The sequence below is a fragment of the Ruegeria sp. CDSC052 genome, assembly GCF_059610685.1.
In genome coordinates, this window is the sequence record NZ_JBXWOB010000008.1 from 114191 (window position 1) to 170157 (window position 55967).

General features: G+C 56.0%; 56 protein-coding genes, 1 tRNA gene and 1 pseudogene (1 of these 58 cut by a window edge). 37 read left to right on the plus strand and 21 right to left on the minus strand.

Annotated features, from left to right (window positions below; all coding sequences use genetic code 11):
* From AC2FIM_RS14055 to AC2FIM_RS14065, 3 genes are all read right to left on the minus strand, one after another.
* Positions 1-778, minus strand: partial view of an ABC transporter substrate-binding protein gene (locus AC2FIM_RS14055; protein ID WP_271950020.1) — the 5' end (the start) only. 806 nt of this gene lie to the left of the window's left edge; the window shows 778 of its 1584 coding nt (coding positions 1-778); its start codon is at positions 776-778; the stop codon falls past the left edge of the window.
* 133 nt (positions 779-911) lie between these two features.
* Positions 912-1517 carry a helix-turn-helix domain-containing protein gene (locus AC2FIM_RS14060; protein WP_271950023.1) on the minus strand — a complete coding sequence of 202 codons (606 nt, stop codon included), beginning with the start codon at positions 1515-1517 and terminating at the stop codon, positions 912-914.
* Between the two features lie 158 nt (positions 1518-1675).
* A complete protein-coding gene (locus tag AC2FIM_RS14065; protein ID WP_271950025.1) occupies positions 1676-2377 on the minus strand; it encodes a GntR family transcriptional regulator in 702 nt (233 codons plus the stop codon).
* Positions 2378-2633: 256 nt separating this feature from the next.
* On the opposite strand from AC2FIM_RS14065, the gene AC2FIM_RS14070 reads away from it, so the two are divergent.
* From AC2FIM_RS14070 to AC2FIM_RS14090, 5 genes are all read left to right on the plus strand, one after another.
* The gene (locus tag AC2FIM_RS14070) at positions 2634-3599 is read left to right on the plus strand and encodes a dihydrodipicolinate synthase family protein (RefSeq protein WP_416383930.1); all 966 of its coding nucleotides are present in this window, start codon (positions 2634-2636) and stop codon (positions 3597-3599) included.
* A 9-nt stretch (positions 3600-3608) separates the two neighbouring features.
* Entirely contained in the window at positions 3609-5147 is a 1539-nt protein-coding gene (locus AC2FIM_RS14075; protein ID WP_271950028.1) for an aldehyde dehydrogenase (NADP(+)), read from the plus strand.
* Between the two features lie 198 nt (positions 5148-5345).
* Positions 5346-6410: a TRAP transporter substrate-binding protein DctP gene (gene dctP, locus AC2FIM_RS14080; RefSeq protein ID WP_496678000.1), complete on the plus strand. Its 1065-nt coding sequence runs from the start codon at positions 5346-5348 to the stop codon at positions 6408-6410.
* A gap of 65 nt (positions 6411-6475) precedes the next feature.
* Positions 6476-7015, plus strand: a complete 540-nt coding sequence (locus AC2FIM_RS14085; protein WP_282022044.1) for a TRAP transporter small permease subunit — start codon at positions 6476-6478, stop codon at positions 7013-7015.
* Positions 7012-8322 (plus strand): TRAP transporter large permease, encoded by a 1311-nt coding sequence (locus AC2FIM_RS14090; RefSeq protein WP_271950034.1) that lies wholly within the window; start codon positions 7012-7014, stop codon positions 8320-8322. Before AC2FIM_RS14085 ends, AC2FIM_RS14090 begins: the two co-directional genes overlap by 4 nt.
* A gap of 54 nt (positions 8323-8376) precedes the next feature.
* Here the strand turns inward: AC2FIM_RS14090 and AC2FIM_RS14095 are convergent, their stop codons facing one another.
* Positions 8377-8736, minus strand: coding sequence for a winged helix-turn-helix transcriptional regulator (locus AC2FIM_RS14095; RefSeq protein WP_142637835.1), 360 nt, complete (start codon positions 8734-8736; stop codon positions 8377-8379).
* 87 nt (positions 8737-8823) lie between these two features.
* Here AC2FIM_RS14095 and AC2FIM_RS14100 point away from each other — a divergent pair, with 87 nt between their 5' ends.
* The gene (locus tag AC2FIM_RS14100; protein WP_142637838.1) at positions 8824-9915 is read left to right on the plus strand and encodes an NAD(P)/FAD-dependent oxidoreductase; all 1092 of its coding nucleotides are present in this window, start codon (positions 8824-8826) and stop codon (positions 9913-9915) included.
* A gap of 79 nt (positions 9916-9994) precedes the next feature.
* Here AC2FIM_RS14100 and AC2FIM_RS14105 read toward each other — a convergent pair whose 3' ends face one another.
* From AC2FIM_RS14105 to AC2FIM_RS14120, 4 genes are all read right to left on the minus strand, one after another.
* A complete protein-coding gene (locus AC2FIM_RS14105) occupies positions 9995-10348 on the minus strand; it encodes a c-type cytochrome (protein WP_425472001.1) in 354 nt (117 codons plus the stop codon).
* 92 nt (positions 10349-10440) lie between these two features.
* Positions 10441-11313 (minus strand): CopD family protein, encoded by an 873-nt coding sequence (locus tag AC2FIM_RS14110; protein ID WP_246097244.1) that lies wholly within the window; start codon positions 11311-11313, stop codon positions 10441-10443.
* Complete coding sequence (locus AC2FIM_RS14115; protein WP_142637842.1) at positions 11310-11651, minus strand: copper resistance CopC family protein; 342 nt, start codon at positions 11649-11651, stop codon at positions 11310-11312. Before AC2FIM_RS14115 ends, AC2FIM_RS14110 begins: the two co-directional genes overlap by 4 nt.
* 10 nt (positions 11652-11661) lie before the next feature.
* Entirely contained in the window at positions 11662-12093 is a 432-nt protein-coding gene (locus AC2FIM_RS14120; RefSeq protein ID WP_142637844.1) for a c-type cytochrome, read from the minus strand.
* Between the two features lie 862 nt (positions 12094-12955).
* Here AC2FIM_RS14120 and AC2FIM_RS14125 point away from each other — a divergent pair.
* Complete coding sequence (locus AC2FIM_RS14125) at positions 12956-13351, plus strand: hypothetical protein (RefSeq protein ID WP_142637846.1); 396 nt, start codon at positions 12956-12958, stop codon at positions 13349-13351.
* A 102-nt stretch (positions 13352-13453) separates the two neighbouring features.
* Here the strand turns inward: AC2FIM_RS14125 and AC2FIM_RS14130 are convergent, their stop codons facing one another.
* Positions 13454-14401, minus strand: coding sequence for a DMT family transporter (locus AC2FIM_RS14130; RefSeq protein WP_496677993.1), 948 nt, complete (start codon positions 14399-14401; stop codon positions 13454-13456).
* 160 nt (positions 14402-14561) lie between these two features.
* A pseudogene (locus AC2FIM_RS14135) lies at positions 14562-14818 on the minus strand (site-specific integrase); the annotation flags it as partial.
* Between the two features lie 143 nt (positions 14819-14961).
* Here AC2FIM_RS14135 and ehuR point away from each other — a divergent pair.
* The 13 genes from ehuR to AC2FIM_RS14200 all read left to right on the plus strand — a co-directional run bounded on the left by ehuR (position 14962) and on the right by AC2FIM_RS14200 (position 28376).
* Positions 14962-16356, plus strand: coding sequence for a MocR-like ectoine utilization transcription factor EhuR (gene ehuR, locus AC2FIM_RS14140; RefSeq protein WP_496677991.1), 1395 nt, complete (start codon positions 14962-14964; stop codon positions 16354-16356).
* 95 nt (positions 16357-16451) lie between these two features.
* A complete protein-coding gene (gene dctP / locus AC2FIM_RS14145; protein ID WP_271950046.1) occupies positions 16452-17471 on the plus strand; it encodes a TRAP transporter substrate-binding protein DctP in 1020 nt (339 codons plus the stop codon).
* A 138-nt stretch (positions 17472-17609) separates the two neighbouring features.
* Positions 17610-18182: a TRAP transporter small permease gene (locus tag AC2FIM_RS14150; protein WP_496689997.1), complete on the plus strand. Its 573-nt coding sequence runs from the start codon at positions 17610-17612 to the stop codon at positions 18180-18182.
* Between the two features lie 2 nt (positions 18183-18184).
* Complete coding sequence (locus tag AC2FIM_RS14155; RefSeq protein WP_271950050.1) at positions 18185-19471, plus strand: TRAP transporter large permease; 1287 nt, start codon at positions 18185-18187, stop codon at positions 19469-19471.
* Between the two features lie 12 nt (positions 19472-19483).
* The gene (locus AC2FIM_RS14160) at positions 19484-19921 is read left to right on the plus strand and encodes a universal stress protein (RefSeq protein WP_142637858.1); all 438 of its coding nucleotides are present in this window, start codon (positions 19484-19486) and stop codon (positions 19919-19921) included.
* 2 nt (positions 19922-19923) lie between these two features.
* Positions 19924-20694, plus strand: a complete 771-nt coding sequence (gene eutA / locus AC2FIM_RS14165; RefSeq protein WP_496732076.1) for an ectoine utilization protein EutA — start codon at positions 19924-19926, stop codon at positions 20692-20694.
* A 20-nt stretch (positions 20695-20714) separates the two neighbouring features.
* Positions 20715-21704 (plus strand): hydroxyectoine utilization dehydratase EutB, encoded by a 990-nt coding sequence (eutB, locus tag AC2FIM_RS14170; RefSeq protein WP_496708168.1) that lies wholly within the window; start codon positions 20715-20717, stop codon positions 21702-21704.
* Between the two features lies 1 nt (position 21705).
* A complete protein-coding gene (eutC, locus tag AC2FIM_RS14175; protein ID WP_281973142.1) occupies positions 21706-22698 on the plus strand; it encodes an ectoine utilization protein EutC in 993 nt (330 codons plus the stop codon).
* A gap of 15 nt (positions 22699-22713) precedes the next feature.
* The gene (gene doeA, locus AC2FIM_RS14180) at positions 22714-23901 is read left to right on the plus strand and encodes an ectoine hydrolase DoeA (protein ID WP_142637866.1); all 1188 of its coding nucleotides are present in this window, start codon (positions 22714-22716) and stop codon (positions 23899-23901) included.
* 3 nt (positions 23902-23904) lie between these two features.
* Positions 23905-24897: a N(2)-acetyl-L-2,4-diaminobutanoate deacetylase DoeB gene (gene doeB, locus AC2FIM_RS14185; protein ID WP_496689992.1), complete on the plus strand. Its 993-nt coding sequence runs from the start codon at positions 23905-23907 to the stop codon at positions 24895-24897.
* A gap of 23 nt (positions 24898-24920) precedes the next feature.
* Positions 24921-25403, plus strand: coding sequence for an Lrp/AsnC family transcriptional regulator (locus AC2FIM_RS14190; protein ID WP_271950061.1), 483 nt, complete (start codon positions 24921-24923; stop codon positions 25401-25403).
* 112 nt (positions 25404-25515) lie between these two features.
* A complete protein-coding gene (locus AC2FIM_RS14195; RefSeq protein WP_496677982.1) occupies positions 25516-26991 on the plus strand; it encodes an NAD-dependent succinate-semialdehyde dehydrogenase in 1476 nt (491 codons plus the stop codon).
* A gap of 11 nt (positions 26992-27002) precedes the next feature.
* Positions 27003-28376, plus strand: a complete 1374-nt coding sequence (locus AC2FIM_RS14200) for an aspartate aminotransferase family protein (protein WP_496677981.1) — start codon at positions 27003-27005, stop codon at positions 28374-28376.
* Between the two features lie 566 nt (positions 28377-28942).
* On the opposite strand, the gene AC2FIM_RS14205 is transcribed toward AC2FIM_RS14200, so the two are convergent.
* Together AC2FIM_RS14205 and AC2FIM_RS14210 are read right to left on the minus strand one after the other, a co-directional pair.
* Positions 28943-29018 (minus strand) — tRNA-Ala (locus AC2FIM_RS14205).
* Between the two features lie 141 nt (positions 29019-29159).
* A complete protein-coding gene (locus AC2FIM_RS14210) occupies positions 29160-29486 on the minus strand; it encodes a TIGR02300 family protein (protein ID WP_271950067.1) in 327 nt (108 codons plus the stop codon).
* Positions 29487-29586: 100 nt separating this feature from the next.
* On the opposite strand from AC2FIM_RS14210, the gene AC2FIM_RS14215 reads away from it, so the two are divergent.
* The 3 genes from AC2FIM_RS14215 to AC2FIM_RS14225 all read left to right on the plus strand — a co-directional run bounded on the left by AC2FIM_RS14215 (position 29587) and on the right by AC2FIM_RS14225 (position 32202).
* Positions 29587-30282: a M48 family metallopeptidase gene (locus tag AC2FIM_RS14215; protein ID WP_142637879.1), complete on the plus strand. Its 696-nt coding sequence runs from the start codon at positions 29587-29589 to the stop codon at positions 30280-30282.
* A gap of 30 nt (positions 30283-30312) precedes the next feature.
* Positions 30313-30960 (plus strand): GntR family transcriptional regulator, encoded by a 648-nt coding sequence (locus AC2FIM_RS14220; protein WP_271950069.1) that lies wholly within the window; start codon positions 30313-30315, stop codon positions 30958-30960.
* A gap of 111 nt (positions 30961-31071) precedes the next feature.
* The gene (locus AC2FIM_RS14225) at positions 31072-32202 is read left to right on the plus strand and encodes a lytic murein transglycosylase (RefSeq protein ID WP_281973131.1); all 1131 of its coding nucleotides are present in this window, start codon (positions 31072-31074) and stop codon (positions 32200-32202) included.
* 3 nt (positions 32203-32205) lie between these two features.
* Here the strand turns inward: AC2FIM_RS14225 and AC2FIM_RS14230 are convergent, their stop codons facing one another.
* Together AC2FIM_RS14230 and AC2FIM_RS14235 are read right to left on the minus strand one after the other, a co-directional pair.
* Positions 32206-33168, minus strand: a complete 963-nt coding sequence (locus AC2FIM_RS14230; protein ID WP_142637885.1) for an acetyl-CoA carboxylase carboxyltransferase subunit alpha — start codon at positions 33166-33168, stop codon at positions 32206-32208.
* 146 nt (positions 33169-33314) lie between these two features.
* Positions 33315-33911, minus strand: a complete 597-nt coding sequence (locus AC2FIM_RS14235; protein ID WP_142637887.1) for a LysE family translocator — start codon at positions 33909-33911, stop codon at positions 33315-33317.
* A 73-nt stretch (positions 33912-33984) separates the two neighbouring features.
* Here AC2FIM_RS14235 and AC2FIM_RS14240 point away from each other — a divergent pair, with 73 nt between their 5' ends.
* On the plus strand, positions 33985-34437 hold the full coding sequence (locus AC2FIM_RS14240; RefSeq protein ID WP_271950075.1) for an Lrp/AsnC family transcriptional regulator: 453 nt from the start codon (positions 33985-33987) through the stop codon (positions 34435-34437).
* Positions 34438-34554: 117 nt separating this feature from the next.
* Positions 34555-35133: a PA14 domain-containing protein gene (locus AC2FIM_RS14245; protein ID WP_271950077.1), complete on the plus strand. Its 579-nt coding sequence runs from the start codon at positions 34555-34557 to the stop codon at positions 35131-35133.
* A gap of 33 nt (positions 35134-35166) precedes the next feature.
* Here AC2FIM_RS14245 and AC2FIM_RS14250 read toward each other — a convergent pair whose 3' ends face one another.
* Positions 35167-36129, minus strand: coding sequence for an L-malyl-CoA/beta-methylmalyl-CoA lyase (locus AC2FIM_RS14250; protein WP_271950079.1), 963 nt, complete (start codon positions 36127-36129; stop codon positions 35167-35169).
* Between the two features lie 295 nt (positions 36130-36424).
* On the opposite strand from AC2FIM_RS14250, the gene dgcN reads away from it, so the two are divergent.
* From dgcN to AC2FIM_RS14270, 4 genes are all read left to right on the plus strand, one after another.
* Positions 36425-37426: an N-acetyltransferase DgcN gene (gene dgcN / locus AC2FIM_RS14255; protein WP_271950080.1), complete on the plus strand. Its 1002-nt coding sequence runs from the start codon at positions 36425-36427 to the stop codon at positions 37424-37426.
* 70 nt (positions 37427-37496) lie between these two features.
* On the plus strand, positions 37497-38462 hold the full coding sequence (gene dgcA / locus AC2FIM_RS14260; RefSeq protein ID WP_496708167.1) for an N-acetyl-D-Glu racemase DgcA: 966 nt from the start codon (positions 37497-37499) through the stop codon (positions 38460-38462).
* Between the two features lie 10 nt (positions 38463-38472).
* The gene (locus tag AC2FIM_RS14265; protein ID WP_142637899.1) at positions 38473-39333 is read left to right on the plus strand and encodes a D-amino-acid transaminase; all 861 of its coding nucleotides are present in this window, start codon (positions 38473-38475) and stop codon (positions 39331-39333) included.
* A gap of 503 nt (positions 39334-39836) precedes the next feature.
* Positions 39837-40583, plus strand: a complete 747-nt coding sequence (locus AC2FIM_RS14270; protein WP_496732079.1) for a methyltransferase domain-containing protein — start codon at positions 39837-39839, stop codon at positions 40581-40583.
* 138 nt (positions 40584-40721) lie between these two features.
* Here AC2FIM_RS14270 and rplT read toward each other — a convergent pair whose 3' ends face one another.
* From rplT to AC2FIM_RS14290, 4 genes are all read right to left on the minus strand, one after another.
* Positions 40722-41087, minus strand: a complete 366-nt coding sequence (rplT, locus tag AC2FIM_RS14275; protein ID WP_142637903.1) for a 50S ribosomal protein L20 — start codon at positions 41085-41087, stop codon at positions 40722-40724.
* 14 nt (positions 41088-41101) lie between these two features.
* The gene (gene rpmI / locus AC2FIM_RS14280) at positions 41102-41302 is read right to left on the minus strand and encodes a 50S ribosomal protein L35 (RefSeq protein ID WP_010443552.1); all 201 of its coding nucleotides are present in this window, start codon (positions 41300-41302) and stop codon (positions 41102-41104) included.
* Between the two features lie 180 nt (positions 41303-41482).
* Positions 41483-43030 (minus strand): alanine/glycine:cation symporter family protein, encoded by a 1548-nt coding sequence (locus tag AC2FIM_RS14285; protein WP_271950089.1) that lies wholly within the window; start codon positions 43028-43030, stop codon positions 41483-41485.
* A 13-nt stretch (positions 43031-43043) separates the two neighbouring features.
* Positions 43044-43481 (minus strand): universal stress protein, encoded by a 438-nt coding sequence (locus AC2FIM_RS14290; RefSeq protein ID WP_142637907.1) that lies wholly within the window; start codon positions 43479-43481, stop codon positions 43044-43046.
* 188 nt (positions 43482-43669) lie between these two features.
* Here AC2FIM_RS14290 and AC2FIM_RS14295 point away from each other — a divergent pair, with 188 nt between their 5' ends.
* Complete coding sequence (locus AC2FIM_RS14295) at positions 43670-44143, plus strand: Lrp/AsnC family transcriptional regulator (protein WP_271950091.1); 474 nt, start codon at positions 43670-43672, stop codon at positions 44141-44143.
* Here AC2FIM_RS14295 and pyk read toward each other — a convergent pair whose 3' ends face one another.
* Complete coding sequence (gene pyk, locus AC2FIM_RS14300) at positions 44144-45589, minus strand: pyruvate kinase (RefSeq protein ID WP_142637911.1); 1446 nt, start codon at positions 45587-45589, stop codon at positions 44144-44146.
* Positions 45590-45722: 133 nt separating this feature from the next.
* On the opposite strand from pyk, the gene AC2FIM_RS14305 reads away from it, so the two are divergent.
* From AC2FIM_RS14305 to AC2FIM_RS14335, 7 genes are all read left to right on the plus strand, one after another.
* Complete coding sequence (locus tag AC2FIM_RS14305; RefSeq protein WP_142637913.1) at positions 45723-46460, plus strand: N-formylglutamate amidohydrolase; 738 nt, start codon at positions 45723-45725, stop codon at positions 46458-46460.
* 77 nt (positions 46461-46537) lie between these two features.
* Positions 46538-46777 carry a DUF6868 family protein gene (locus AC2FIM_RS14310; protein WP_142637915.1) on the plus strand — a complete coding sequence of 80 codons (240 nt, stop codon included), beginning with the start codon at positions 46538-46540 and terminating at the stop codon, positions 46775-46777.
* Positions 46778-46865: 88 nt separating this feature from the next.
* A complete protein-coding gene (locus AC2FIM_RS14315; protein ID WP_142637917.1) occupies positions 46866-47180 on the plus strand; it encodes a DUF1244 domain-containing protein in 315 nt (104 codons plus the stop codon).
* A 286-nt stretch (positions 47181-47466) separates the two neighbouring features.
* On the plus strand, positions 47467-48633 hold the full coding sequence (iadA, locus tag AC2FIM_RS14320; protein WP_496708164.1) for a beta-aspartyl-peptidase: 1167 nt from the start codon (positions 47467-47469) through the stop codon (positions 48631-48633).
* A 55-nt stretch (positions 48634-48688) separates the two neighbouring features.
* Positions 48689-49576, plus strand: coding sequence for a cyanophycinase (locus AC2FIM_RS14325; RefSeq protein ID WP_142637921.1), 888 nt, complete (start codon positions 48689-48691; stop codon positions 49574-49576).
* Between the two features lie 22 nt (positions 49577-49598).
* The gene (gene cphA, locus AC2FIM_RS14330) at positions 49599-52394 is read left to right on the plus strand and encodes a cyanophycin synthetase (RefSeq protein ID WP_271950097.1); all 2796 of its coding nucleotides are present in this window, start codon (positions 49599-49601) and stop codon (positions 52392-52394) included.
* Between the two features lie 14 nt (positions 52395-52408).
* Positions 52409-54145 carry a Mur ligase family protein gene (locus AC2FIM_RS14335; protein WP_271950099.1) on the plus strand — a complete coding sequence of 579 codons (1737 nt, stop codon included), beginning with the start codon at positions 52409-52411 and terminating at the stop codon, positions 54143-54145.
* A gap of 310 nt (positions 54146-54455) precedes the next feature.
* Here the strand turns inward: AC2FIM_RS14335 and AC2FIM_RS14340 are convergent, their stop codons facing one another.
* A complete protein-coding gene (locus tag AC2FIM_RS14340; RefSeq protein WP_271950101.1) occupies positions 54456-55424 on the minus strand; it encodes an NAD(P)-dependent oxidoreductase in 969 nt (322 codons plus the stop codon).
* Between the last annotated feature and the right edge of the window lie 543 nt (positions 55425-55967).

A 55967-nucleotide genomic window follows, 5' to 3' on the forward strand; every position in this document is an offset into this window, starting at 1 on the left:
TGAACGGGATGAATTCTGCGGCATCAACTTCTCCGGCCTGCAAACTCAGAATGCGGGTAGCGTCATCCGGGATGATCTCAAAATGTACGGCATCCAGATACGGCAGAGCTTTGCCGTCTGCGCCCATGCGCCAATAGTTTTCATTGGCGCAGAAATCCATCGATGCACCTTGTTCAAAGCCACACAGATAGAAGGGGCCAGAGCCTACTCCGGCGGCTGTGGCGGCAAATATCGCAGCGGATTTTTCCTGATCTGTTGCACCTTCTGCGGCCTCAAAGGCCGCTTTGGACACGATTGCCGTGTTGAATGTGGCCAGCATGGACAGGATGGTTGGATCCGGGCTGCCAAGGGCAACCGTGATCGCGTTTCCATCTGCGGTAACCGCGTCGATCGAACCCAGCAAGCCAGCCCAGGGGCTCAGGTCGGGATTGCGCGCTCGGTCGAGGGAAAAGACTACGTCGTCACCTGACATGGGCGTACCGTTTGCGAATTTGATCCCCTCGCGCAGGGTCAGCGAAACCGTTTTACCATCGTCAGAGACTGTATAGGTCTCAGCAAGGCCGGGTTCGACGGAATTGCCGTCGGCACTGCTCCGCAGCAGGGTGTCGAACAGGCTGCCGACCATCCAGATATCAGGGTTGCGATCCGCATAGATCGGATCAATCAGGCGCGACCCGTCATAGCGTGCAAAGTTGAGTGTGCCGCCTCTTTCCTGTGCCAAAGCAGGCATGGCCAGGGTAGCGGCAACGGTTAGTCCCAAAACCGTCTTCAATTTCATAATCAGTCCTCCCGCAGAATGAATTCATGCTCGGGGCGACCATATCCGATTCTTAACAATACTAAAGCTTTTTTTAGTGGTGGGTGAAAAATGGCCAAATGTATTTAGGCTGACCTCTGTTCGGTTGGTCAATTTAACTTGCCACAAAGCCGGAATCATTGATCGGAGAGGTTGTTACCCAAAGCTCTACGGCTTCTACGTCCCCCAATACGACTGAGAAATGGCGGGTAGATGTGTCGTGGTGAACGACGTCACCTGGCGACATAATGAAAACCTTGTCACCAAGGTGATATTCAAGCCGTCCCGAGATCAGATAGCAAAACGCCTCGCCCTCATGCCGCATCTTTTCGGAAACGTGCCCCGGGGGGCGATGAACGATCTGTGGGTTGAACAATGCACCGGTAAAACCAGGGCCCAGCTTCTCATAAAACCTGCCCCGCATACCCAGGGAGTATGTCTGGCGGTTGTCCTTTGCCACATATTCGCTGAACACCTCGGGTACGCTGAGCAGCTTTTCGATGCTGGTTTGAAGTGCCGCGGCAATCGCCATCAGCGAGGTCAGCGAGGGTGAGCTCAGGCCGCGCTCGACCTGAGACAGAAAGCCCGTTGTCAGATCAGAGGTCTGTGCGACCTTGTCCAAAGTCAGGCCCATCGCCTTGCGCCGCCTGCGAATTGCCTGCCCCAACTCGGTCGGCGTGCCCTTCGGCTTTGATTTGTCGCGCGCGTTTGCTGCGGTCATTCCCTGTCTCCCGGAATCGTGGGTTGCCGCGCATTCAACCGGATCGCAGAGGAAATATCAAAATTTTTTTAGCAGAGGTAAATTTATTTGGGAAGATCCGGGTGTAAACCTTCAAACCCCTCAATTTTTCCAACGGCTTAGTATCTAGCGAAACAGAATCAGAGTTTGATTGAGTGACGCCGATCCGCCGAGATCATGTCGCGGATGTTCTGGACGATTTGTTCCGCATGGGCGCTCGCCAATCGGTCGGCCTCGGTGATGTCCTGGGCCGCTATAGCTGCGATTATGTCGTCATGTTCCAGGGAATACCGATCCGGTAACCGATCCCCAAAAGACGAATAATAGGGCCGCATGATCCGTTGCCCTTCGTTCAGCAATCTGCGCGTCAGGCTTTCGTAATATGGGTTGCGCCCTGCTTTGGCGATTGTATTATGAAGCTCTGCATTTTTTGCGATCATGGTCAGAACGTCATTTTTGGCAGCTGCATCCGAAAATTCCTGCTGCCGCATGCGAATGTCGCACAGATCCTGGTCCGTTCGGTATTCGGCGGCCAGCCGGGTTGTAACGCGATACATCAGGGTCATCGCATCAAAGAATGTGTGAAGATTCAAAAAGTCTATGGGCGCCACGATGCTCGCGCGGTTCGGCAGTGTCGCCACCAACCCTTCCGACGTCAGCCTGACAAGGGCTTCACGGATCGGGGTGCGCGACATCGAGAACCGCTCGCTCAGCTTGGCCTCGTCTATGGCGCTGCCGGGCGCAAGGGCGAGGTCGATGATTTCGTCCCGCAGGGTTTCATAGACGAACTGAACGCCTGATCCACGTTTGCGGCCGGCTTCGACCGGCTTTCGTTTTTCCATGTCAGAGCATTCCCTAGCCGCTGGATCGCGGTCCATCTGCGTTCGCACATCAATTTTGCCACACGTACCGGTGCTAAGTCGAGTGTTAATCCCAGCCAAAAACCAGTTGTTTTTCACGTATTTTAGGGCCTTATTCCTTCTTGTCGAAAATTTGTCGACAAATAAAATATTTAAAGTAGACTGACGGCAAGATTACACGAATCCCTAACCCGGTGGGGCATTCCACCGGCCCGGCAAAAAAAATACGGAGACCCAAATCGTGAACCCGAATGTCTTTTCCGGATGCATCCCGGCCCTGATGACGCCCTGTCGCGCGGATCGCAGTCCTGACTTTGAGGCGCTTGTGCGTAAAGGTCTTGAGCTGATCGAGACGGGCATGTCCGCGGTTGTCTATTGTGGCTCGATGGGTGATTGGCCCCTTTTGACCGATGCGCAACGTATGCAGGGCGTCGAGGCGTTGGTCGGGGCTGGTATCCCGGTGATCGTGGGAACAGGCGCGATCAATTCGGCCTTGGCAATCCAGCATGCCGCACACGCGCAGAAAGTGGGCGCCAGCGGCTTGATGGTCATTCCACGTGTACTGTCACGCGGCGCGTCCATGACTGCGCAGCGGCACCACTTCAAAGGCATTCTGGCCGCGGCACCGGATCTTCCCGCAGTGATCTACAACAGCCCTTATTACGGATTTACCACCCGTGCGGACCTGTTCTTTGATCTGCGCAAGGACCACCCGAACCTGATCGGTTACAAGGAATTCGGCGGCGCCGAAGATCTGCGCTATGCGTCCGAAAACATCACCAGCGGTGATGACAATGTTTCCCTGATGGTCGGCGTGGATACCGCAGTGTTCCACGGAATCGTGAATTGTGGCGCAACCGGCGCCATCACTGGGATCGGGAATGTGCTGCCCGATGAGATTCTGCATCTGGTGGATTTGTGTCAGGCGGCGGCCAAGGGCGATGCCAACGCGCGTGCCCGGGCGTTGGAGCTTGAGGCGGCTTTGGGCGTTTTGTCGTCCTTCGACGAAGGCACCGATCTTGTGCTCTACTACAAACACTTGATGGTTATGACGGGTCATCCCGAATACACGCATCATTTCAACGAAACAGATGCCCTTACTGACAGCCAGCGCGGCTATGTTGAACAACAGTTCAGACTGTTCCGCACCTGGTACGAGAACTGGACTAGTCAGGCCGATTCTTCGGCGCAAAATGCAGCGTGAGGATTGGGTATGTCGTTGAATAATGGATATGTTTTTCGCGGTCAGCACTTGATTGGCGGTCAGTGGGTTGGAGCTGATGAAAGCATTGCCTCCAGCCCCGTCTCGGGTGAGGGGAGCAACTTTGCTGCGGGAACGCCTGAGTTGGTTGATCAGGCCTGTACCCTAGCCGAGGCCGCCTTTGGAGATTACGCCAATCGCAGCCGAGCGGATCGGGCCAAGTTCCTGAATGCTATCGCGGATGAGATCGAGGCCCGTGCCGAGGCCATCACCAGCATTGGCAGTGCAGAAACCGGTCTGCCTGAGATGCGTCTTCAGGGCGAGCGGGGACGCACGGTTGGTCAGTTGCGCATGTTTGCCGAATTCGTCCAGGATGGTGCGTATCTAGAGCGCCGCCATGATCTGGCGATGCCGGATCGCCAACCCGCCCCACGTCCTGACATCAAGATGATGCAGCGCCCGGTTGGCCCGGTGGCTGTTTTTGGCGCCTCGAACTTCCCCTTGGCATTTTCGGTTGCCGGAGGTGACACCGCATCGGCACTGGCCGCAGGTTGCCCGGTCGTGGTCAAAGGCCACCCCGCCCATCCGGGCACCGGCGAAATCGTCGCTGATGCCATCCACGCGGCGGCCAGGGCGACCGGTATGCCCGACGGCGTATTCTCATTGGTGCAAGGTGGGGACCGCAGCATCGGAGAAGCATTGGTAAAGCATCCGGCAATCCGTGCCGTGGGCTTTACCGGTGGGCTGGCCGGAGGCAGGGCGCTGTTTGACCTCTGCTCAACCCGCCCAGACCCGATCCCGTTCTTTGGTGAATTGGGCTCGGTCAATCCGATGTTTGTTCTTCCAAACGCTATGGCCGCCAGAGGTGAAGAGATCGGCAAAGCCTGGGCGGGGTCGATGACCATGGGGGCAGGGCAGTTTTGCACCAATCCGGGCGTTGCCGTGATGATCACAGGCGATGATGCTGACCAATTTATCGATGCTGCTGCGAGTGCTCTGAGTACAGTGCCATCACAGACCATGCTGACCGATGGGATTGCCGAGGCATTTCGATCCGGCCAATCGCATTTGGCCGAACATCCCGCCGTGCGCACGATCCATCAAGGTTCCACTGCAGGCCGTTCAGCTGAACCGGCGCTATTCGAAACCGATGCCGAAGCGTTTCTGGCTGATCCCAGCCTCAGCGAAGAAGTGTTTGGGCCCGCATCGCTGATTGTGCGCGTCGGCTCGGAAAAAGAGATGGTTACCTTGTCAGCCCAGCTGGACGGGCAACTTACGGCCACGATCCAGATGGATGACAGCGACACTGCGCTGGCGCAGCAACTCTTCCCGATTCTGGAGCGCAAGGCCGGGCGGTTGCTGTTCAACGGCTTCCCAACCGGGGTCGAGGTGGTGGGGTCCATGGTCCACGGGGGGCCTTATCCTGCCAGCACGAATTTCGGCGCGACAAGCGTCGGCACAATGGCCATCCGCCGTTGGCTGCGACCCGTAGCATATCAGAACATGCCCGCCGCACTCAGCCCCGAAGATCTGGAAGGCTCGACGCAATAAGCGGTGAACCACAGGGCTGAGGCAAGAAATTCCTTCGGCCATATCAAAGGCTTTGGCCCCGGTGAACGGGGCCGGGCAGGGACACCCAGATCGGCTGTTCCGTATCATCCGCAACACTCTGCCATAGAAGCAGATCACCGGAAATTCCGCGTCATTCGACGTGCAAAATCGGGCTTTGGCCCATAACAGGAGGACAAGATGAAACTCTTCTCGAACTTTGCCGCCCTGGCGGTAACAGCCACGCTTGCAATGCCCGCAAGCGCCGCAGAAATTGAATGGAAGATGACCGCAGCGATTGGTGAAGGTTCATTCTTTTACCAGAACTTCATGGAACGCTTTGCGGCTAATGTGGACACACTGACCGCGGGGCGCATGCATGTCCAACCTTTTGGCGCGGGCGTTCTGGCCCCGGCCTTCAAGGCGTATGAAGTAGTTCAGGACGGCATCGTCGAAGCCGGACATTCCACGCCGTCTTATCTGGTAAACCAGGACCCGACCAATGCCGTTTTCGCCAGCTTCCCCGGTGGAATGTCCGGCGAGGCGACCCTGCACTGGATCTATGAAGGCGGCGGTGAGCAGATGCTGCAGGATTTCCGCCGCGAAGAAATGGGTCTGCACACGCTGGTCGTTGGGGTCGGTACGTCCGAAGTGATGGCGCATTCGAACGTCAAGATCGAAACAACCAGCGATCTGAAGGGCGTCAAATACCGGACCTCGGGCGCATGGGCCGCTGTTCTACAGGAAAGCTTTGGCGGCGTTCCGACGGTTGTCCCGGGAAATGAAATCTACACTTTGCTGCAGCGTAAGGGTGTGGACGCGGTCGAATGGTCGACACCAGGAGGCAATATCTCTGAAGGTTTCCACGAGGTTGCGCCCTATATGATCATGCCCGGCGTGCATCAGCCGTCCTTTCTGTGGGAAGTCTTCGTCAAACAGGAAACCTGGGATGCTCTGCCCGAGGATATCAAGCTTCAGGTTACCGCAGCGGCCAAGCTGACAACATACGAAAGCTTCACACATTTCGGTCACGCGGACATTCAAGCCATGGCTGCCTTCCGCGATACCAAAGTTGAAATCATCAACATGGTACCAGCGGAATCCGAAAAGATCCGCGCCGCCGGGCGCGATTGGGCCCGTAGCCAGGCTGCCAAAAAAGCCGAAGACGGAAGCGCCCGGATGCAAGAGGTTCTGGACAGCTACCTCACCTATCAAGCGAACTGGGCCGAGAATTCGGGTTATTTGGTTCGCGACAGCGCCGAATAGGCTCTGCCCTGACATTGGTTGGATGACCGGATACTCGTGCCGGTCATCCGTTTCCGGGGACATACATGACCACTATTCTCAGAGTCATCGACGCGATTGCTGGGGCGCTGGCCCTGCTGGGTCGATGCGTAATTTTTGCCCTGATTGTGGCAATGCTGTACGAGGTTGTTGCTCGCTATGCGTTTGGTGCGCCGACGCTTTGGGCGTTTGATATCTCGTACATGCTGAACGGTTCGGTTTTTCTGCTTGGGGCGGCTTATGCCCTGCGCTGTGACGTGCATGTCAGGATCGACTTTCTGTCGCAGCGTATGCCGATGCGGGCGCAGCAGCTGTTGAACGGTGCTGTCTTTCTGTTGGTCATGACACCGATCACGACCATCTTTGCCTGCGTTGCAAGCAAAAAAGCCTGGAAAGCACTGATCACCGGAGAGGTCGAAAGCGTCAGCCCCTGGGCGCCGGTTGTCTGGCCGTTTTACACGGTCATCGCCGTTGGTCTGGCGGCCTTGGCGCTGCAATTCCTGGCTGAGGCGATCAAGTTGCTTTCGGGGCGCAAGAACCCTGGTGAGGCACCGGGCGAACTGGACGGCATGGAAGAAAACCAATGACACCATTACTGATGTTTGCAGCCCTTTTTGTGCTGGTCTTTGCCGGAGTGCCGGTGGCCTTTTCGCTCATCATCATCTCCGTCGCCTTTGGCTACATGGTGTTCGGCGAGCTGATCTTTTTGCAGCTTTATGGTCCGCTGCTTCATACGGCTTCGAATTTCGTACTGGCAGCAATCCCTCTGTTCATTTTCATGGGGGCGATACTTGAGCGTTCGGGGATCGCGAAACGTCTGTTCTTTGCACTGCAGTTGTGGCTGGGCGGCTTGCCCGGTGGATTGGCGCTGTCGACGATTGCAATGTGCGCAGTTTTCGCCGCCGCATCCGGCGTTGTAGGTGCGGTCGAGATAGTTGTGGGGTTGATGGCCATCCCAGCCATGACCAAAGCGGGTTATCGTAATGACCTCATCGCGGGAACAATCTGTGCAGGGGGCTCACTGGGGACAATAATTCCACCCTCGGTCATTGTGGTCGTCTATGCGTCGATTGCGCAGCTGTCGATTGGCAAGCTGTTTGCCGCATCTATCCTGCCCGGCTTGCTGATGGTGGTATTCTTCGTGCTTTATATTTTGGTGCGCAGCATGGTCCGACCTGCTGACGCTCCTCCGTTGCCACAGGCAGAGCGCGCGATGTCAACCGGCCGTAAGATGAAGGTGACGTTGACGGCATTGTTGCCCCCGCTGGCATTGATTGTCCTGGTGCTGGGCTCGCTTCTGGCCGGTGTTGCCTCGGCCACCGAAGCTGCCGCAGTCGGGGCCGCCGGTACGATCCTGCTGGCTTTGATGTTTCGGGAACTAAACCTGAAACTGATGTCCGAGGCACTGAATGTGACCCTGCGCATCACCGCTATGATCATGTTGATCGTGGCCGGAGGAACGATGTTCACCAGCATCTTTGCGGTCACCGGAGGCGGACAGCTGGTGCGCGATACCGTTGCCGGGATCGGGTATGGCAATGCCGGTATCATCGCATTCTTTTTGTTGGTGGTCTTTTTCGCGGGCTTTGTACTGGACTGGGTGTCGATCGTTCTGATTTTCATTCCGATCTTTGCCCCGATCGTGAAATCCGCCGGAATTGATCCGATCTGGTTTGCCATGATGGTTCTAGTGGTGATTCAGACTTCGTATCTGACACCGCCAATGGCACCGTCGATTTTCTATCTTCGATCAATCGCTCCGCGTGACATGAGCTATGGGCAGATGTATCGCGGCGTGTTGCCCTTTGTAGGGGCGCAAATGCTGGTTCTTGTGGTCATCATCCTGATCCCCGAAGTGGCGACATGGTTGCCAGAGATATTGGTCGGTCTTTGACATAGATCTTGGTCTTACCCCTTCAGATGCCTGGCCCCGGTTCAAGGGGCTGGGTCATCGCCCTAGTTGTTTCGAAAGATCTTTCGGTTCCGGTAACTTGTCCGCATTCTGCGCCGCCCATTGATGCATCTCATACAGCAGTGGAAGCAGGCTTTGACCCAGAGGTGTGAGGCTGTATTCGACATGCGGCGGTATGGTCTTGAAGTCTTTGCGAGAGACAAAGCCCGTCGTCTGCAACTCGGTCAGCTGGCGCGTTAACGTTCGATGTGTGATGCGCCCGAGGTTTCGCTGAAGCTGGTTGAACCGGCAGTCCCCCTGCGAAAGCCAGTAGATGATCAACAGCTTCCATCGACCTGAGATCGCTGAGATCAATGCTTCGATCTGACAATGATCCTCTAACTCATCATGTTTCAAGGCAGTATCCTATATGACCGTACTTGTTCGTGTGAACGTGCAATTTTAGATAGTGGTCAGAACGTTATGCCGCAACGGGGGGACCCTATGGCGAAGAAGAAAATTGTGATCATTGGCGGGGGATATGTCGGGTTTGAAGTTGCCCGGGAACTGGACGCTTGCGCGGACGTCACCCTAATTGAGCAACGCGAAGCGTTCGTGCATCCGCCTGCAGCGATCCGCGCGCTGGTTGAACCCGCCTTGCTGGACCAGATCATCCTGCCATACGACAATCTGCTGCAATCGGGTAAGGTCGTGCGTGGGCGCGCCGTTTCGGTCTCTGAAACCGAGGTCACTTTGGAATCTGGAGCTGTCTTTCCGGCGGACTATATCCTGATCGCCACCGGATCATCCTATGCAGCGCCGTTCAAGCCGTCGGGTGACAGCATTGCGGATTTTCAGCAAGCGAGCAAAGACGTCAGCGCGCAACTGGCCAAGGCGAATTCAGTTGTGATCGTAGGGGCAGGCGCTGTCGGTACAGAGCTTGCGGGCGAAACAGCCTCGGCACATCCGGGTAAATCCATCACCTTGGTTTCGTCGGATGATACCTTGTTTCCCAAGTACCCGGCCAAGCTAGGCGCGCAACTCAAAGGTAAATTGGAACGGCTGGGCGTCACTGTCATTCTCGGCCAGAGGGCGCAGGATTTACGCCATTTGGATCGGCCCTACGAAGGATCCGTGAGTTTGACCGACGGTAGAGTGATTGCGGCCGATCTGGTATTTCCGGTGGTTGGATCGAAACCTCAATCGTCTTTGGTTCAAAGCCTTCCGGGCGTGTCGGCTGATGCATTGGGTAGGGTCAAAACCGACAAATGGTTGCGACCGTCAAGCTATCCGAATGTCTTCGTCGGCGGTGACATTGCCGACATTGGCGACGGAATGACAATCGTAGCAACGGCACGGCAGAATCCGTGGCTGATCAAAACGCTTAAGAAAGTAATCGAGGGCGCACCCGTCGAAAGTCAGAAACCCTACGCGCCCTGGAAAAAAGCACCCATTCTGGTGCCCCTTGGGCCGGTCATCGGCAGCAGCTGGCTTTTTGTGACAGTGGGTGACTGGATCACACGCAAGATAAAGGGGAAAGATATTTTCATTCCCAAATATCGAAAGGCTTTTGGGATTTCGAGCTCCGGAAAATAGTTCCTCCTGAACATTGCGATTTGCCAACGTTCAGGCATCCCACACAGATGATGTCTCTGACATTCGTGTTGGCCTGCCTCTAGTCGTGTGCGAGGTTGCGACTGGCTTGTGCCTGCTGAATATCTTTCGGCCATGTGGAACGGATATAAGCCAGAACATCCCATATGCCGTCATCAGTCAAAGTGCCTTCGAAACCCGGCATGCCACTGTTGAAATTCTTGACGCCGCGTGCGGCCAGTGTCTTTGCACCGCCGAATTTGGTGTAGTCAAACAAAAGCAGGCTATCATGGTGCCATGTGTGCCCGGTCACGTCATGTGGTGGCGCAGGCATCACACCGTCTTCACCCGGTGTTTGCCAGTTGGGTTGGCCTTCCAGGTTAACGCCGTGGCACGCGGCGCATTGATCTACGTAGAGCCTCTGTCCATTCGCCACGTCTCTGTCTGTAAACGTATGATCCGCGGCAACGCTGGAATAAACGCTGCATAGGACCAATATAAATAAGTGCCTGGTCATCTCCACCCACCTCAATTCGGAAGCGTCAGAACGGTTGTTAGTGTCGCCGTAGTTGTCAGCACCGCCAGAACGATCAGCGCCTCAACTTCGATGGAACGGGCGAGGTGCTGCGCCGCCTTGGTATCTCCGTCTAGCATTGCCGGAACAAATCGAAGCTTGTTCGCGGCGGCTAGGATCAATAGCAGCCCTACAAATAGTACTTTGAGCAACAGGGCCTGCCCATAACCAGTGGAGATGAGCGCTCGGAGATCACCAACAAGCAACCAAGCCATCCAGAAACCTGCGACGATCAATGCGGGTACCATCAGTGCCGCAGCTTGGCCAAACCTATGCCCAAGTGCAGCAGCGTCTGCAATTTGCTCAGGTTGAAGAGCCATACTCCGCAGCGGGCTGAAGATGCCTACCCAGAAAGCTACACAGATCAGGTGTGCTAGTAACAAGAGTTGGGTACCAAAATTCTCTAGATCCGATAGGTGCCCGATCTGTGCAAAGGACCACAGAGCCATCGTGCCACCCACAAGTGCGATCCCTAAACCAAAGCGCGGAACAGACAATCCGACAAGGATCATTGCTGCGCCTATCACTCGAAGAACAAATACATCGCCTACGGAAGTCTGCCAGAGTAATCCAAGCATTTCGGGGTCGACCAGCCCATCCGCTCCGCCTGTCAGGAGGGCACCACTAAGCATGAATCCCAGTGCCGTCGCGATGAGGGCAAGCCACGCCAAGGCCATGGATTGGCGTTTCATCGCCAGGCTTATCGGTGTGACCAAGCTGGAATAGAGACACTTAACGATCACAAGGCCAGTGGCCCCCGCAAAGCCGATATAGAGTGCTAGCTTTGCGAGGATTGCAGCAATTCCCCAGATGTCTGGCATGCTCATTCCACAGTAAAGGTAAACGCGCCCTGCATAGCATGACCATCCTCACCTAAACCGCGCCACTCGATGACATAGGTGCCCGCGCCATTGCCTGGCAGTGGAATTTTGAACTTCTGAGCAAATCTTGCCTGGTCGCCTAGATCCAGTCGTACTGCCCCGTGTTCTTCATGTGCCATCTCTATCCGGGTCAACCGGATGTCTTTCGAGAAATTGAGGCCAATTTCAGCGGGCACAATCGTTACTGTGGTTCCATCTGCAGGTGTTGTTTCTGTGGCCTTGGAATGCGCCAGCGCAAAATTGGGGAGCGCGGCCAAGAGTATAAGCGTTACAATCTTCTTCATGGGGCTATCCTCAATTTATTCCGTTGGCGCGCTGGATTTCGCGAATGTAGGCGATCACCATAGCGACGTCACCTCGCGTCAATCCGTCGACGGGTGGCATGTCTCCAAACTGCCAATGGTGACTTCTTACACCCTGTGAAACCGCCCTCTGAAACGCTTCATCAGCGTGGTGACTAGGTTCGTATATCTTGTGGATCAGTGGCGGTCCTGCGCCGTCAATTCCGACCGCATTGACACCGTGGCAAGTGGCACAGGAGGCATCAAAGACCCGCTGGCCGATTGCTGCATTGCCCTCAATAGGCGGCATCTGAATTGCGACTAGGCCGTCTCTTGAAACTGTCGCCTGGGGGCTGGCTTCTTCGATTGGGTCTGAACGAAAAACTATGAAAGCGGCAACAGCCGAGACGACGCAAGCGCCGATTAACACGTGACTTTTCTTCATGGGTTGAACCTGACTTTGTAGAAGCTGGAAGTGCTGCGGCACATCGCAAACAGCCGCAAGGGCCGGTCACTTAGGCGCGCGCGGATTTTGGCAGCTTCAAAGGTCAGGGGGTCTGTAGGGGCTATCTGGTTCAGTCAACTTGGATTGGGATCCAATCTGGAACTCTCGGTCAAGCTGATATTGATTCCACACGACTTGGCTGTTCTGCGAGATCAGTACGACGGCTTGGCAAAGCGAAGGGTTACACTCTCCGGTTCCGGCATTATCCGTGTCGTGATGGCTGCTTTGGGCCGAGATGTCAGGGATGCTTTTCACCGCGGCGGAGTGTCCCGCCGATTGCATATGGTCCCTGCAGTGAAGCCCGACGCAGGCATGAGACTCGCCACCAAATCCGGCCAGAATGACCAGAAGACTCGTCAATAGCGCAAATGTGTTTCGTCGGATGACCATGATTCCGGACGCTAATGCAGCGGAACACACAAGACAACGCCTGCAGCTTCATTATGCCCCACGCCGTTCTAAAGGAAATTACGACGCTGATTTTCGTGATGGGGCATTCCCCGCTCTTGTCCGGCGCGCGATTCTCATCAAATGCAGAGAGTCCGGGTCTATTTTGATTTCTATCAGTCGGGCCTAGCAACTGATTAGCGGCCAAACGGCAACACAGGTCGCAACAGTGTCAACGCGCAGAATCTCACTGGAACCAGCCAAGTTCCAGCCGTGCGGTGCCAATAATTTGGGGCAACGTAGTGGTCTGAGGGTGCTGGTGTTTCTGCTTCTTTGACCCGCGTTCAGACGCGCTTATTGAGAACTTTGAACCAAAGATATATTTTGACCGGATTGCGAACGAAAAGGAAAGTTCATGATCAGAACTACTGCACTGGCGCTCTTAGCGCTCCTCTCGGCAACCTCGGCATTCGCAACTGTCGGGCTGTATTGCGAGGCCCCTGATGGATCAGGCGCTGTATTTGATGTCGGATTGGGAACTGTCCCTGGTCTCGCAGTCGTAAGCGCGACCATTCACGCAGACGGCAAACACTGGAGCCTTACTGAAGTCGATGGTGCGATACCAATCATCGTGGCACAGGGGGCCGATGTCGATATGCGTACTGTAATCGACTTCGCCGATCCCGAATACAGTCGGATCGTTGCCTCTGTTCGATTGATAACCGCTGTCGAAGGAGACGAATCCGTCACTGTAGGCACGCTCACGATTCCGGAAATCGGAGCCTTCCCGCTGGTTTGCGAAGGGCCGTAGCCGGCCGATGTTGTGCAATTTACCGGGCTAACTCGGTGGAAGCGGTCATCCCAAATTCTGCTTTGCTCAAATGCCTGAAATGGGCCGCGAGAGAGAGTAGTTTTAGATTGGGGGTGCTGCACGTTCTGTGTCCAATTGTCTGGCTACGACTCTTTCGCGATGAATCATGTAAAGCCCTGCACTGATGATGATTGCAATACCAAGTAGGCTAAGCGTGTTCGGGAAGTCATTGAAGACAAGATAGCCGAACAGGGTCGCAACTGGCAGCTCAAAGTACTGCAAAGGCGCCAATGTGGCCGAAGGGGCGAACGAAAGCGCATAGGTCATCATCATGTGGCTCACCGTTGCAAAAAAACCAGCTCCCAAAAGCCACAACAAAGCGATGTCTGTCGGCCAAACAGGATCGAACAGCTCCGAACCAGAGCCTTGCGCAAATATTAAGATTGGAATGGAAAACAGGCTGGCAATCAGGCCAGTGTGGAATTGCAGAGCCACGGGATGCATCCGACGCGACAATCCTCGCGTCACAAGAATGTAGAAAGCGAAAGCAACTGCCGTACCAAGCGGAATTATTGCAACCGCGCCGAAGGCCGCGAAACTGGGCTGGATGACGAACATCACCCCAACAAACCCGACAAGAGCTGCCCCGACACGACGCGGACCTACGTCTTCACCAAAGTAAAACTTACCAACCAACAAGACAATGAACGGGGCCACAAACACGATCGCCAACGCATCGGCGAGTGGCATCACACGGATGGCAGCAATGAAGCAAAAAGTTGCGAACAGCAAAAGTAATGAGCGGAATGCGAGTACGATCAATTTGCCTCGCGCTACATGCAACGACAGCCCCATTATCCAGACGAACGGGGCCATCAACACGCACTGCACTACAAACCGAGCAGCCGTAATCTGCCCAACTGGTACGCTAGCCGATGCGAGTTTTGCAGCTACGTCCAGCAAAGGAGCGGTGAGGCAAAATCCAAGCATCAGTGCAACTCCTGCAAGGATGCGATCCGTAGATTGAGGTATGGAATCAGCCGAGGACATCTCATCTTGTAGAAACGTCGCTAAACGCGTGTCTGTTCTCTATGCGACGCGGAGCAAAAATCCCTCAACTTGCGAGTTGGGGGTGGGTTAGAATTTGCGCTAGCAACGAACAGCAGGTTCGATGAGATGCGTAGCAGCAGATGGCCGGTTCAAAATTGGTCTACAAGCTCTTGATCTCGATTGCTGCTGCGATGGCAAAGGCGTCTTCAAGCTCGACGCTCAGATGCCGAACCGTGCTTACCATCTTTGCATGACCCAAGAGCAACTGAACCGCCCGAAGATTTCCTGTCTTTTCTTGTCGAACTGCGTGACTTTGGTTCGGCGCATTGAGGGCGTTCCGTAGGCGCTGGCCCCAAAGCCAATGGGCTTCATCCAGTCCCGGACAATCCGCGCAAACTGGCGTGTTGAGATGTGCAGGAAAACCAAGTGATAGATCCGCGGTCACAGCAACTACTTTCTTCCCAAGGGAGACACATACAAAAAGCTGTAATTCCGACCCCTGTGAAGCTCTTTGTGATTGATCTGCTTGTTCGCGAATTCGAATTGGTTACTATTGTCGCATGACAAATTGGAAACCATCCCGAGATACGCTGAGTTCACCGCTGCATACGAGCCTTGCCACGATGATTGCAGGCGCGATTGAAGACGGCAGTTTGTCACCGGGACAGAAATTACCAACACACCGGAAACTGGCCGATGACCTGAGGTTGAGCGTTAATACCGTCAGCAAAGCATACGACATTCTGCGTCGCCAAAACCTGATCGATGGTCAGATTGGGCGTGGCAGCTATGTTGTCGACACTGACAAAACCGACGGACAGCCATTCAAGTTAGAGTCAGAACCTCGAAACTTGTTCGACATGTCGATTTCGCGCCCCTTGTTTAATGGCCTGCATGTTGAGGCGATGCAATCAACGCTGAGGACTTTGCATGCCGGGCTCGACCCGGCAATATATCTTTCTACACGCCCGAATGTAGGCCACGAAACTCACCGAAAAACGGGAGTCAAATGGCTTTCACATTGCGGCCTTGAGACAAATGCAGATTCAGTCCTCATGACGAACGGGGTAACGCATGGAATGTCGGCAGCAATGTCTGCGATATTGCGTCCTGGCGACGTCATTCTGTCAGATATGGTCACGCATCACCTCTTGGTTTCGAGTGTCGCATATTTCGGATACCGACATGTTGGCCTTGAAACTGATGAGCACGGAATCCTGCCCGATGCATTGGAAAGGGCGTGCGTTGAAAAGTCTCCTAAAGCATTGTATTTATTGCCATCTCTTGCCAACCCTAATGTACATATGATGCCAGAGGAACGTCGGCGCCAAATTGCTGCAATCGCCCGCAAACATAAGCTGCATATTATTGAAAACGATGCATTTGGTCCGGTCGCAGCGGATCGCCAGCCGCCTGTTTCGATGTTCGCACCAGAACTGTCGGTCTACCTGACAACGTTCACCAAATGCACGGTCAGCGGGTTGCGTGCGGGTTATGCCGTTGCTCCGGACCATTTGCTTCCTGCATTGACAGCGAGACTGATCGTATTTGGTTGGATGGCAACGCCGCTGATCTGCGAACTTGCCTCACGCTGGGTGGAAGATGGCACAGCACAAGCGCTGGCGGATTGGCAGCGCGCAGAAATAGTCAAGCGGTATCACGTAGCAACGCAAGAGCTTGCTGGTTTTAAATGGACGGGCCATCCGGCCAGTTTGCATCTTTGGTTGCAGCTCCCTCCAGATTGGGATTCCAACAGTTTTGTCGCCCATGCCCGCGAACTAAATGTTGCGGTGTCCCCCGAAAGCCCATTCCTTTCTCCCAAGGCTACCCCAACAAATGCAGTGCGCATTTCGGTGGGAAGCATTCGCGAAATCGAACGTTTTCGCCAAGCTCTGAAGCTTCTGGCCGGTTTACTTTTGCGCCCACGCGAGCCTTTGCCGCAATTCGCTTATTAGAATGTAGCGCAACAATATAATAATTGACTCGCAGTACAATCTTCGGGATGTGGTGGAACATCACTAACAAAGAAGGTGATATCTGGGAGGATATGATGACCAAGACTGCACGTTTTGCCCTGCGCGTCTGCGCACCCCTTGCTGCTGCATTGCTAACCTCAACTGCCGCTTATGCGGACAATTGGCGCTATGCGATGGAAGAGGGGCTGACAGATCCGCAAGGCCTGTACGCCACCAAGTTCAAAGAGGAAATCGAAGCCAACTCGGATCACACAGTCCAGATTTATCCTGTGGGTACGCTTGGTGAATCGGCCGACGCCATGGAGCAGGCCCAGGCTGGATTGCTGCAGTTCATTGATCAATCTCCAGGTTTCACCGGTGCATTGATCCCAGAGGCCGAAGCCTTTCTGGTGCCATATATCCAGCCGACGGACCCTCAAGTCGTGCGCAAGTTTTTCAAAGAAGGCGTCGCTGTAAACGAGATGTTCCACGACATCTATCGCGAACAGGGACTGGAATTGTTGTCGGTGTTCCCGGAAGGTGAGATGGTGGTCACCACAATGGAGGAATTTCGGACACCTGCCGATTTGGAAGGTATGAAAATTCGGACCATGACCTCACCATTGCTTTTGGAGACTTACACGGCCTTTGGCGCTTCCCCGATTGCCATGCCTTGGGGCGAGCTGATCGGCGGACTGAAAACTAAAATGGTTGACGGGCAAGAAAACCCGGCAATTTGGATCGAGGCCTATGATCTGGATAACCTGACTAATGTGATGACCTATACCGGACATGGTCAGTACACGACTGCTGTGATGGCCAATGCCGAGTTTTACGACGCGCTAAGCGATGCGGACAAAGAACTTGTTCAGAATGCGTCGCAAGTCGCACTCGATTATATTCTTGATGTTGCCGTCGAACTGGATGCAACCGGTCTGGCAAAAATTCAAGAGAGCAATCCGGGCTACACAATAAACCGGCTAACCGAGGAAGAGCGTGCACCCTTTAAAGAACGTGCAAAAGCGGTCGAAGCAGCCTTTGTCGAAAGAGCGGGCGAACGTGGCGCTGCCATCCTCGAGCAAATGAAGAAGGATCTAGCGGCTGCGCAGCAGTAGCGCTTTGCCACAGGCATCCATCACGTTTGCGATGTGTTCATCTGAAAAATCGGTGCTGGCCCAGAACCATAGTTCGGGCCTGCAATTTGGAAATAGTAAACCGGCGATCAGCCTATATTGCGAATGTTCGGGGGGAATATGAGCGAAACGACGAAGAAAAAGTCGGGCCTTGCCGGAATTGTTGATGGCATTGACAAGGGGATCGCTGCGCTCGAGCGGGTGATCATGGCCACAGGCGTCATTCTGATGGCAGTCAACACCATCGCAAATGTCATCAGCCGGTTTGTTTTCAACCACTCCATTATATTCGCCGAAGAGTTGAACAGTATATTCATATTGTTGGTGACATTTGCTGGTATCGGCTACGCCGCGCGCCATGGTCGGCATATCCGCATGTCCGCCATCTCAGACGCGTTACCCGAACGGGTCAGAAAAATCTTGATGGTTGTAGTCACGGGAGTCACCGCTGTGCTGTTGCTGCTCTTGGCGTGGTACGCTGTGCAATACATCATCAGCATGTACGCAAAGGGGCGGGTCTATCCTGCCCTCGGATTCCCTGTTTATCTCAGCTACCTCTGGGTGCCGATTGGGCTGTTTGTGACCGGGGTTCAATACGCGCTCACTTTCATCAAAAACCTTCAGGAACCTGAAATCTATCTGTCAACTGATCTGCGAGAAGCAGATGCGCGGGAACTGGAAGTGGAGCTTTAACCATGGCACTCTTGATGTTTTCCGCAATGGTTGTCCTGCTGCTTATGGGGTTTCCGATGATGGTTCCCCTCATTGCCGGCGCGTTCATCGGCGTGATCGAGCTGTTTGGCACAATCGACAAAACCGAGTTTATGATTCAGCAAATGTTGGGTGGCATCCGGCCCTCTTCACTGATCGCCGTTCCTATGTTCATTCTGGCAGCGGATATCATGACACGTGGCCAGTCCGCAGGGCGGCTGATTGATATGGTCATGGCCTTTGTTCGCCATGTTCGAGGGGGGTTGGCCGTCAGTACAGCTGCGGCTTGCGCATTGTTCGGTGCCGTGTCCGGGTCCACCCAAGCCACGGTCGTTGCGGTGGGAACGCCACTCAGGCCCCGAATGCTGAAAGGTGGCTACAAGGATTCTTTCATTTTGGCCCTGATCGTCAACTCAAGTGACATCGCGTTCCTGATCCCGCCCAGTATTGGGATGATCATCTACGGTGTAGTTGCCAAGGCCTCCATCCCTGAACTGTTCATCGCGGGCATCGGGCCCGGATTGTTAATCCTGTTCATGTTCTCTGTCTACAGTATGATCTACGCCAAATTAAATGACGTCCCCACTGAACCGGCCGCCACATGGTGCGAACGCGCGGCAGCGGTGAAACGGGCCTTGTGGCCGCTGGGTTTCCCGGTTCTGATCATCGGCGGCATCTTCTTCGGCGTTTTCAGCCCGACCGAAGCCGCAGCAATCAGCGTGGCCTATGCGGTGTTGCTGGAAGTCTTCATTTTCAAAACAATGAAAATCACCGGCCTATACCAGGTCGCCCTGTCAACGGGCATGGTAACGGCGGTAGTTTTTATTTTGGTGGGGGCAGGTGCTGCCTTTGCCTGGGTTCTGTCATTCGCGCAGATACCGCAACAGATTTTGGGCGCTCTTGGCATTGATGAAATGGGGCAGATCGGCGTCCTGTTCACAATCGCGATTGCGTTCTTCATCGGCTGTATGTTCGTGGATCCCATCGTGGTCATCTTGATCTTTGTTCCGATCTTTGCGCCCGTGGTCGAGAAAACCGGACTGGACCCAATTCTGGTCGGCACTTTGATCACATTGCAGGCCGCCATCGGCTCGGCCACCCCGCCGTTCGGATGCGATATCTTCACGGCGGTAGCGGTATTCAAACGTCCCTATCTGGAAGTAATCAGAGGAACGCCGCCTTTCGTGATCATGCTTTTGAGTGTCTCGGTCTTGATGATCTTCTTCCCGCAGGTGGCACTGTTTTTGCGCGACATCGCATTTAACAAATAAAAGGAGCGACAAATGTTCAAATCAATACTCGCTGCTTTTGACGGGTCTGAAGGATCAGAGGCCGCCCTTCGCAAAGCCGCTGAATTGGCTAGGTTGTGTGATGCGGAAATGCTGGTACTGACGCTCTACCGTCATCATTCGATACTGGAAGGATCGATGTATGTCATCGATGCAGAAAAGCCTGATGATATTGACGGGATCATGCGCGATCACGCAAAGGAAACTGCTGAACGCGGCGCGTCCATTGCGCACGAGGCAGGGTGCGAGAACATCCGGGCCTTTGTCAAAGGCGGGCCAACGGCGCGAACTATCGTCAGCTTTTCCAAAGAACATGAGAATGACCTGATCGTCATGGGCAGCCGAGGATTGGGATCGATTGAGGGTTATTTGCTGGGCAGCGTCTCTCACAAGGTGACCAGCCTTGCGCAATGCCCGGTTCTGGTGGTGTGAGGATGGCAATGGCTTTGGATATACAATCTTCGACTTCGTCTGTGGCTCTCGCGCTGGATGCTCGCCCTGTCACACATCGTATCGGGCTGGTCGCGCTGGCCACGGATCATACGACGGAAACTGACTTCGCACGCATTCTGCAAGGGCATGATGTGGGCGTATATGTAAACCGGATCGGGTTTGAAAACCCAACCACACATGAAAGCCTTTTGAAGACAGGGCCGCTGCTGACCGATGCCGCAGCAGAGATTCTGCCTGGCGAGGCGCTAGATGTATTGGTCTATGGATGCACGGCAGCTTCGGTAGTTTTGGGGAACGACAGAGTGGCCGAGCACATGAACAGCGCAAAGCCGGGCACGCCTTGCGTCACACCCAGCTCGGCAGCCTTTGATGCATTTGAGGCTTTGGGGGTAAAAAAAGTAAGCGTTCTTACGCCCTATACGCAGGATGTGACGGATTCTCTGGTCACCTATTTCTCGCAACACGGCCTCGACGTGGTGAACGCTGTTTGCTTTGGATTGTCCGATGATCGCGACATGGCGCGCGTCTCAATGGACAGCATTATCGAAGGTGGTGTTGCTGCGTGCGATCCCGATGCTGATGCGCTTTTTATTTCCTGTACGGCGGTGCGTGCCGCCCCATGTGTCGCACAATTGGAGGCCCGGCTTGGCAAACCGGTTGTTACCTCCAATCAGGCGATGGTTTGGCGCTGCATGAGGCATCTTGGGATTACTTCGAATTATCCCGCGGGCGGTATGTTGTTCAGTAAATAGGAAGAAAGTCAGGACAAGAGATGAGCTCTGAAATCACACTTCAGGATAGTTTTGCTGCGCGCGCGCGGATCGCACAGTCGATCCGGGTTACACCGACGATGTCGTCAGACGTGCTGAGCAAAGTCATGGGCGGTGATATTCGCCTCAAGCTGGAGCAAGGCCAGATCACCGGCAGTTTCAAGCTGCGCGGGGCATCCAATGCTGTGTTGTCACTTAGCGATGCGCAGCGCGCCAAAGGTGTGGTGGGTGTATCGACGGGCAATCACGGGCGCGGTTTGGCCTATGCGGCAAAGCAGGCCGGGGTGCGGTGCATCATCTGCATGTCCGAGCTGGTTCCACAAAACAAAGTGGATGGGATCAAGGCGCAGGGCGCAGAGGTGCGCATTGTCGGGCGTTCTCAGGATGACGCACAGGTAGAAGTTGACAGGCTGGTCGCCGATGGGATGGTCATGCTTCCCCCGTTTGATCATCGCGATATCATTGCCGGGCAAAGCACCGTTGCACTGGAAATGCTGGAACAATCCCCGGATCTTGAAACGGTTCTGGTGCCGCTGTCGGGCGGCGGGCTGATTTCCGGCGTCGGCATGGTGATGAAGGCGGTTAATCCGCAGGTCCGCGTTATCGGAATTTCGATGGAGCGCGGGGCGGCTATGTATGAAAGCCAGAAGGCGGGGAAACCGGTTCTGGTCGAAGAACTGTCGACACTGGCCGACTCGCTGGGCGGTGGGGTTGGATTGGACAACCAGCACACTTTTGCCATGACTCGTGCCTTTGTTGATGATCTGATTCTTGTGACCGAGACCGAGATTGCTGCTGCCATCCGTCACGCCTATTGGCAGGAACGTCAGATCATTGAAGGGTCCGGCAGTGTCGGCATTGCCGCGCTTCTGGCGGGAAAAATCAAAGACCCAGGTCGGTGCGTCGCGCTGATCTCGGGGCAAAACATCGACATGCAACTGCACCATCGGATCATCTCCGGCGAAGATGTAGATGTAACGGCGGAGGGGTAGGATGCCGGAGATCAAAATACTGACCGAGGCCGAACTGCGAGATCTGGTGCCACTGGATATGGACGCGGTGGACTGCATCGAACAGGGCTTTACGACGCTCGCCGGGGGCAAGGTTATCATGCCGCCGATCATGACACTGATGGTCCCCGATCATAATGGCGAGGTATGTGTAAAGTCTGCTTATGTCCCCGGCATAGACAGCTTTGCCATGAAGATGAGTCCTGGCTTTTTCGATAATCCCAAGCTGGGCCTGCCCAGCACATCAGGCTTGATGGTGCTATTCTCAAGCACCACTGGCGTTCTGGAAGCTTTGCTTCTGGATAATGGTTATCTCACGGATGTGCGCACCGCCGCTGCGGGAGCGGTATCTGCGCGCCACCTTGCGCGCGAGGACGCGACACGCGCGTGTATCATCGGTGCTGGTGTGCAGGCGAAGCTACAACTCAAGGCGCTGACCCTTGTGCGCGGCATCGAAAGCGCTGTGATCTGGGCGCGGGATGCGGCCAAGGCCGAAACATTGGCTTCCAGCCTTCGCGAAGAACTTGGGGTCGACGTCACGGCCAGCACTGATAGGGCGGGTGCCGTGTCCTCGGCAGATATCATCGTCACGACAACCCCTTCGGACATTCCGCTGATCAAAGCGGACTGGCTGCAACCGGGGCAGCTTATCATTGCGATGGGTTCGGATCAGGAACACAAGGTCGAGCTTGACCCGGGTTGTCTTGCCAAGGCAACGCTCTATGTGCCCGACAGCCAAGCCCAATGCGCCCTCAAAGGCGAACTGCGCAGCGCCATTGCGGTGGGCATTTTCCCGGCTGATGGCAGGTTTGCTGAACTGGGTGATATCACCTCCGACAAGGCGCCGGGGCGACAATCCGACAGTGACATCATTATTGCTGACCTGACAGGTACGGGTGTCCAGGATACCGCCATTGCCACGCTTGCTCGCCAGCGCGCGGAAAACTCAGGCAAAGGCACCACGTTTTCAAGCTAACAACGGATTAATTCTATGCCAGAACCAAAACTCCACTTCTCACGCGATGAGTTCAGCCAGCGCATTGCAAAAACCCGCGCCGCCATGGCCGAACGTGGGCTTGACCTTCTGATCGTGACGGACCCTTCGAACATGAACTGGTTGACCGGCTATGACGGTTGGTCTTTTTACGTGCATCAATGCGTAGTGCTGAGTCTCACTGGCGAGCCGGTCTGGTACGGCCGTGGACAAGATGCCAATGGCGCGCTTCGCACCTGCTTTATGGATCCCGCCAATATCATCGGTTACCCGGACCATTATGTACAATCCACCGAACGTCACCCGATGGATTACCTGTCGGCACAGCTGGCCGATCGTAAGCTGGATAAGGGCCATATCGGCGTTGAGATGGACAACTACTGGTTCACAGCTGCGGCCTTTGCGGCGCTACAGCACCACATGCCAAATGCCAAATTTTCCGATGCGACTGCGTTGGTCAACTGGCAGCGCGCGGTAAAATCTGAAACCGAGCTGGAATACATGCGCCAAGCAGGCCGCATTGTGGGCCGTATGCATGAACGTATCTTTGAAAAGGTCGAGCCGGGCATCCGCAAATGCGATCTGGTGGCGGAAATCTATGATGCGGCCCTACGCTATGACGCACAGATCGGTGCGGGCGGAGACTATCCCGCGCTGGTGCCACTTTTGCCCTCAGGCGCGGATGCCTCAGCCCCGCATTTGACATGGGACGATCAGCCAATGAAATCCGGCGAAGGCACGTTTTTCGAGATCGCAGGCGTCGTCAAACGGTACCACTGCCCGCTGTCGCGCACGGTCTTCCTTGGAAAGCCCACGCAAACATTCCTCGACGCTGAAAAGGCTGTGCTTGAGGGCATGGAGGCCGGGCTGGAAGCTGCAAAAGAGGGCAACCTCTGCGAGGATGTCGCCATTGCCTTCTTCAGCGTGCTAAAGAAATACGGGATCACCAAAGATAACCGCACCGGTTACCCGATCGGTGTCAGCTACCCGCCTGACTGGGGCGAACGGACCTTCTCGCTTCGTCCCGGCGACAAGACGGTTCTGCAGGAGAACATGACCCTGCATTTCATGACCGGCCTCTGGATGGAGGATTGGGGTTTTGAGATTACTGAAAGCATCCGCATCACCAGATCTGGCCATGAGTGCCTGGCCAACGTGCCCCGCAAAATGGTTGTGAAGGACTGAGTAATGACACCCAACCCAATTTCCCCGACGATCCCGCTGGATAGCGATGGTATTCACCACGGTTTCCTACGGCTGCCTTACAGCCGGGATGACAGTGCTTGGGGGTCAATTATGATCCCGCTAACGGTTATCAAAAACGGAGATGGGCCTACAGCTTTGCTGACCGGCGCCAACCATGGCGATGAATATGAAGGGCCCGTGGCGTTGCAAGAACTGACGGTTACGCTAAAGCCCGAGGACATCACCGGACGCGTGATCATCGTGCCTGCCTTCAATTATCCCGCTTTTCGCGCCGGGTTACGCACGTCCCCCATCGACAAAGGCAATATGAACCGTGCCTTTCCGGGCCGGCCAGATGGCACCCCAACCGAAAAGATTGCCGACTATTTCCAGCGCGTTCTTTTGCCAATGGCCGATATTGCGGTGGATTTTCACTCGGGCGGAAAAACGCTGGATTTCGTGCCCTTCGCGGCGGCCCATATCCTTGAAGATAAAGCCAATGAAACGGCCTGTTTCGCCGCGATGGCCGCCTTTAACGCCCCCTATTCGGTGCAGCTACTGGAGATCGACAATGTCGGAATGTACGACACCGCGGTCGAAGATATGGGTAAGGTTCTGGTTTCAACAGAATTGGGCGGTGGTGGCTCTGCCACAGCCAAGTCGATTGCCGTTGCAAAAAAGGGCCTGCGCAATGTGCTGATCCACGCAGGAATTCTGAAGGGCGAGATGCAGATTGATCCAACCGTGCGCCTGGATATGCCCGATGGTAACTGCTTCGTGTTCTCGGAAAACGATGGCCTCTACGAGCCGATGGTTGATCTTGGTGAACAGGTCAGCCAAGGCGATGTTGTGGCCCGCGTTTGGCCGGTTGATCGCACCGGGATTGCCCCGATTGAATACCGCGCCAAAGTTACGGGCCTTTTGATCAGTCGCCACTTTCCCGGTCTTATCAAAGCGGGCGATTGCGCGGCGGTGATCGGGTTGAAAGTTGGATAACTTTATTCCCCGGAGGTGAGACCATGCGGCTCGACGCCCGCGATCTGGATATTCTACGGGTGCTTTCAACCGAGGGGCGCATCACAAAAACGGCTTTGGCCGACCGCGTTGGCCTGTCGCCCACCCCCTGCTGGGAGCGGCTGAAAAAGTTGGAAAAAGCCGGGTTGATCAAGCGATATAGAGCCGAGATCAACCTGCGCAAACTTGGGCCACATGTAACTGTCTTTGTTGCGGCTGAACTGTCCGATCATACCGCTGCCAGCTTTCAGGCTTTTGAGGCCGCAATGCAACGCTATGAAGAAGTGTTGGCCTGCTGGGCGCTTGGCGGAGGATTTGATTACATCCTGCAAATAGTGACGCGCGATATCGATGCCTATCAACGCCTGATTGATGAAATGCTCAATGCTGACATAGGTCTGGAAAAATATTTTACCTATATTGTCACCAAACCAGTGAAGGGGCAGGGCGTTCCGCCGATTTCCCTCATTGCTGGATGGCAGGAGTAACCCTCTGCCTGAGAGATGATTTACAGCAGAATACTCTGCTTTGGACCCGAAATTTGGTCTCATCCTTCGCCTGAAATACCCGAGGTTGTCTGGCAACAAGGGAGAGGCATCCATGAAAAACACCGCACTTTCTGCGCGCGATGATATTGCTGACAAATCTTTGGTGCGCAGTTTTTCCTATGTGAATGGTAAATGGTGCGCAGCTGCGTCGGGGTATGCTATCCGCGTCACTGATCCGGCAACTGGCGATGTTATCGGTGAGGCCGCCAGCCTTTCGGCAGAGGAATCCTCTGCCGCCGTGGATGCGGCACAGGCCGCCTTTCCGACCTGGTCGGGCCTCTTGCCACAAGACCGATCCGCCATTCTGCGCGGTTGGTTCGACCTGATGCTGCACCACAAAGAAGATCTGGCACGGATCATGGTACTGGAACAGGGCAAGCCCCTGTCCGAGGCGCGCGGTGAAATTGATTATGCCGCGTCTTTTGTAGAATTCTACGCCGAAGAGGCCAAGCGACCCAATGTTGAAGGCGTCACCAGCCATCTGCCCGATGCCGAGGTCGAGGTTTGGCTAGAGCCGGTTGGGGTGGTGGCAATGATCACACCGTGGAATTTCCCTGCTGCCATGCTGACCCGCAAAGCAGCAGCAGCCATGGCAGTGGGATGTACGGTTGTGGCTCACCCCTCAGGTGAAACCCCGTTTTCGGCCCTCGCGTTGGCTGAATTGGCGGAAAAGGCGGGTATTCCGGCGGGCGTGTTCAACGTGGTCACCGGCCAGGCCTCGACCGTGGTCGAACCTTGGACGAAAGACACCCGTGTTCGGGCACTCTCGTTCACAGGCTCTACCGAAATCGGACGGTTACTTTACCGTCAGTCCGCCGACACAGTGAAAAAACTTGTAATGGAACTAGGCGGGCATGCACCGGTGATTGTGTTCAAAGGGGCCGATCTTGAAATTGCGGTTTCTGAAACGATCAAGGCCAAATTCGCCACATCCGGGCAGGACTGTCTTGGCGCCAATCGGATATTTGTGGAGCGCTCAATTTACGACGCATTCTGCTCGCAGTTTACCGAAGCGACCCGCAGGCTGTCCCTTGGCATCGGTATGGACGACCCCGACATCGGCCCTCTGATGAATGAAAAGGCGGTTCAAAAGCAGGAAGAACATGTCGCCGATGCGCTGGCCAAGGGGGCCAAACTGGCGTGCGGAGGTGCAAGGGCCCCTCTCGGCCCGCTGTTTTATCAGCCCACGGTTCTGACCGACGTGCCCGCCGATGCCGTGCTTATGTCAGAGGAAACATTTGGCCCTGTGGCGGCCATTGCGCCCTTTGATACCGAAGAAGAGGTGATCGCCCGGGCCAATGACACCGAATACGGTCTGGTTGCGTATCTGCACAGCCATGACCCACGCCGTATTTACCGCGTATCTCGTGAATTGCAATTTGGCATGGTGGCGGTGAATCGCACCAAGGTCACCGGCGCGCCGATCCCCTTTGGCGGCACCAAACAATCCGGTCTGGGCCGTGAAGGGGCAAGGCGGGGAATGGAAGAATTTACCGAAATCAAATATGTCTGCCGCGACTGGGCATGAGGAGTGAAAAGATGCTGAAGAACGATCAACTTGACCAATGGGACCGCGAGAACTTTTTCCATCCCTCCACTCATCTGGCCCAGCACGCGCGGGGCGAAACAGCGACCCGTGTGATCAAAACCGCAAGCGGGGTCCATATCGAAAACCGTGATGGTACCAAATTGCTGGACGCCTTTGCAGGACTTTATTGCGTGAATGTGGGCTATGGCCGTCAGGAAATTGCCGAAGCGATTGCGGATCAAGCCCGCGAGTTGGCCTATTATCATTCCTACGTGGGCCACGGCACAGAAGCCTCCATCACGCTGTCCAAGATGATCCTTGATCGCGCGCCTTCGAATATGTCCAAGGTCTATTTCGGCCTGGGCGGTTCAGATGCAAATGAGACCAACGTCAAATTAATATGGTATTACAACAATATCCTGGGCCGCCCCGAAAAGAAAAAGATCATCTCGCGCTGGCGAGGGTATCATGGCTCGGGCCTTGTCACCGGGTCGCTGACTGGGCTGGAACTATTCCACAAAAAGTTCGATCTGCCGCTCACGCAGGTGGTTCATACCGAAGCGCCCTATTATTTCCGCCGCGATAATCTGGACCAAAGCGAAGCCGAATTCGTCGCGCATTGCGTTACTGAACTGGAGGCGCTGATTGAACGTGAAGGCGCTGATACAATCGCCGCGTTTATTGGCGAGCCGGTGCTGGGAACCGGTGGTATCGTGCCCCCGCCCGAAGGCTACTGGGCCGCCATCCAGGCCGTATTGCGCAAGCATGATATCCTGTTGGTTGCCGATGAAGTTGTGACCGGGTTTGGCCGCCTGGGCAGCATGTTCGGGTCGGAGCATTACGGCTTGGAATCCGATATCATCACCATCGCCAAAGGCCTCACCTCGGCCTACGCGCCGCTGTCAGGTTCGATTGTTTCTGAAAAAGTGTGGAAGGTGCTGGAACAGGGCACGGATGAAAACGGCGCCATCGGCCACGGCTGGACCTATTCGGCACACCCGATCGGGGCGGCGGCCGGTGTGGCAAACCTCAAACTGATTGATGATCTGAACCTGATCGAAAACGCAGGCAAAGTCGGCGCTTATCTGAAGCAGTCGATGAAGGATGCACTGTCAGCACACGCCAATGTCGGCGATGTGCGCGGCGAAGGAATGTTGTGCGCGGTCGAGTTCGTGAAGGATAAAGATAGCCGCACCTTCTTTGACTCCGCGGACAAGATCGGCCCGCAAGTCTCAGCCGCTCTTTTGGCACAGGATAAGGTCATCGCACGCGCTATGCCGCAAGGCGACATCTTGGGCTTCGCGCCACCGTTTTGCCTGAGTCGTGAAGAAGCTGATACCGTCGTCGCCGCAACTCTGCGCGCGGTTACAGCAGTATTAGGCTAGGGGATGTCTGTCTCGCCCACCCTTGGCTGAGTGGATAGTGGTCGACATTACCGCATCAAACTCCGGGGTGGGCACAGCACTCGATTGAGACCGCTTTGATTTGGCAATATTGCCTGGATCAGGCCGCAATTCCAAGATTCCTTACTATACGGCCCAATCCGGTCAAAGCGGCCAAGATTGAAACTTGAAACAAGCACACGTCACAATTGTCGCAATGTGCTACAGACCAGATATTATCAATCATGGGTGGAGCGGCGGAAAAGTCCGCAACGTGTGGGTTGTCATTCCTGTAGCCAGACAGACGATGAAGCAGGAAGAGCTCAAGCGGAAGTTGGAAGATTTCGAAGTTCCGCATAGGAATTTTGAAGAGATGTTCGAACCGGTCGCCGAAATTCTGTCAAAATCTTGGAAAGTAAGGAAAAAAAGCGACTATAGGGGCAAGAGAGTGCTGCTTAGAATGCTATTTGTTCAGAAGGGAAGTTACTCTTCCAAATCGGATCTTCGAACCGGTGAATTATCTTTTCCATTCAGATTCTTAAGTGACGCAAAATATCTGAATGAGGTTTTGGTGGAGCCTAGGGGAGTCGAACCCCTGACCTCTTGCATGCCATGCAAGCGCTCTCCCAACTGAGCTAAGGCCCCATACAGGTACTGCAGAAGCAGTGGGCGGACGTTTATGAGACAGTGGCGCTAAGCGCAAGTCCAAAAACAGGCGTCGCCGTTAAAATTTTGCAACCAGATTGCAAATGGCGCGAGGCGGCGCGAGGCCGCCTCTGACCGTGATCAGCTATCGTCCTCTGCTGGAATGTCAGTGATGTCGTCCAGCGGAACTTCATCACTGCTGTCATCATCGTCATCCAGCAGATCATCATCCAGATCGACTTCGACATCGTCGTCGTCATCCAGAACCAGTTCTTCCTCAGGCGCGTTTTCGCGCGCCTTGGCCGATGCGGCATCTTCTGCATCTGCTGCGATCATCCGGCTTTTACCGGTTTCGAGTTCCACGATCTCGCCGGTATAAGGGCTAACGATCGGGTCTTTGTTCAGGTCATAAAACCGTTTACCGGTGGTCGGGCAAACGCGCTTTACACCCCATTCTTCCTTGGGCATGTCCAATCCCCTTGATATCAGGTGAGTCGTATCGACGATTCAGGTCAGGTGCCACAAGCAGCGGGCACTGTCAAAGCCTTTGAGCAGGAGAAACAGACCTATGGGAGATCACGCACTGCCAGGATCGCCTCCGGTGCCGCTGACATTGCGCAAATCGGCGCGGGCACGGCGGATCAGTCTGCGTATATCCCAGTTGGACGGGCGTGTTACACTGACCTATCCAAATGGCGTTGCTGAATCCGATGCGTTGAACTTTGCCCGCCAAAAAGAAAGCTGGATTCGGCAGCACCTGAGTGATCGGCCAGACCCCTCGGTGGTTCAATTTGGGCAGCATATTCCTGTTGAGGGCACCCAACGGCGCATTGTCCGGGCAACGGGCCGACGCGTTCTGTTGCAGGCGGATCAGATTTCAGTACCTGAAGGCGCTGAAGCGCGACGTTTGGCGCGCTTTTTGAAAGAACTGGCACGCGACCGGCTGACCGGCGCATGTGATGACTACGCAGCGATGTTGGGTAGGGCTTATGCCAGCATCTCTATTCGGGATACCCGATCGCGCTGGGGATCATGCAGTTCTGAGGGTGGATTGATGTTTTCCTGGCGGCTGATTCTCGCTCCACCAGACGTCCTGCATTATGTTGCCGCACATGAGGTGGCGCATCTGGCCGAGATGAACCATTCCCCAGCCTTTTGGGCCCAGGTCGAGCGGTTATTCGGAGATTACAAAGAACAGCGGCGCTGGCTGCGCGACAACGGGGCGCAGTTGCATCAGTTCAGATTTGACGCGCCTGCGAGTTGACCTGTGCGGTGTTTGTGATCACATAGAGACATGTTGAACACACGCCCCTCGGAAACGCAGACCGCAACGCATGACCGGGTGTACCGGGCCCTGCGATCCCGCATCATGCATGGCGACATCGCCCCCGGTCAGGCACTGACCTTAAGGGGAATTGGGAAAGAGTTTGGTGTCTCGATGACTCCGGCCCGCGAGGCGGTGCGTCGGCTTGCGGCTGAAGGGGCGCTGTTTCTGTCGTCCTCGGGCCGCGTCTCGACGCCCGAGCTGACCAATGACCGGATCGAAGAGCTTGCTGCGCTGCGGGCCTTGCTTGAGGTCGAGCTGGCCAGCCGGGCATTGCCCCGTGCGCATATTGCCCTGATTGACCGATTGCAGAGCATCAACATGACGGTGGCCGAGATGGTCACCAAACGTGATGCCGTTGGATATATTCGCACCAATCTGGAGTTTCACCGAACTCTGTATCTGCGGGCGCAGGCCCCGGCGATGCTGGCGATTGCCGAAACCGTATGGTTGCAGCTTGGGCCGACGATGCGCGCGCTTTATGGGCGGCTGCGGCGAACGGAACCACCGCATCACCACAAGCTGATAATTGCGGCGCTAAAGGCCGGGGATGAGCCGGGTCTGCGCCTTGCGGTTCGCTCGGATGTTACACAGGGCCTGCGGATGCTGGTCAGCTAAGCGGCTTGTTGCCGAAGCTGCCGAAATCGCCCGGTTCGGTATCGCTGTTCTGGCCCCGGCGATTTCTCTGCGCTAGGCTGTGAGAAATCACAATAAGAGCAGTTTTCAACCATGATTGATCGACGGTTATTTTCCCTTGGGCTGGGCTCCGGCTTGTTGGTTGCCTGTACGGACAGCGTGCCTTCTTCTTCGGCGCCGGCCGCGCGCATGCAACCGGTTCGGAACGCGGGCTGGGACGCCTGGGTGGCGGGCTTCAAAAGCCGCGCGGCCGCACAGGGGATTTCGCAAAGCACAATTAACCGCGCCTTCCAGGGCGCCGGATATCTGCCCGGAGTGATCGAGCGGGACCGAAATCAGGTCGAGTTCAAGAGGTCGCTTGAAGACTACCTGGCGATTGCAACCTCGGATGAACGGATCGCGACCGGCAAGCAAATGCTGGTGCGTCATGCGGGAACGCTGTCTCAGATCGAGGCGCAGTACGGCGTGGACAAAGAAGTTGTCGTGGCAATTTGGGGGCTTGAAAGCCGTTATGGTGCGCGGCGTGGGGATGTGCCTGTTGTATCGGCCCTGTCGACGCTGGCCTATGACGGTCGGCGCGGGCAGTTCTTTGAGAGCCAACTGATGGCAACGATGAAGATTCTGCAGAACGGCGACACGGCGCCTGCCAACATGACAGGTAGCTGGGCCGGTGCCATGGGGCACACGCAGTTCATCCCGACCTCTTATCTGGCCTATGCGGTAGATTTCACCGGCGATGGACGGCGCGATATCTGGTCCGACGACCCAACGGATTCGCTGGCATCAACGGCGGCTTATCTGGCGCGTTCCGGTTGGGTGCGTGGGCAGCCCTGGGGCGGTGAGGCCGGGACGGTATCCGGTACGCCGGTTGCTGTGCTGCAACCCCAGGTGCCAGGGCCCCGCATTGCCGTGTTCCGCAATTTTCAGGTGATCAAACGGTATAATAACTCGGACAGCTATGCGATCGGGGTAGGGCATCTATCAGACCGAATTGCCGGAGGGGCGCCGTTCCAGGCCTCGTTCGGCCCGGATGAGACTGGGCTGACACTTGAGAACCGCAAAGAGTTGCAGCGCCGTTTGACATCCGCGGGCTACGATACGCAAGGGGCGGATGGTGTCATCGGGAATAACACGACATCCGCGATTTCTGCGTACCAGCGGGCCAATGGGCTGCCCGCGACCGGAGAGCCCTCAGTTGCGCTGCTGAGGCAGTTGGGGGGCTGAGGGTTACGCAGCCAGCCCTTTTGAGCCGATGTCGAGGAATTTTTGACGACGATCTCTGATCAGGGCGGCGGAATCCTTGCCGTCCAGATCCTTGAGCATCGCCGTAATCGCATCCCGCACGGAGTCCACGGTCGCAGCGCGATCGCGATGTGCGCCGCCCTTGGGTTCCGAAATGATCCGGTCGCAAACGCCCAGCTTGTGCAGGTCTTGCGCGGTCAGCCGCAACGCTTCTGCTGCTTCGCGCATTTTCTCTGAATCTTTCCAAAGGATCGAGGCGCAGCCTTCGGGTGAAATGACCGAATAGACCGAATGCTCCAGCATCGCGACACGGTTTGCCGTTGCAAAAGCCACCGCACCGCCTGATCCACCTTCGCCGATGATGACCGAGACCAACGGGACGCCGATCTTCAGGCACATTTCGGTCGAGCGGGCAATCGCCTCGGACTGGCCGCGCTCTTCGGCGCCTTTGCCGGGATAGGCGCCAGCCGTGTCGATCAAGGTGATAACCGGCAGTCCAAAGCGTCCTGCCATTTCCATCAGTCGGACAGCCTTGCGATACCCTTCGGGGCGAGCCATGCCGAAATTGCGTTCGATGCGCGATTTGGTGTCGCTGCCCTTTTCGTGGCCGATCACCATAACGGGTTGATCGTTGAACCGCGCCAGACCGCCGATCACGGCCAGGTCGTCAGCAAAATTCCGATCGCCTGCCAGAGGTGTGAATTCGGTGAACAGATCTTCCACGTAGTCTTTGCAATGGGGACGTCCAGGGTGACGAGCGACCTGACATTTTCTCCATGGCGTCAGATCGGCATAGAGTTCGTCCAACAGCTTTTCAGCCTTGGCATCCAGAGCGGCGGCCTCTGCGGCCACATCCATCTCTTCATTGGCGCGCGCCAGCGCACGCAGTTCCTCGGCCTTTCCTTCGATCTCGGCCAAAGGTTTTTCGAATTCCAGATACTGGGTCATGACGCCTCTCAACGCGGAAGTTCCCTGCTATATGGCCTGACGTTGCCCCGGATGCAACTCAGCAAGATTTAAAGGGTTGGTAGGGGTGCCCGTATTCACCCTCAAAAGGACCTTGATGACCGGTCATTGCTAGCCTTCGAACGTTCTCAAACGGGCCAAAGCACAGGGTAGAGCGACGCGACCAGCAGCCCCGCCATCACCCAGTTGAACAGCATCAGTCGGTGTGGGTTCGTGAGAATCCGCGCCATCTGCTGCCCGAGTACCGTCCACGTGCTGACCGAAGGTAAATTGATTGCGCCGAAAACAATCGCGACACCAACGATGGCGTTCAGGGAGCGATCGGGAGTGTATACGGTTGTTGCTGTCAGGGCCATGGCCCAGGCTTTTGGATTGACCCATTGGAATGCTGCGGCCTGTAAAAACGTCATCGGTGTTCCCGCAGGCGCGCCCGCTTCGGCTGGGGCCGAATGCGCGATTTTCCATGCCAGATACAGCAGATAGGCCACCGACGCCGCTTTCAACACGGTATAGCTGATCGGATAGGCATCAAACACCTGTACCAGCCCCGTTCCGACCAGAAGGACCATGACTGTAAAGCCCAACCCGATTCCGAACATATGTGGAATTGTGCGTCGAAACCCGAAATTCGCGCCCGAGGCCATCAGCATCAGGTTATTGGGTCCCGGCGTGATCGACGAGACGAAGGCAAAGGTGACGAGGGCAAATAGCAATTCAGGGTTCATAGCGCAGATAATTGATGGAAACCGCCCAAATGAAATTGCGTTTGCGCTGGCTATTGCGGTAATTCTGCAATTAATGATCAAGATGGATGGAATAAATCGCCATATATTGCGTGAGCTGACGCGTGATGGGCGGATAAGCAACCTTGAATTGGCCGATCGGGTCGGGCTGTCAGCCTCGGCCTGTTTGCGCCGTGTTCAGGAATTAGAGCGCGCGGGCGTGATCTCGGGCTATCGTGCTGTATTGAACCCACCTGCGCTGGGCATCGGCTTTGTCGCCTATATTGGCGTGGGGCTGGGCGAACATACAAAGGCCGCTCAGGAAGGGTTCGAGCGTGCATTGCAGCGCGCGCCTGAAGTGGTGGAGTGCCATAACATTACCGGCACGATCGAATACCTGTTGCGCGTGGAATGTGCCGATCTGTCGTCTTACAAAACTTTTCACACCGAAGTTCTGGGGACTTTGCCCCATGTCACGTCGATCACGTCCTATGTCGTCATGGGCTCGCCCAAGGATATGCGGGCCTGACATTGGAAAGATGATTCTGTACCGGCTTGCCGGAGTTGGATTCACGTTTTACTGTCTTGCCAAAGATTTGACCAAAAATGGGGACAACCCCAACCGGTCGTATTCAGGGAGAAGACGATGAAACTTGTTCGGACCGGAGCACTGGTCGCAACTTTGGTGATGATTGCGGGAGCATCTTTGGCAGCTCCGTTAAAGCTGCAACCTGCCAACCCACAGCCCAGCCCCAAGGCGGGATTGAATGTGAACTACTTTGGCACTGGCAATCAACACAAGAAGATCCGAGATCTGAGCCATGCAAAAAGCATGCTGTCTAAAGCGCAGCCCGGACAACCGTTGCGGGGCTTGGATTACAGGGACACCAGTAAGGGTCAGGACGTCATGACGTTTGACGGCGCTTACAATGTCGCCGCCGAAATTACGGGGTACATGCGGTTCGACTCTGCTGGAATCTACGAGTTGGAAACGTGGTCAAATGACGGGATAGAGGCATTCGTCGGAGGCCAGAACATTGGACAAGTCTCGGGCATTCAGGGCTGCGAGGCCAATCAGCGGACCGAAGTCGATGTGCCCAAAGCCGGGTGGTACGCGCTCAAGATCATCTATTTCCAGAAGCTCGGAACATCCTGTCTGATGATGAAATCTGGGAAAAAGGGCGAAAGGTTCACCTGGACACCCAATGATGTCTTCGGACGGTAAGAAAAAGGCGCCCGGTGAGGCGCCTTTCTACTTTTAGCTATTGGCAGCGATCAATTCGGCCTGGGCCACGATCACCTCGGCCTGTTTGATCGAGGCGATATCGACCAGACGTCCTTTGTAGACCGTCGCACCTTCGCCATTGGCCTTGGCTTGCTCCATGGCGGCCAAGATTTCGCGGGCCTCTGACACCGCCTTGTCCGATGGGGTGAAGACCTGGTTGGCCAGCGCGATCTGTTTGGGGTGGATTGCCCATTTGCCGACCATGCCCAAAGTGGCAGAACGTTTGGCCTGCGCGATATAGCCTTCGTCATCGCTGAAATCGCCGAACGGTCCATCCACCGGCAGCACGCCATGGGTGCGGCAGGCGGCAACGATGGCGGCCTGCGCCCAGTGCCACGGGTCGGACCAGTGTTTTTCACCTTCGCGCAGCATGTAATAGTTTTCCTGCGTGCCGCCGATGCCAGTTGTCTGCATGCCCATCGAGGCCGCAAAGTCGGCGGCCCCAAGGCTCATGGCTTGCATCCGGGGGGACGAGGCAGCGATTTCTTCGACATGGGCGAGGCCAGCTGCGGATTCGATGATGACCTCAAAGCTGATCGGTTTGGTACGGCCTTTTGCGCGTTCGATGGCGGTGACCAGCGCGTCCACCGCATAGACATCCGCCGCACAACCGACCTTGGGAATCATGATCTGGTCCAGTCGATCTCCGGCCTGCTCCATCACATCCACGACATCGCGGTACCAGTAAGGCGTATCCAGTCCGTTGATTCGTACGGACATGTATTTGGAGCCCCAATCAAGGGTGCTCAGCGCCTCGATGACATTGGCACGCGCTGTATCCTTGTCAGATGGTGCAACCGAATCCTCAAGATCAAGATTGATCACATCCGCCGCAGAGGCCGCCATCTTGGGGAACAGCTTGGTGTTCGACCCGGGGCCGAACAACTGACAACGGTTAGGGCGCGCGGGGGCGGCGGGTTGAATGCGAAAGCTCATCTGGACCTCGTGCAGGAAAGGAAATTGCGATTTTGTTGTCTTATGAGGTATTAAATTGCGCAGGTCTCCGCAAGCACGTTTGTGCATCTGCGGCAATGCAGTCGCAGCATTCGCCGCAATGCGCCGTGTCTCTGGTGATTAAAGTTTAATCGCTTTAAAAACTTGAAAGAATTTTGCGCAAGCTACGATATTTGCGCGAAATTTTCCTGCGGGACCCAGCGATGCTGGGCGAAATCGAGAAACACTCGCCTTGCCCGTCCCATAGCCTGCGCCAGAATCAAAGGAGTGCACCGCAATGATCGAGACACCGTATCTGTTGTTTTTGGGCGATGCGCCCGACCAGCTGGCGGCCAAGGTTGCCGTTGGAATCAAGGACTGGCGTCCGGAAAACGCCGTGGGTCAATACCGGATGGAGGGCTGTAAAGCCGATCTGGGCCTGACCGACATGTCCTTGGCTAAGGCCAAAGAGGCCGGGGCCAAGACTTTGGTCATCGGCGTGGCCAATCGTGGTGGTGTGATCAGTCAGGAATGGAAAAAGGTGCTGGTCATGGCGCTGGAGGAAGGTTTCGACCTGGCCTCGGGCCTGCACAACCTTTTGTGTGATGAACCCGATCTAGTCGCAGTCGCCGAAGCAACAGGCCGCAAGCTGCATGATGTGCGGGTTCCGTCGGTCGACTATCCAATCGCCAACGGCATCAAACGTAAAGGTAAGCGCTGTCTTGCCGTGGGCACCGATTGTTCGGTTGGCAAGATGTACACCGCGATGGCCATGGATGCCGAGATGCGCAAGCGTGGCATGAAGTCGACCTTCCGAGCTACTGGCCAGACTGGCATTCTGATCACCGGTGACGGTGTACCGCTGGACGCGGTGATCGCAGATTTCATGGCGGGATCGGTCGAATGGCTGACACCCGACAATGATGACGACCACTGGGATTTGATCGAAGGGCAAGGGTCACTGTTTCATGTGTCATATTCCGGTGTGACAATGGCGTTGATCCATGGCGGTCAACCGGACGCGTTGATCCTGTCCCATGAACCCACCCGGGAGCATATGCGCGGTCTGCCGACCTATAGTTTGCCATCTTTGCAGGCTCTGCGGGACACGGCGCTGGCGCTGGCCAAGGTTGCCAATCCTGAGTGCCAGGTCATCGGTGTTTCGGTCAACACGCAGCATATGAGCGAAGCAGACGCATCCGCCTATCTGGCACAGGTCGAAGCCGACATGGGGCTGCCCGCGACGGACCCGTTCCGTTTTGGTGCAGGCAAGCTGGTCGACGCGCTGGCAGCAGTATAAAGCGGTCTGGTCCCGCCGGCCCGGATCTAAATTGGAAAATCCGGGCGGCTCTGCCAGGAAAAGGTATGTTATGCAAATTGACGTCTCTCGCGATGTATTCAGGCTGGCTCAGGTCTTTACAATTTCACGTGGGTCACGGACCGAGGCCAAGGTTCTGACTGTACGCATTTCTGACGGCCAGTATCAGGGCTGGGGCGAATGTGTGCCCTATGCGCGTTATGGTGAAACACTGGATTCGGTCGAGGCTGAAATTGCCGGATTGCCCGACAGTTTCGACCGAGTGCAACTGATGGACTTATTGCCTGCGGGCGCTGCACGGAATGCCGTAGATTGTGCGCTGTGGGATCTTGAGGCCAAGCGTGCCGGTAAACGCGTCTGGAATCTGGCTGGGCTGCCTCAGCCTGGCCCCGAAATCACGGCCTATACATTGTCGTTGGACACCGCCGAGGTGATGCAGGCGCAGGCGGCTGCGAATGCACATCGCCCGCTTTTAAAGATCAAACTGGGCACGCCGGATGACATGCCCCGACTTGAAGCCGTTCGCGCAGGCGCACCGGATGCGACGATCATCGTGGACGCAAATGAAGGTTGGTCCGCCGCCGTTTACACCGATCTTGCGCCACATCTTGTGGGCCTGGGTGTGGCCTTGGTCGAGCAACCTCTGCCCGCCGGTGACGATGACGCGCTGATCGGGATGGAGCGCCCGGTTCCCGTATGCGCCGACGAATCCTGCCATGATCGTGCCAGCCTGCCCAAACTGAAGGGCAGATATGATGTGATCAACATCAAGCTCGACAAGACCGGAGGTCTGACCGAAGCGCTGGAGCTGCGCAAAGCGGCGATTGCTGAAGGCTATGACATCATGGTCGGCTGTATGGTCGGCAGCTCTTTGGCGATGGCCCCTGCGACATTGCTGGCGCAGGGTGCGATGGTAACGGACCTTGACGGACCACTTCTGTTGGCCGAAGACCGCGACAACCCGCTGACTTTTGATGATGCCGGAGTGCACCCGCCATTGGCGGTGCTCTGGGGCTAAGGAGATTGACATGACCCGCACCGTTTATGTGAATGGCGACTACCTGCCCGAAACCGAAGCCACAGTGTCGATCTTTGATCGTGGCTTCCTGATGGCCGATGCCGTGTATGAGGTGACCAGCGTTCTGGACGGCAAGCTGATCGACTTCGAAGGCCACGCGGTCCGCCTCAAGCGCTCGCTGGACGAATTGCAGATGGCTGAACCCTGCGCGAAGGACGAGCTGCTGGAGATCCACCGCAAGCTGGTTGAGTTGAACGGCATTGAAGAGGGGCTGGTCTATCTTCAGGTCACGCGCGGCAGCGACGGCGACCGGGATTTTGCATTTCCTGCGGCTGATACCAAACCCACACTGGTTTTGTTCACCCAAAACAAGCCGGGTCTGGCAGACAGCCCTGCTGCCCGGAAAGGTGCCAAGGTCATCTCGATCGAGGATATCCGTTGGGGCCGGCGCGACATCAAGACGACACAGCTGCTCTATCCCTCGCTGGGCAAGATGATGGCCAAGGCCGCGGGCTGTGATGATGCCTGGATGGTCGAAGGCGGCTATGTGACCGAGGGCACCAGCAACAACGCGTATTTTGTCAAAGGCAACAAGATTGTCACCCGGCCGTTGTCGAGCGACATCCTGCACGGCATCACCCGCAAGGCCGTTCTGCGAATGGCAGCCGAAGCGCAGATGGTTGTCGAAGAACGCCTGTTCACTATCGACGAGGCCAAGGAGGCTGATGAGGCGTTCACCACCTCGGCCAGTGCTTTTGTCATGCCTGTGGTTGAAATTGACGGCACAGCGCTGGGCGACGGCACGCCGGGACCCATCGCCAAACGTCTGCGCGAGATTTATCTGGACGAAAGCCGCAAGGCAGCACTCTAAAAAAATCCCATGCTGGCCGTTTGTGTGGCATGGGGTGGTCGCAACGAATTTGACAACATTTGGTGCCGCGTGCAGGTCTTGGTCGGGATGAACGGCGCAAAGAGGGTGCGGCACCAAAATCTCTGAGCGCGTACTGAATACGATATTTGGTGATCCTGCATCCTGACAGGCCGCTATGAGAATAGGCATATCCAGCCCGACTAGCGGTATTGGTTTGGCCGAAACCAGGCGGCATATTACGCGCTGAGTTGCGGTTTTCAGGAGCCAACTTCACACATGATGATGGCGAAGCCCCTACGTGTTGCTGGTGTAGCTAGGGGACAGAGGGCCGGAGATGCCCCGTAACACGACCAATGGGCCTCAATGGCCGTTATTGGTGCCGATGAAAATGTTGGTCTATCATGTCCTCCTGTGGTCCATTTCAAATGAGTTAACTTATGGCCGATCCATACTCTGACCTCGGTACGCAAGACACCGCCCTTCAAGAGCGGATCGCATCAGCAATGGAAGTGCGCTGTTTAGAGCCTGCGCAGATTGCAATTCGCAAAGCCTACATGGAAAACCTGAGGCTCCCCAAAGGTGCACGGGCGCTGGAGCTTGGTTCAGGAACAGGACACGTTACCCGAGATTTGTTGGAGCTTGCAGGAGCCGCAACGGCTCATGGAATTGAACCCTCGCCCGTCATGGTCGCACGGGCCCAGAAGAGCTTTGGGGATGATGATCGACTTAGCTTCGATATCGGGGATGCCAAAAACACAGGTTTTGAAAGCGAGACCTTTGACCTTGTGTTAATGCACACGTTGTTGTGCCACGTCCCTAGACCTGAAGACGTTGTTCAAGAGGCCTTCCGCCTTTTGAAGCCCGGAGGTGTGCTGGCAATTTGTGATGGCGACTACAGTACCGCAACTGCGCAGATCGCGGACTTTGATCCGCTCGATCAACTCATCAAATTCATGATCAATCAAAATGTCACTAATCTTTGGATAATGCGTCAGATTTCAGCCATCCTGGTCGATGCGGGATTTCGACTTGGGGCCCGGAAAGGTCATGGATATGTGGCAGAAGGGGAAGCGACCTATTTTCTCACCGTAATTGAACGCGGAGCGGACCGCATGGTGGAAGAGGGTCTGTTATTTTCCGAAACTGCAGAGGCTTTGAAATCAGAAGCGAAACGCAGAGTATCTGCCAAGATGTTTTTTGGTTTTATGTCCTATGTGAGCCAAATCGCAAATAAACCCAAGATCGTATGACAGTTCTCAGTAATCGGGCAGACAGACATTGCACAGCATCCGGCCTTCTTGGTTCAAAGCGGACCCTACCAGTTACCAGTAACATAAAAGGCCGCCCCAAACGGAACGGCCCTTTATTCACTGTCTCTTTACAGAGGATCAGGCGGTCAGAGCAGCCTGAGCCTGGGCGACGATCGCGCCGAACGCTTCCGGTTCGTGCACGGCCAGATCGGCCAGAACTTTACGGTCCACTTCAATACCGGCCAGGTTCAGGCCGTTGATGAAGCGGGAATATGTCAGGGCTTCGTCATGCGAACGTACAGCAGCGTTGATCCGCTGGATCCAGAGCGCGCGGAAGTTACGCTTGCGGTTCTTACGGTCGCGGGTTGCATATTGGTTGGCCTTGTCTACGGCCTGACGGGCAACCTTGAAGGTGCTTTTGCGGCGGCCATAGTAACCTTTGGCGGCCTTGATAACCTTCTTGTGACGGGCGTGAGTTACGGTTCCACCTTTAACGCGGGACATGTCTTAATCTCCTCTTATCGATCGTAGGGCATATAGCCCTTGACGATTTTGGCGTCGGGGGCGGACAGGGTGGTGTTGCCACGAGCATCGCGGATGAATTTCTTGGTCCGCTTGATCATGCCGTGACGTTTGCCGGCCTGGCCAGCAAGGACCTTACCGGTCGCAGTCACCTTAAAGCGCTTTTTGGCGCTCGACTTTGTCTTCATCTTAGGCATTTCCGTCTCCTTTCGGGGTTCGGTTCGAAACGCGACTCGGCATGCCATCTCGGCCGGTCACGCGATCAGAAGCGCCGTTTACGCAAGTTCGACCATACTGGCAAGGGGGTTTTGGCTGAATCTGCAATTTTAGCAGCCCAGTCAGGCACCGGGGCGACGCAGGCCGCCCCGGTGGTCTATTTAGTGACCGTATTTGCGGATCTCACCGCTTTTCAGTCTTTCACTATACGATGCCAGTTCCTGACGAACGATCTTCATCAGGAAGTAGAGCGCAAAGACGTTCACAACCGCCATCGCAAAGATCGCCGCATCCGAGAAGTCGATAACCGGGCCGAGGTTGGCCGCAGCACCGATCACCACGAAGACGCAGAAGATGATCTTGAACACCAGCTCTTTGGTGTGCCCCTCACCGAACAGATAGGTCCAGGCCTTCAGGCCATAGTAGGACCAGCTGATCATAGTCGAGAAAGCAAACAGGATCACCGCAATCGCCAGAACATAGGGGAACCAGCTGAACGCGCTGCCAAAGGCGGCAGAGGTCAGGCTGACGCCCGAGTTGCCGTCAACGGTCGCAATAGCGCTTCCTGCTTCGTTCAACATATAGTTGCCGGTCTCGGGGTCGATGATCAGCTGCTGTGTGATGATGATCACCAGCGCGGTCATGGTACAGATCACGACCGTATCGATGAACGGCTCAAGCAGCGAAACAAAGCCTTCTGTGATCGGCTCCTTTGTGCGCACCGCCGAGTGGGCAATCGCAGCAGACCCAACGCCGGCCTCGTTCGAGAACGCGGCCCGTTTGAAGCCCTGGATCAGAGCACCGACCATTCCGCCGGCCACACCAAGACCGGTAAACGCACCGGCAAAGATCTGACCAAAGGCCCAACCGATCATATCCGCATTCATGACGATGATGACCAGAGCCGCCGCGACATACATCACGCCCATAAAGGGCACAACTTTTTCAGTCACTCGCGCGATGGATTTAAGTCCACCGACGATCACCATGAACACGACAACCGCAAAGACCACACCGGTGATCCAACCCGGGTAATTCCCGACGATGCCTGCAATCTGCTGATGCGCCTGATTGGCCTGGAACATGTTGCCCCCGCCCAGCGCTCCAAGAATACAGAAGATCGAGAACACAACCGCCAGGATCTTACCTCCGGGCAGGCCAAGCTCGTCAAAACCCTTGGACATATAGTACATCGGGCCGCCCGAGACGCTGCCGTCTTCGTATTCGTTGCGATACTTTACGCCAAGTGTACATTCGGTGAATTTTGACGCCATGCCCAGAAGACCAGCCAGGATCATCCAGAAGGTCGCCCCGGGGCCACCAATGCCAACAGCAACGGCAACGCCTGCGATATTGCCAAGCCCGACCGTGCCCGACAGGGCAGTGGCCAATGCCTGAAAGTGGCTAACCTCACCAGCATCGTTGGGATCGGAATAGTCGCCTTTGACCAGACTTATCGCGTGGCCGAAAAAGCGCATCTGCACAAAAGCAAAGTACAGAGTAAAGACCGACGCCGCGATAACCAACCACATCACGATCCAGGGAAATCCTGTCCCGGGAATTGGTGCGAATATGAAGCTAACGAATGGCCCAGTGATATCAGCAAAAGCCTGATTGATCTTTTCGTCCAACCCGGGCGCCTCTTGCGCGGCGACGGGGCTGGCCATCAGGGTGGCGGCTGCCAATCCCAGTTGAGATAGTGTTTTCATTCCTGTGCCTCCCTCAATTCACGACCGTGACCGGTACATCGGCATGCATTACAAGGTTTTGCGTTGAGCTGCCGAAGATACGCTTTTTGAGGCCATCCGCGGACGAGCGTCCAACGACAATCTGTACGGCCTTGCTGTCTACCGTGATGGCATTCAGCGTTTCAGCCACATCTCCGTGGCGCACCACTCCGGTCGCGGCGAAACCCGCGGCCTTCAGGGCGTCGACGGCGGGTGCCACCACCCGTGTCGTTGCTAGTTCAATCTCCTCCTCACGCCGCATGTGCCGCTTTGCGTTTTCTTCAGGTGTCTGAAAAGTGTAGGGCGACCATTCAATGACATATGCAACCAGAAGCTCGCATGAACCAATTCTTTCAGCCAAATCTTTGGCGAAGGCGATGGCACGTTCTCCGGATTCTGTCCCGTCCAGTCCTATGACAATTTTTGTTGTCATCTCGTTCCTCCATTTATTGTTCATTTGACCGGGGCCCGTGCCCCCGGCAGGGCAGCCGGAACTTGGAGCATTTATTGTAGACTGCCCTCAAGTCAGTATCAGGAAAAATCACTAGGAAATGGTATTATTTTTGGTCTATTCTCAGTAAATTATCCCATTATGCGCCAAAATTACAGGGAATTTACCTAATGGACAGAGAATTGGACAAGATCGATCAACGCATCCTGCAGGAATTGGAAGCCAATGGCCGCCTGCCAATCGTCGAGCTTGCCATGCGGGTAAACCTGACCAACACCCCGTGCTCAGAGCGTGTAAAACGACTGGAAAGAACCGGCTATATCACCGGATACAGCGCCGTTCTGGACAAGGAGCGGTTGGGTCTCGGGCATATGACGGTTGTGCAGGTTTCCCTGGCTGCAACGTCTGAGAACTCATTGGATAAATTCAACGATGCCGTGCGCGATGTAACCGAAATCGAAAGCTGCCTGATGGTGGCGGGGTCGTTTGATTATCTGTTAACCGTTCGCACACGCGACATCGCCCATTTCCGCCAGACCCTGGGGGAAAAGATCAATAAGCTTCCGGGCATTCACCAGACCAGTTCCTTTACCGTGATGGAAATCGTCAAGGAACCGGTCGGGCAGAATGTCATACCCGCCTGATCAGCCAGGATCCGTGTTATAGATCAGCCTTTCGTCGCAAGGCGCGATCCGCAGGATATTGGTCGTGCCGGGCACGTTGAACGGAACACCAGCGGTGACAACGATCTGATCCGTGTCAGTTGCAAATCCACCAGAACGAGCAGCACGGGCGGCGCTCACGACCGCCCCTTTGAAACGCTCAAGCTCGGGCGTCATTACGCAATGGCAGCCCCAGCTCAGGCATAACCGACGGGCCGTTCCCTTTGCCGGGGTCATTGCAATGATCGGAACTCCGGGGCGTTCGCGCGCGGTCAACAGCGCAGTTGTGCCGCTTTGAGTGAAACAACAGATGGCCTTGATATCCGTTTTCTCGGCAATTTCACGAGCGGCGGCGACGATGCCGTCGGCCACGGTAGTCCCTTTCGCCGTGCGCGATGCTGCGATAATCTGATCATAAGTGGGGTCGGCTTCGACCTCGATGGCGACCTTGTTCATGGTCTGCACGGCCTCGATCGGATATGAGCCAGCGGCAGATTCCGCACTCAGCATAATGGCATCCGTGCCTTCGTAGATTGCGGTTGCCACATCTGAAACCTCGGCGCGCGTGGGCATCGGGCTTTCGATCATGCTTTCCAGCATCTGTGTGGCCACAATCACCGGCTTGGCGGCGCTACGGCACCGGCGGACCAGACGTTTCTGGATCGGAGGCACCGCGGAAACCGGCAGCTCCACGCCCAGATCTCCGCGCGCAACCATAATGCCGTCAGAGGCATCGAGGATGTCGTCAAACGCTTCAACCGCAGCAGGCTTTTCAATCTTGGACAGGATCGAGGCGCGCCCATCGGCCAGTGCCCGAGCCTCAAAAACATCCTTGGCCCGCTGAACGAAACTCAGCGCCAACCAATCCACACCCAGCTGGCAGACGAATTCCAGATCACCACGATCCTTGGCGGACAACGCGGCCAAGGGCAGCACGACATCCGGCACGTTCACGCCCTTTCGGTTCGAAATTGTCCCGCCAACCTCGACGGTACAATTCGCATGATCCTGGCCGCAATCCTGTACGATCAGGCGAATTTTGCCATCATTGACCAAGAGGCGCGCACCGGGTTCCAGCGCAGCAAAAATCTCGGGATGGGGCAGGCATACGCGGCCTGCGTCGCCCGGGGCCGGATCCAGATCCAACCGAAACACGGCGCCCTCGATCAGCTCTTCCGCATCATTGGCAAATACGCCGACACGCAGCTTTGGCCCCTGCAGATCTGCAAGAATGGCGATAGGGCTGTCCAGATCCTTTTCGACCTGACGGATGATCCGGTGCCGCTCGCGGATTTCGTCATGGCTGCCATGGCTCATGTTCAGGCGAAATACGTCGGCTCCAGCTTCGTGCAATGCGCGAATGGTGTCATAGTCATTGGACGCCGGCCCCAGCGTCGCCACGATTTTCACATTTCTCAGGCGTCGCATTGACCTTGTTCTCCTCAAATCATGTCCTGAATTTGCGCGAATGTTACCGCAAACATCGACTCTGCCCGCTTATTGCGCAATTCCCTTTCCGAAGCAACTGTCCTAAACCTGCCGGAAACAACATGACAGGCTTATGACGTATTCTCCGTTTTTTATCCATGGCGCGGATCGCCCTTCCCGCTGGCTGATCACATGTGACCACGCGACCAATACTGTTCCACCGGGAATCAATGGTGGGGATCTTGGCTTGCCGCGTGAGGATATGGAGCGCCACATTGCCTATGACGTGGGCGCCTATGAAGTATCGAAACATCTGGGTGAAATTCTGAACGCGCCTGTGATCGCGGCGAATTTCTCGCGCCTTGTGATCGATCCGAACCGAGGCGAGGACGACCCGACTCTTGTGATGAAACTGTATGATGGGTCAATCATTCCCGGCAACCGTAACGCCGATGCGGATGAGCGCGAGCGGCGTCTGAACATGTGTTACCGCCCTTACCATAGGGCATTGGCTGAGCTGGCCGCACTGCCCCATGCGGTGATCGTGTCGATGCATTCCTTCACCCGGCAGTTGCGTGGACGCGAACCGCGTCCCTGGCATGTCGGTGTGCTGCACACTCCGGATGAGCGTTTTTCGCGCCCACTGATCCACCGGTTGCAGGCTGAAAAGGACCTATGTGTTGGCGTCAATGAACCCTATACTGGCGTTCTGCCGGGCGATGCGATCGACAAGCATTGCACTGCCTTTGGCCGCCCTAATGCGTTAATCGAACTGCGCAATGACCTGATCGCCGACCACGCGGGGCAGCGCGCGTGGGCCGAACGTCTGGGAATTGTCCTGGAAGACGCCCTTTCGCAAAGCGAATTGTGACTTTTGGTGGCTGAGAGCCTGCGCACCATTGAGCGACCACGCCCGAAACCCCATATATCAGGCGAAAGGAGGCGATCATGACGCAAGAGCTTTTGACATCTGTTTTCGGCTGGATGGCGGTGATCAACCTTGCTGTGTTACTATTTTCGACCCTGATGGTCGTGCTGATGCAGGATTGGGCGGCTGGCATCCATAGTCGGATGTTCCAAATGGACCGCGCGGATGTGAAACGTGCGTATTTCAGGTATCTGGCCAATTACAAAATTCTGGTGCTTATCTTTTCCATCGTGCCCTGGCTGGCGTTGAAACTGGCCTAGCGCACTGAGGTGTTGCTGATGATTGAAACGGCCCGCTTTGGTTGTTAGGTCATCTTGAACATATTGGGCAAGCATCCGGAGCGAGAACATGGACCAGAAAACTGAAACCGAACTTCAGGCCGCCGCATTCCGCAGGTTGCAGCAGCACCTGATGGAAGACAGGACCGATGTTCAGAACATCGACATGATGAACCTGGCCGGATTTTGCCGCAACTGCCTGTCGCGCTGGTATCAGGAAGCGGCCAATGAACAGGGCATTGAGATGGACAAGGACGAAGCCCGCCAGATCTTTTACGGGATGACCATGAGCGAATGGAAAGCCAAGTATCAGACCGAAGCCAGTCCTGAAAAGCAGGCGGCTTTTGAAGTCTCATTCGAAGAAAATGTCGGCAAAAAGAGCTGAACGTGAAAATAGAAAGGCCCACCATTTCGGCGGGCCTTTTCTCAGTGAGGCGGCTGTCAACAAAGGTTTCACGGCGTCCACTACATTCGCTTCTTACGGTTGTTCCGATCCGAAAGCGACTGGCGCGGCGAATTGCGCAAATGCCCAGCTTTACCTCAGCGCTCCTAAGATTTTGCCTTTAAGGCCTGCGCCCGACATTTACGCTTTCTCCGAATTAAGGGATGGTTCTTCTGCTGACTTTCAGTGCAAGAAAGGATGTCTTTGCTCTTACTGACGGGTATGAAACGTGTTGAAACTGATCAAGAATGCGCGGCTCTATACGCCTGAGCCTGTTGGTTTAGGCCATATTCTCACCGCGGGTGAACGCATTATTTACCTCGGTAGCACTCAACCCGAACTGCCGGATCCGCTTCAGGCTGAAGTCGTTGACGTCGAAGGTGCATCGGTTGTTCCGGGTTTGATCGACGGACATGCGCATATCACGGGTGGTGGCGGTGAAACCGGGCCAGCCAGCCGGGTGCCGCCGATGGTCCTGTCCTCGTTCACCCGTGCCGGGGTCACGTCGGTTGTGGGGGTATTGGGGACGGACGATCTGACCCGCAACACGCAGACGTTGGTGCAGCAGGCCTATGGGCTGCGGGAGGAGGGGCTTTCGGCTTGGTGTCACACTGGTGGCTATCACGTCCCTCTGACCACCCTGACCGGTTCCGCCCGGGGTGATATCGTATTCCTTGATCCGGTTATCGGTGTTGGGGAACTGGCGATCAGTGATCACCGGTCAAGCCAACCGACAATGGACGAGTTTCTGCGGATAGCAAGTGAGGCGCATGTCGCGGGCCTGATGACCGGCAAGGCAGGGATCGTGCATTGCCATATGGGCGACGGCGACAGGGGTCTGTCGATGTTGGGGCAGGCTATTGCGACCTGCGAAATTCCCGCACGCGTCTTCAACCCGACCCATGTCAATCGCAACAAACCCCTGTTTGAACAGGCCGTCGCGTTGGCGCGGCACGGATGTTACATCGACGCCACCGCGTTCCCCTGCGAACACATCGAGCCGGGCATTTCAGCCGCCGAGGCCTATATCCAATTCCGCGATCAAGGTGGCCGCGCGGACCGGTTCACCATCAGCTCTGACGGGGGTGGCTGCCTGCCGACCTTTGACCGTGAGGGCAATCTGACACGGTTTGGTGTGGGGTTGTCCGACACTCTGCCAGAAACGCTGCGCGAGCTGACCGACAAAGGAATGCCCCTGTCAGATGCGCTGGCCCCGCTAACGTCAAATGTCGCCGATCTGCTCAAGCTGCACCGAAAAGGCCGTTTGAACGTAGGTATGGACGCCGATCTGGTGGTTCTTGACGAAAACACCGCTGTGCGGCATGTGATGGCCCGGGGGGAATGGCATGTCCGCGATGGCCAGATAGCCCGGCGCGGCATGTATGAACAGATTTGAACGTCCGCGCGGTCCCCGGTGGCTGCCCGCTATAGCTCCGGAAGGTAGTTAAGATATGTGCCCTGCACCCATTGATGCAGAGACCCCGCGCGGGTTCATCATCCCGATCGGCGGTGGCGAAGACCGCGTCAAGGAAATGCAGATTCACCGCAAATTCGTGGAGCTGTCCGGCGGCGGCGATGCCGATATTGTCGTGATCCCGACAGCCTCGATGCTGGAAGAAACAGGGCCGGATTATAACCGCATTTTCTCTGAGCTTGGAGCGGGTCAGGTTGAGTTCCTGCCCATCTCGCGTCGCGCCGATTGCGACAATCCCGACTATGCCGAGATGTTGGACCGCGCCACCGGGATATTCATGACCGGCGGGAACCAGCTGCGCTTGTCGGCGATTCTGGGTGGCACGCTTGTTGCTCAGAAAATCCGGCGCCGGAATGCGGCGGGGATACCGATTGCGGGAACCTCAGCCGGGGCGTCGGTCATGTCCGAGCATATGGTTGCAGGCGGCAGCAGCAATTCCGCCCCAGCCGAAGGCAATATCACTCTGGCCCCGGGCATGGGTTTGACCAATGCAGTCATCATTGACCAGCATTTCACGCAGCGTAACCGCCTGGGGCGCCTGTTAACCGCCTCATCTTTCAACCCTTTCCTGATCGGGTTGGGCGTTGACGAAGACACGGCGGCCTTCATTGGGCCCGATAACGTCCTTGAGGTAGTGGGCAGCGGAACGGTCACTGTGGTGGATGCCAGCCATCTGACGCATTCATCGATGTGGGATGCCCGCCGCGGAGAGGCGTTGAGCCTTCTGGGACTTCGGCTTGACGTTCTGGGCGAAGGGTGCCGTTATGATCTGACGGCTCGCCAGGCGTTTCCGCCGGATGAGCATATGGCGTTCTGTACATTGCCGGACCTGTCCGGGGACGAGGGCGCCGGCGGGGGAAAATAAAAACTAACCAACAGGGTGCCTCATGAAAATAATTTCGACCAACGTCTTTGTCGGCCCGAATGTTTGGGCAAGTTTTCCGGTTATTCGCCACGTTATCGATCTGGGTATTCTGGAAGAATGGCCTTCGGCAAAAATTGGTTCGGAATTTATCGACGCTCTGGTCGCGGCACTTCCCGGTTTGGCAGAACATGGCTGTTCCTATCGCGAACCCGGCGGGTTCATCCGCCGCCTGCGCGAAGATGAGGGCACATGGCTGGGTCATGTGCTGGAACATTGCGCTATCGAGGTTCAAAACGTAGCCGGTACGGATGTGACTTTTGGCCGAACGCGCGGCACTGGCGAACCCGGCCAGTACAACATGGTCTATGAATACCGCCAGCGCGATGTCGGACTGGATGCGGGCAAGCTGGCGATGCGTCTGCTAATGCATCTGTTGCCACACTCCCTCAAGGACCAGGTGGATTACGATTTTGATCCGGATTTCAACTGGGATGATGAGTTACGCAGCTTTGTGCTGCGGGCGCAGCGTAAAGAATTTGGCCCCTCGACCGGCTCGTTGGTCAAGGCGGCACAAGAGCGGGACATTCCGTGGATCAGGCTGAACTCTGGCTCGCTGGTGCAGTTCGGACACGGGAAGTATCAGAAACGCATCCAGGCTACCATCACTTCTGAGACCAAACATATCTCGGTCGAGATTTCCTGCGACAAGGAAGATACCCACAATCTGCTGAACGATCTGGGCCTGCCGGTACCACAGCAGCGCATGGTCTATTCGGCACGCGAGGCGGCAAAAGCAGCTGGGCGTATCGGGTTTCCTGTCGTCGTCAAGCCGCTTGACGCCAATCATGGACGCGGTGTTTCGATCAATCTGAATTCGGAGTCCGAGGTCGAGGCCGGTTTTGCCGAAGCCAAGGAACATTCTCGCAGCAGGGCCATTCTGGTGGAAAGCTTCATCACCGGTTTTGACCACCGAATGTTGGTTGTGAACAACAAACTGGTTGCGGTGGCCAAGCGTGTCCCCGGACATGTCGTTGGAGACGGCACACACACGATTGCCGAACTGGTTGACATCGTGAACCAGGATCCACGCCGTGGCATCGGGCACGAGAAAGTGCTGACAATGCTGGAAATCGACAATCAGGCCAAACGCTTGATGGAGAATGCGCGCGTGACCGAAGAAACCGTGCTGCCGGAAGGCGAGATATTCTATCTCCGTTCAACGGCAAATCTTTCGACGGGGGGGACAGCGATTGATCTGACGGATGTGGTGCATCCTGACAATCGTGACATGGCCGAACGCGCCATAATGGCGGTTGGATTGGATGTGGGAGGTGTGGATTTTCTGATCGACGACATCACCAAATCCTACAAGGATATTGGCGGAGCTATCGTCGAGGTGAACGCCGCCCCGGGCTTTCGGATGCACGTGGCGCCGTCCGAAGGTCAGCCCCGCGACGTGGCGGGCAGGGTGATCGACATGTTGTTCCCAGCCACCGAAGAAACCCGCATCCCGATTGCGGCGATCACAGGCACCAACGGCAAGACGACGACCTCGCGGATGCTGGGGCATATTATGAAAACCAGCAGCAAGACCGTTGGCATGACCTCGACCGATGGTGTCTATGTGGACGGTAAACTAAGCGTCAAGGGCGACATGACGGGACCGAAATCCGCACAGATCGTCCTGCGTGATCCGGCGGTCGATTTTGCGGTGATGGAAACCGCACGCGGCGGGCTTGTGCGGTCCGGTCTGGGCTATCAGCGGTCGAACGTGGCGGCGTGTCTGAATGTCTCGGCCGATCATCTGGGTCTCGGCGGCATAAACACGGTCGAGGAGCTGGCCGTTGTCAAGCGCGTGGTGGTTGAAAGCGCTGTGGATACTGCAGTGCTGAATGCCGATGACATCAACTGTCTGAAAATGGCCGACTACGCTCAAGCGGATCAGATTTTCTATGTCACGACCAATCCAGCGCACAGTCTGGTCAAGGAACATATCAAGGCCGGCGGCAAGGCTATCGTGCTTGAAAAAGGCATGAATGGTGACATGCTGACCATCTATGACAACGGGCTTCATATCCCGGTTCTGTGGTCGCATCTGATCCCGGCGACGTTGGAAGGCAAGGCAATTTTCAACGTCCAGAATGCGATGTTCGCCGCCGCGATGGCCTATAGTTTCGGCGTGGACCTAGATAATATCCGTCATGGGCTGCGCACCTTCGACACCAGCTATTTTCAGGCACCTGGACGGATGAATGTCTATGACGAACATCCCTTCAAGGTGATCCTCGATTATGGCCATAACCCCGCCGCGCTGAAAGCGATGGCGGCGCTGGCCGATCAGTTAGAGATCAAGGGCCGCAGGCTGTGCGTGGTAGCGATGCCTGGCGACCGGCGCGACGAAGATATTGTCGATGGGGCCGCCGCCCTGGCCGGACATTTTGATCATTTCATCTGCAAGGCAGATGACCGCCGTCGCGGACGCGGGCATGACGAGGTGCCGCAGATGATGCGTCAAGCCCTGATCGACAACGGCGTGGATGCCGCAGCCATCACGGTCATCCCCGACGAGGTTGAAGCGGTCAGTGCCGCGTTGGTGCAGGCCGGACAGGGCGATCTGTTGGTGATCTTTGGTGATGACACAACGCGCTGCTGGAAACAGATCATCTATTTCAATTCTGATGGCGAAGAACCCGAGGTCGCACCTGTGGCAGCCCCCGCCGAAACCTCGTTCGAAGATATGTTCGAAGGCGACCAGAACCTGATCCGGGATGAGCGTGGCGTGCGTCTGGCCCGTGAAATCAGCGAAGACGCGGATTGAGCGGAGGCACCGGAATGGACCGGATCGAAGAGCTTGAGACCGCGCTGACAATAGAAAGCGCGACCGTTGACCATATTCAGGTGGATGACGCCCGGCGTCTGACCGGGCCGGGCCTGCTATGGAACCGACCCGGCGCTGTGATGGATGTTTTCTTCACTGATATCGACGCGACGCAGATCACCGACTTGTGGGAGAAGCATGCGCGCCGGGTTCTGGACGCACTGGGCTGGCAGGGGCAGGGTCTGATCCACCGTACCTTTACGGGCGGCGTCAATCTGGCGATCTCGGCACCGATGGATCAGCTCTATTCCGGGATATTCGCAGCGCAAACCGCCTGGCATTTCTGTGCTGCAGAACTGCTGGCATCCGAGCCCGGAGATTTCGATCAGATGGTTGCGGATGTCAAAGGCGTCATGGAAATGGAAGCCAATCCCGCACTGATCGCCTTGATTGCCGCGGCTGAGGCGCATGGCGTGGATATCCTTTGCGATGATGACGAGGTGTCGATCGGGCATGGTGCAGGCAGTCAGACTTGGCCTGTTGATGGGCTGCCCACCCCGGGTGAGGTGGACTGGTCTGCGCTGCATGATATCCCGGTCGCGTTCATCACTGGAACCAACGGCAAGACCACTACGACCCGGCTGCTTGAGGCTATCGCGCGCGCTTCGGGCAAGGTCGCCGGGCTAACCTCGACCGAGTTTGTCCGCGTGGGCGATGATATACTGGACCGTGGCGATTACTCGGGCCCCGGCGGCGGGCGGATGTTGCTGCGCGATAAAAGGCTGGAGGTTGCCTGCCTTGAAGTCGCCCGTGGGGGCATCCTGCGCCGGGGTCTGCCGACCCGCGCCGCCACGGCGGCGGCTGTCACCAATGTGGCCAACGACCATCTGGGCCAATATGGGGTCAACACGGTGCCGGAACTGGCCCAGGCCAAATTCGCCGTACATCGAACATTGGCCAAAGGGGGCGTGCTGGTCCTGAATGCCGATGATGACTTTGTCCGTGCCGAGGCAGAGAATACCTCGGCGAATATCTGGTGGTTTTCGCTGGACGCGCAGAACGACCTGATCCGCCAGGCGCGCGATGCAGACAGGTGCTGCGCCTATGTGCGGCAGGGTGATATCGTGTTTTTCGACGGTGCGGCGGAACAGGTGGTGATTGCAGTTTCCGATGTTCCCCTGACCATGGGCGGCGCTGCGAAATACAATATCCTGAACGCGCTAGCGGCCTTGTGCCTGGCTTTGGCGCTGGACTTGCCCGTTCAGGCGGCTCGGGATGGATTGGCCGGGTTCAAACCAGACGCCAAGGATAATCCAGGCCGTTGCAACGAGTTCCGATACAACGGGGCACGGGTCTTTGTGGATTTTGCACATAACCCGCATTCGATTTCCGCCGTTTGCGATGCGCTGTCGAGCTTGCCAGCAAAACGGCGTTTCATCATGCTCAGCCATGCGGGGGACAGATCGGATCAGGATATCCGGGACGTAACCGCGACTGCGCTGAATTTCCAACCTAACGTGGTCGTCGCAACCGAGCTGGAAGGATATCTAAGAGGCCGCGATTCGGGGGAAATTTCTGATCTGATCGAAAAGACAGCGTTGGAACATGGGTATGGTGCAGAACAAATACTCAGAGCCGCTTCGCCCACACAAGCCGCATCAATGATACTTGAAAAGCTACAACCGGATGATATCGCTTTGTTGCTGGTTCTGTCCGATCGTGACGCTGTTCTCGCTATGCTCGACGGGTAAGAACAGAGGCGCGTGTCGGGATCACAGAGAGGGCGTGTTAGGAAATGAGTTTTTGGGCGGTCGGCAGTCCACATCCGACGCCCTCACCCAGTGTCAATACGGCCCTGTCGGACCTTCGTCCCTATCGTATATCCGCCTCATCCTCGGATTTTTTGTTTTGCGCATTGCATCATACCGTCCCGCAATTCGAGGCCGAGTAAGCTGGTGCGACGCCGTTCAAAGGGCATTGAGCCTCTGAGCCTCTGAGCATTGGCCGTCGGGGCAGGTATGATACCTGCCCTCAACTTGCTCGTGGCTGCTGAAACGGGCTCTAGCTGCCGGCAGAGACGCGCGACGAACCCTGCGGGATCACCTCGTATCCAGGCTCTTCTGGTTCGTCATCCGCCATTTCCGCAGGGAAGCCGGGGGCAAGGATGGAAAGACCGGTGGCGTCCTCTAACCGGCGGATAATGTTGGGCGATAGCTCGCGATCGCCATAGCGTGCAATGCCGTCGTCAAAAATCTGGCAAATCAAGGGTGAAACTTCCAGCGGCACATTGTTTCGTTCGGCAATACTCTGGAACAGGCCCACATCTTTTTTCACCAGATCCATGGTGAATGAGATATCGCGCGAACCGTTCAGGATTACCTGGCTTTCGGTAACATGGGAAAAGCTGTTACCGGACGAAATTTTGATCGCCTCGTAGGCTGTGTTCAGGTCCATACCTGCAGCCTTCGCCGTCACCAACGCTTCGGCATTGGCGACCAGATGGACGGTGGCCAGATAATTGGTAAGTACCTTGAGCATCGAGGCGCTGCCAAGCTCACCGGTATGCAGGATACGCCGTCCCATTGTCTTCAGCAACGGCAGAACTCGCTCGAACGTTGAGCGGTCACAGCCCGCAAATATCGAGATATTACCAGTGTCGGCGCGGTGGCAACCGCCAGATACCGGGCAATCGACTGCGGCACCACCGGCGGCGATGACGATACCGCCAAGGCGTTCGGCTTCGGCTTGGTCAGTGGTAGACATCTCCAGCCAGATCTTGCCTTCTTTCACCTCTGGCAGCATCTCCTGCAAGACAGCGTCCGATGCGGCAGGCGAGGGTAGGCAGGTGATGACGACATCGCAATCACGCATCAATGCTGCGGCATTTTCCGCCAACTTGGCACCCTTGTCCGCCGCCGCTTCCATCAAGTCGCGGTTTAGATCAAGAACCGTCAGGTCGATTCCGTTCCGCAAAAGGCTGCCTGAAAGCTTTCCGCCGACATTACCAAGTCCAATGAACCCTACTTTCATCTTCTATTCCTTCCGAGTGTACGAAAAATCCAAACAAACAGATCCGCTAGGTGAGCGGTCGATAAGCGATTCCCGAGAACAAGGTGCCACCGACCCCTTTGTCTGATGAACGACGTTGGAACCTGCAATAACGCCAGGACCGGCCGCGTTTGCCACAAAGTCGAAGCCAAGCGCCGGATTGGCCACGAATGCGGCAATCCTGACTTTCGTCGATGAGACGTCTGGTTTGATCAAGTCCAGATTCCCTGTTCGGATTTGAGACAATTCAAAAACTTGTATCGCGACCTGAGCCGCAAGTGAAAATGATAAAACAGGCTATCTACCACAAAAATTATTTGTCTCTAGATTAGATCAAACCCAATACGCATAGTTGGTTACGCAGCTTCGAGGTAGCGGCCCGACATTTGAACGTTTCGCATATCGATGTCGACCTGTTCAAAGCTTGGCTGCGTGGACAGTTTGCCCCGGCTTAGGTTCTGGACCTATTAATTTGGTTGCCGTCATCCCGCCTGCGTGATTCATACCCGTGAGTTTCAGGGGTAT

Excerpts from the sequence above, each read along its gene's own strand:
- AC2FIM_RS14060 (WP_271950023.1), bottom strand. The coding sequence starts at position 1,517 with ATGACCGCAGCAAACGCGCGCGACAAATCAAAGCCGAAGGGCACGCCG.
- AC2FIM_RS14065 (WP_271950025.1), bottom strand. The coding sequence starts at position 2,377 with ATGGAAAAACGAAAGCCGGTCGAAGCCGGCCGCAAACGTGGATCAGGC.
- AC2FIM_RS14075 (WP_271950028.1), top strand. The coding sequence starts at position 3,609 with ATGTCGTTGAATAATGGATATGTTTTTCGCGGTCAGCACTTGATTGGC.
- dctP (WP_496678000.1), top strand. The coding sequence starts at position 5,346 with ATGAAACTCTTCTCGAACTTTGCCGCCCTGGCGGTAACAGCCACGCTT.
- AC2FIM_RS14085 (WP_282022044.1), top strand. The coding sequence starts at position 6,476 with ATGACCACTATTCTCAGAGTCATCGACGCGATTGCTGGGGCGCTGGCC.
- AC2FIM_RS14090 (WP_271950034.1), top strand. The coding sequence starts at position 7,012 with ATGACACCATTACTGATGTTTGCAGCCCTTTTTGTGCTGGTCTTTGCC.
- AC2FIM_RS14100 (WP_142637838.1), top strand. The coding sequence starts at position 8,824 with ATGGCGAAGAAGAAAATTGTGATCATTGGCGGGGGATATGTCGGGTTT.
- AC2FIM_RS14110 (WP_246097244.1), bottom strand. The coding sequence starts at position 11,313 with ATGAGCATGCCAGACATCTGGGGAATTGCTGCAATCCTCGCAAAGCTA.
- AC2FIM_RS14115 (WP_142637842.1), bottom strand. The coding sequence starts at position 11,651 with ATGAAGAAGATTGTAACGCTTATACTCTTGGCCGCGCTCCCCAATTTT.
- AC2FIM_RS14120 (WP_142637844.1), bottom strand. The coding sequence starts at position 12,093 with ATGAAGAAAAGTCACGTGTTAATCGGCGCTTGCGTCGTCTCGGCTGTT.
- AC2FIM_RS14125 (WP_142637846.1), top strand. The coding sequence starts at position 12,956 with ATGATCAGAACTACTGCACTGGCGCTCTTAGCGCTCCTCTCGGCAACC.
- AC2FIM_RS14130 (WP_496677993.1), bottom strand. The coding sequence starts at position 14,401 with ATGTCCTCGGCTGATTCCATACCTCAATCTACGGATCGCATCCTTGCA.
- ehuR (WP_496677991.1), top strand. The coding sequence starts at position 14,962 with ATGACAAATTGGAAACCATCCCGAGATACGCTGAGTTCACCGCTGCAT.
- dctP (WP_271950046.1), top strand. The coding sequence starts at position 16,452 with ATGACCAAGACTGCACGTTTTGCCCTGCGCGTCTGCGCACCCCTTGCT.
- AC2FIM_RS14150 (WP_496689997.1), top strand. The coding sequence starts at position 17,610 with ATGAGCGAAACGACGAAGAAAAAGTCGGGCCTTGCCGGAATTGTTGAT.
- AC2FIM_RS14155 (WP_271950050.1), top strand. The coding sequence starts at position 18,185 with ATGGCACTCTTGATGTTTTCCGCAATGGTTGTCCTGCTGCTTATGGGG.
- AC2FIM_RS14160 (WP_142637858.1), top strand. The coding sequence starts at position 19,484 with ATGTTCAAATCAATACTCGCTGCTTTTGACGGGTCTGAAGGATCAGAG.
- eutA (WP_496732076.1), top strand. The coding sequence starts at position 19,924 with ATGGCAATGGCTTTGGATATACAATCTTCGACTTCGTCTGTGGCTCTC.
- eutB (WP_496708168.1), top strand. The coding sequence starts at position 20,715 with ATGAGCTCTGAAATCACACTTCAGGATAGTTTTGCTGCGCGCGCGCGG.
- eutC (WP_281973142.1), top strand. The coding sequence starts at position 21,706 with ATGCCGGAGATCAAAATACTGACCGAGGCCGAACTGCGAGATCTGGTG.
- doeA (WP_142637866.1), top strand. The coding sequence starts at position 22,714 with ATGCCAGAACCAAAACTCCACTTCTCACGCGATGAGTTCAGCCAGCGC.
- doeB (WP_496689992.1), top strand. The coding sequence starts at position 23,905 with ATGACACCCAACCCAATTTCCCCGACGATCCCGCTGGATAGCGATGGT.
- AC2FIM_RS14190 (WP_271950061.1), top strand. The coding sequence starts at position 24,921 with ATGCGGCTCGACGCCCGCGATCTGGATATTCTACGGGTGCTTTCAACC.
- AC2FIM_RS14195 (WP_496677982.1), top strand. The coding sequence starts at position 25,516 with ATGAAAAACACCGCACTTTCTGCGCGCGATGATATTGCTGACAAATCT.
- AC2FIM_RS14200 (WP_496677981.1), top strand. The coding sequence starts at position 27,003 with ATGCTGAAGAACGATCAACTTGACCAATGGGACCGCGAGAACTTTTTC.
- AC2FIM_RS14210 (WP_271950067.1), bottom strand. The coding sequence starts at position 29,486 with ATGCCCAAGGAAGAATGGGGTGTAAAGCGCGTTTGCCCGACCACCGGT.
- AC2FIM_RS14215 (WP_142637879.1), top strand. The coding sequence starts at position 29,587 with ATGGGAGATCACGCACTGCCAGGATCGCCTCCGGTGCCGCTGACATTG.
- AC2FIM_RS14220 (WP_271950069.1), top strand. The coding sequence starts at position 30,313 with ATGTTGAACACACGCCCCTCGGAAACGCAGACCGCAACGCATGACCGG.
- AC2FIM_RS14225 (WP_281973131.1), top strand. The coding sequence starts at position 31,072 with ATGATTGATCGACGGTTATTTTCCCTTGGGCTGGGCTCCGGCTTGTTG.
- AC2FIM_RS14230 (WP_142637885.1), bottom strand. The coding sequence starts at position 33,168 with ATGACCCAGTATCTGGAATTCGAAAAACCTTTGGCCGAGATCGAAGGA.
- AC2FIM_RS14235 (WP_142637887.1), bottom strand. The coding sequence starts at position 33,911 with ATGAACCCTGAATTGCTATTTGCCCTCGTCACCTTTGCCTTCGTCTCG.
- AC2FIM_RS14240 (WP_271950075.1), top strand. The coding sequence starts at position 33,985 with ATGATCAAGATGGATGGAATAAATCGCCATATATTGCGTGAGCTGACG.
- AC2FIM_RS14245 (WP_271950077.1), top strand. The coding sequence starts at position 34,555 with ATGAAACTTGTTCGGACCGGAGCACTGGTCGCAACTTTGGTGATGATT.
- AC2FIM_RS14250 (WP_271950079.1), bottom strand. The coding sequence starts at position 36,129 with ATGAGCTTTCGCATTCAACCCGCCGCCCCCGCGCGCCCTAACCGTTGT.
- dgcN (WP_271950080.1), top strand. The coding sequence starts at position 36,425 with ATGATCGAGACACCGTATCTGTTGTTTTTGGGCGATGCGCCCGACCAG.
- dgcA (WP_496708167.1), top strand. The coding sequence starts at position 37,497 with ATGCAAATTGACGTCTCTCGCGATGTATTCAGGCTGGCTCAGGTCTTT.
- AC2FIM_RS14265 (WP_142637899.1), top strand. The coding sequence starts at position 38,473 with ATGACCCGCACCGTTTATGTGAATGGCGACTACCTGCCCGAAACCGAA.
- AC2FIM_RS14270 (WP_496732079.1), top strand. The coding sequence starts at position 39,837 with ATGGAAGTGCGCTGTTTAGAGCCTGCGCAGATTGCAATTCGCAAAGCC.
- rplT (WP_142637903.1), bottom strand. The coding sequence starts at position 41,087 with ATGTCCCGCGTTAAAGGTGGAACCGTAACTCACGCCCGTCACAAGAAG.
- rpmI (WP_010443552.1), bottom strand. The coding sequence starts at position 41,302 with ATGCCTAAGATGAAGACAAAGTCGAGCGCCAAAAAGCGCTTTAAGGTG.
- AC2FIM_RS14285 (WP_271950089.1), bottom strand. The coding sequence starts at position 43,030 with ATGAAAACACTATCTCAACTGGGATTGGCAGCCGCCACCCTGATGGCC.
- AC2FIM_RS14290 (WP_142637907.1), bottom strand. The coding sequence starts at position 43,481 with ATGACAACAAAAATTGTCATAGGACTGGACGGGACAGAATCCGGAGAA.
- AC2FIM_RS14295 (WP_271950091.1), top strand. The coding sequence starts at position 43,670 with ATGGACAGAGAATTGGACAAGATCGATCAACGCATCCTGCAGGAATTG.
- pyk (WP_142637911.1), bottom strand. The coding sequence starts at position 45,589 with ATGCGACGCCTGAGAAATGTGAAAATCGTGGCGACGCTGGGGCCGGCG.
- AC2FIM_RS14305 (WP_142637913.1), top strand. The coding sequence starts at position 45,723 with ATGACGTATTCTCCGTTTTTTATCCATGGCGCGGATCGCCCTTCCCGC.
- AC2FIM_RS14310 (WP_142637915.1), top strand. The coding sequence starts at position 46,538 with ATGACGCAAGAGCTTTTGACATCTGTTTTCGGCTGGATGGCGGTGATC.
- AC2FIM_RS14315 (WP_142637917.1), top strand. The coding sequence starts at position 46,866 with ATGGACCAGAAAACTGAAACCGAACTTCAGGCCGCCGCATTCCGCAGG.
- AC2FIM_RS14325 (WP_142637921.1), top strand. The coding sequence starts at position 48,689 with ATGTGCCCTGCACCCATTGATGCAGAGACCCCGCGCGGGTTCATCATC.
- cphA (WP_271950097.1), top strand. The coding sequence starts at position 49,599 with ATGAAAATAATTTCGACCAACGTCTTTGTCGGCCCGAATGTTTGGGCA.
- AC2FIM_RS14335 (WP_271950099.1), top strand. The coding sequence starts at position 52,409 with ATGGACCGGATCGAAGAGCTTGAGACCGCGCTGACAATAGAAAGCGCG.
- AC2FIM_RS14340 (WP_271950101.1), bottom strand. The coding sequence starts at position 55,424 with ATGAAAGTAGGGTTCATTGGACTTGGTAATGTCGGCGGAAAGCTTTCA.